A 43,015-nucleotide genomic window follows, 5' to 3' on the forward strand; every position below is an offset into this window, starting at 1 on the left:
CGGGCCGCCGTGTTCGGCGCGGGCGTGCTCGTCCGGGGCGGTGCCGCCGGCCGGTGCCTTCTCGCGGGCGGTGTCCGGCGGCAGCGTGCCCCGCGTCCCCACACTCCGCCCCGACGCTCGGGGCTGGTTGATAGCCAGCTTTCCCTCTTTGACTACGCGCTGGCAAGGCAACCTTGAACACCCGTGAGCCGGGGCCCCGCCGTCTGGCTCCGTGGGGCGGGCAACAAGCGTGGTCGGCGGCGTAAGGCTGCTCGGGCCGAGCCGTTCTTGATCCGTCTGCGGTTCCTGGAACGCGGGTGAGCCGAGTGCCCGCACGGGAGGTGTGGACCGTGGCATGCTGCTCGTCACCGGGCACGGCAGACGTCAACTTCCGTGCATCTACCGGTTTTTGCGGCCAGTAGCACATCACCGTGCGGGCTGCCGGCGTCTCCGTGGCCGGTGGCTCGCCCGTATGCCAGGGAGGTACTTCGTCATGTCCAGCATCCGTGAGGGCGCGCTGGCGCCCGTTCCCGACCGCGTCCGGCTCGGCCGGGCGCCGGTCAGTGCCGCGCAGGCTTTCGGCATCAGCGTCTTCCCGCTGCTCGGCGCGGGGCTTGCCCTCGCCGGTATTCCGGTGCGCGAGGTGCTCGTACTCCTCTCCGGGTGCGGGGCGATCGGTGCCGCCGTGTACGCGGTCGGCGGGAGCAGCCGGCGGCTGATGGAGGCCTTCGCGGCCGCCGTGACCGCCGCCGCCCGCAAGTGAGCGGGGGCTGGTGAGATGCGTCCGGTGAAGACCGCCCCCGCTGGCCCGCACCACGCCGCGCTGGCGCACCGTCTCCAGGAGCTTCGGCAGTTGGCCGGCCTCACCTTCGCCGAGCTCGCCGAGCGCACCGCGGCGCTCGGCGACCCGGCCTTGGCCGTCTCGGCCGCGACGCTCAAGCGTGCGGCCGGCTGCCGCACCCTGCCCAAGCAGGCCACCGTCGTGGCCTACGCGCGCGGCTGCGGCGCCACGGCCAAGCAGGAGGAGGAGATGCTGCGTCTGTGGGCCCGGGTCCGTGCCAGGGACCGCGGGATCCTGCGCCAGCTCCACGCGCCCGCGGTGCACAACATCCGCACCCGCCGGGAGTTCACCGCCGCGCTTGCGGCCGTCTACGAGAGGGCCGGGGCCCCGCCGCTTCGCACCGTCCAGCAGCGCGCCGGAACGGTGCCGCAGCCCGCGGGGGCTCCCTGTGAGAGTGAGGTGTTCCTGCTTCCCCTCGGGACCCTGTGGCGCATCGCCAACCGGCAGATCAAATGGCCCGCCTGGAAGCACGTCGAAGCGTTTCTGCGAGGCTGTGGAATCACTGGCGAGCGCACCCTTGAGTACTGGAAGCAGGCGTGGAAGCACGCCCTCGCGAAACCGGCCACGGCTGCCGTGGAGGGCCTGCAGCTGCGGGACCCGGGACGGCGGGCGCGCGCTGCCCGCCAGGACACGATGAAGTACAGCGAAGTCATCCATGCCATGAAGGGGGCTTCCGCAGCTCCCGGTCCCGGCAGCCTTGACATGGTGCCCAGCTGGAGGGTCAGGCCTCTCGATCCTGTCTTCCGGCGAGACGACGTCCTCGCCGACTTGCACAAGGACCTGTTCGGCTCCGCTCGGCGCAACGGTCTCGCGCCCGACACCGGGATCGACGCCATCCTTGTGTCTGCAGATGGCTCCGTACTGCTCGTGGAGATGAAGCAGCACTCCGCGAGGCCGTCCCGGCGCTCCAGCGCCCGCGGACCCCGGCGTACCAAGCAACGCGGGCGCGGCTGAACACCCTAGTCGTCGCGAGGTCGATGGGGAACCGGCTGCGGAGACAGGAGAGGTGCCGGACGCGGACGCTGCCCAGGCCCGGAGCCGCGGCACGAGCACGGGATGCAGTCGGCGCGGCTCCGGCCGACGACGGGACGGAGGTAGGCGGCGAGGGTGTGCCGACCAGGAGGTGGTTGTGGGCGAGGGCGTCGGGGAGTTCCGGTGGTACCTCGCCTCGATGTGGTGCAGACCTCCTGCGGCAGGGGGCTCCCGTCCCGGCTCGGGGGGTTACACGGAACGGGAGCCCTACATCCATCTTCCTCGCGGTTCGGGCCGGACACACGGCCAGCACGGGTGGCGCGAGCCCGACCAGTCACTGCCGAGGGTGCAGGCATGGTGCGGCCGGCTGTCGTGCATGCTTCCCGGTGCCCGGGCCTCAAGCGCGCATCTCGCGTACCGACGCCGAACGGATGGCATCCCCGGCCCGGCTCCCGCCCCTCCGTTGTCCGCTGGTGGTCTCAGCTCTCCGGTTGCCTCGGCACGAGACGGGAGAAGAATTCCTTCGCAGCCTGGGCGTCGAGCTCCCCTTCCGTGATCGCGGACCGCCGCTCCCCTTCCGTGATCGCGGACCGCCGCAGCGCTTCGCCCGACACCTGAGCGGGGATGCCGAGCTGCCGGTCCGCCTCGCTCATGATCTCGCCGAGGTACCACTGGGCCGAGGTCGGAAAGTGCTGGAAGAACCAGCTGACCATCTTCGCCAGAGGCAGCGACAGGATGAGGTCGAAGCCCGTGAGCTCACCGCCCCGGCGTTTAGCGGCGCGCAGCGAGGGGCGATCCGGACCTCGGCAAGGGAAGGCAACACAATGCCCAGGCTCTTCAGGCCGCGAGGGGAGATCTCGGGGAAGGACCTGGCCATGGTCAAGGCGATCCAGTCCCTTCGGATCTCGGCGGCCAGGTCGCGCACGCCGAGCCCGTCACGGACCCGGGAGGCGAGGGCGACGGCCTCCTTGGCCTCGACGGTGACCGTCAGGCCCGATGCCGTCAGGTAGGCCGCGGCGACGGCCGCGCCGAACAGCTCGTTACGGGCCTCCAGCGCCGGAACCCGCACCAGGAGGTGAAGGAGCGCGGCGGCCCGGTGGTGCGCCTCCGGGTACACGGGGGTTCCCATGCCCTCGTCGGCGTGCCGGGCAACGGCGGCCGCGAGGGCTCCCCAGTCGGTCACGTCCGGATCCGCCCGGAGGTACTGCTGCGCGGCGTCGAGAAGCCAGGCGCGGTCGACGTGCAGGATCACGCGGCGGCACCGCCGGCACCGGCCGTGCCGAACGCCTCGTCGAAGGCCGGCCCCCACGCGGTGACGAAGCGGCCCACGGCCGACACGAACCGGCGCCGGGCGACATCGTGCTCGAGGACCCGGCCGGCCAGTTCCGGCACCGTGACGCCGGTGCGCTCGGCCTCCTCAACGAGGGCGTCGTATGCCGCGTCGTCGACGTACCTGAATCTCTCTGGCCATATCGGCAGATTAGCAGCGGCCCAAGCCGGCCCGAGGGGGCTTCGAAAGACGCCCCCTCGGGGACGTACAGGCAGCCTTGGGCCGGACTGAGGGCTGCTGTCAGTGCCGCCAGCGATGATGTCGGTATGACGATCACGATGCGCAGTTACGGATTCACCTGGATTGACCCCGACGGCACCCCGCGCGTCTCCGCCGTCGCCTACGACGAGGTCTCCGCTGACCGGCGGCGCCAGGAACTGGAGCAGGCTGGGGCCACCGGCATAGAGAGAGTTACCGTGAAGCCCGGCGAGCTGCCGACCTTGCACCGCTGAACTTCCACCGCGGGTCACGGCCACGGCAAGGCCGAGGGGCACAGCGGTCGTAGGCGGTGAGCGTCAGCGCGGCAGCCGTGATCCGTTCGCGTTCGCCGTCCAGGCCCTCGTCGGTGGCTTCCAGTCAGCATGTTTCGTGGCACGCGCCCGCCCGTGCAGGGCAGTTACTCGCGCACGATGGGCAGGGGCCGGTCACCGCTCGGCCCTCATCCCCTGGACTCGCCGGGGACGCTACGACGGCCTGCTGCGGCGCTGCAGGCGGGCCTCGGCCGTGAGGGGGGCCGCAGGCGAAATGTGGGTCACTATCACCGCTCCCATGCCGGAGAATGCTCCGAAACACAGGGGAGGGACTTCGTTGACGTACGGCTTCGATGCACAGCTGGCCGAGGTGCTGAACGCGGCCACGGAGAACATCCGGCGGACGGTGGCCGCGAACCTGACACCGGCACCGAGGGTGGAGCTTCCGAAGCCGCGGCTGCTGGGGGGTCTGTCCCAGGCTGTCGCGCCTTTGCAGTCGGCGCTGGAACGCCTGGACGCGATGATGCCGGAGAACTGGCAGGGCCAGCGCCTGGCTTACAAGGACATGGTCCGGCTGATGCAGGAAGGCGTGCCCCTGGCGTGGGTGCCCCCGGCCGATGTGATCCGGCACCTGCTCGCCGCGCAGGACGTCGCCTGCCGCGTAGAGATCCTCGACGACCACCGGACGGAGATCCTCGCCTCGTGCAGCAAGGTCCTGGATGCAGTCACCGACGAGCGGTTCGCCGCGCAGCGGACCTTGCTCGAGGAATGCGTGCGGATGATCGAGGGCGGCATGTTCAGTGGTGCCCAGGCCCTCGCCGCGAACGTGTGGGACACCCTCGTGCGCGCTCTGGCCTTCGCCAACCCGGCGTGGCTCACCGACAAGGGCTGGTGGCCCGGCTACAGCAAGATCAGCCAGAGGGTCCCCAGCATCGGCATCGACGACGACGCCACGATCGGTCAGTTCCGCAAGGCGGCTGTCTTTCTGCCCTTCGCCACGGCACTGGAGGAGTTCCGGGGCCAGGACCCCGTCCCGGGCGGCTTCAACCGGCACGCCACCGCCCACGCTGCCGGCGTCGTCCAGTACACCGCTGCCAACGCCGTGATCGCCCTCATGCTCGCTGTCAGCGTCCTGCGCGAGATCGACGACCAGGGCTACCCCGTACAGCTGCGCGCCTGACAGGAGCCCGATGATGACCGAGCCCTTGGACGCCGTCCCCACCATCTACGCCGGCACCCGCTTCCGGTCCCGCCTCGAAGCAGACTGGGCCGTCACACTCAACGATCTCGGCATCTCGTGGAGTACGAGCCCGAGCTGATCACCCTTCCCTCAGGCACCCAGTACGTACCCGACTTCTGGCTTCCCGAGGTAGGGACATGGCTGGAGGTCAAGGGACCGAACACACCCCGGCGGGAGAAGGCGACAGAGCTCGGCAACGCCCGTGCCTGCCGTTGCACCGACGCCTGCAGTTGCCGGTGGCCCGGCGGCCAACTGGTCCTGCTGGGCTGGCCCTCCCACCGCAGCCCCAACCAGCCCGGCTATCGCGGCCGCTACGGTCACGCCTGGTGGGCCGCGGCGTACGGGCCGAGCGCCTACCTCACCGAATGCCCGTCGTGCGCCCGCGCCCAGTGGGTGACCCTGCGCCGGCCATGGCGGTGCCGCGGTTGCCGCGCCAGCCTCGGCGCCACCCCTCGCTTTTACAGCCCGGCGGAACAGCTGATCCGGTTCGGCGAAGGTGCCTCACTCACCTCGGCTCTCGTTGACGATGAGGCGGCCGGTCACTGCTGTCGTGAGCCGCCTGGTAGCTGCCAGCATGAAGGCTCTGTCGGCCTCACGGCCCAAGGCACCCGAACAGGATGCAGCTGTATCCGGTGTTCCCCGGGGCGCAGCGGGCCACGACCTGGCAGCAGCCTGACAACGCAGCCCGGGCGCGCCGACCAGCTGCGCACCACCCTGACCGCGCACGAACCGGTTGGGCCTTCAAGTTGCGAACCCTCTGGGAGACAATGACAGCGCGCGTCTGCTGGGCAGGAACATGGCGACCTACCTGTTGTGAACCCTCATGAGCTGATGGCGACGTGGCGGCAGGGCGCTGACTGGATCGCCGGGCGCATGTTGCGAACCCTCCTGGGCTGATGACGACTCGGTGGGCGGGGTCGGTATGGCCATGTGGCTCGGGTTGCGAACGCTCCTGGGCTGATGACGACGCAAGATCCTGCTGTTTTGTCGCTCGAACGTCGGATTGCGGACCATGTGGGCTGATGACGACCGCGGGCTGGGTGATGGCCGCCGGCGCCGCCTACGCGTTGCGAGCCCCCTTAGGGTGATGGCGACGACGCTCGACAACATCGAGGGCACCTACCCACCCGAGTTGCGAACCCTCCTGGGCTGATGACGACCGGTATCCCGCTCGAAGAGCTGGCCCCGAAGATGTTGTTGCGAACCCTCCTGGGCTAATGGCGCCTAGAGACGGGCCGGCAGCCGGAACTACGGCACCTACCCGTTGCGAGCCCTTCCGGGCTGATGACGACGTCGACGACGACTGGCACTACACCGGTACCGTCGCGTTGCGAACCCTCCTGGCTAAAGACGACGAAGTGTTGCACCGGCTTCGCGCTCGAACTGTGAGCGTTTCGAGGCCCCTGGGCTGATGACGACCCGGCTCCTGGCGATGAAGGACACGCCCAAGCTCGTGTTGTTGCGAACCCTCCTTGGCTGATCAGGGACTGGCTGCCCAGTGCTGCGTGCCGTGCCCACCTTCCCGTTACGAACCCTTCTGGGCTGATGATGACGCAGCCCGCGGCGGGCGCACGTCGAGGCGTACCTGTCGTGAACCCTCCTGGGCTGCTGACAACCATCTACCACGACTTTGGGCCGATCTTCGTTCACCCGTCTCGAACCCTCCTGGGCTGATGGCGACGCTGCGCTGCGGCGCCTACGCGGCCCAGCACCTTACGTTGCGAACCCTCCTGGCTGATGACGGCTCCGCTCACGTGGTTCTTCTTGCCCCACGCCTTCATGTTGCGAACCCTCTTGGGCTGATGACGACTACCCGGGCGCCGTCACCTACACCGAGCAGATCCTGTTGGGAACCCTCCTGAGCTGATGACGACTTCATCGGTGGCGAAGGCCTGCTCTACCAGGAACCGTTGCGAACCCTCCCGGGCTGATGACGATGCCCCCGGCAAGTACAGCCTCTACGACGACACGAAGACGTTGCGAGCCCTCCTGGGATGGTGACGACACCACCCACGCCACGGCTGGTCCGTCCCTAACCTGTTGCCAGGCTTCCTGGCTGATTAAGCCGCGGCCCTACCAAGGCCATCGCCCACATCACATGGTTGCGAACCCTCCTGGGCTGATGACCACAGCGGCTGACTACGCGCGAAGAAGCACCATCGGCCTCACACCCGGCATCTGGTGACAATACCTGACCCGTTGCCCGCAATGGTGGTATCTCCCAGCTCAGCGGACGTTGTCAGTGCCTCTGTGTACGTTGCTCCTTGGGACGCCAACTCCTCGTGGAGGAGGTTAATTTGGCGTGCCTTGACGCGGACTCATTCACCCCGGATGGGGAGAGAGGGGGGATCGTGCGGTTGCGTTTGGAGATTAGTACACGGGCTCGGGAGATCCCATGGGAGAACGTCCTCGCTCCCGGGCGAGGCATCGTGTACGACGCGCTTCGTCGGACTGCGCCCGATCTCGCGGAGAAGATCCATGAGAACGGATGGGGGCCGTACGGAATGGCCCCGTTCGGGTACAGCGCGCCGATGTTTCCGAGCGCGCGGCGGGTTCGCGGGAAGTATGCGGCGGGCGGGAGCGGTTATCTGGAGTTCGGCAGTCCGCTGCCGGAGCTCGTGCAAGCTCTGGCCCTGGCCTTCATGGACCCGGTCCGCTCGCTGCTGGACTGGGGCGGGGTCGCCTTGCAGGTCAGCAGTGTCACCGTCCAGCAGCCGCCCAGTTTTACTGCCGGCCGGGCCCGGCTGCGCACGGCCAGCCCTGTGCATCTGTCCGAGTACCGGCAGCCTGAGGCCGGCTCCCAGCACACCGCTGTGCGGGCGTTGCTACCGGAGGATTCTGCGTATCCGGTGGCGTTGGAGCGCAATCTCAACCGTCGGGCCGAGACATTCGGCCACGCCCCGGACCTCTCTGTCGATGCGATCACCTGGGTGGGCGTGCGCCGCGCCTTCCGGGTGTGCGGCCAGGGCCGTTCCGGTCATCGGACGGGGGCGCCGGTGGAGGTCGAGGTTCGCGGAGGCGCCGGAGCACTGTCTGCTCTGTGGTCTGCGGGGATTGGCCAGCAGACCGGGGCCGGGTTCGGGTGGGTGACCGCATGACCGAGATCACGACCGAGCAGATTTCGCTGCGGCTGACGCCTCATCCTCTGCAGCGGGTCGGGGCGTTCGCCCTGGCGGCGTTCGCCGGCGCCCGTCATCCGGACCTGGTGGTGGGCCCGCTGTTCGAGGCGGCCACCGAGAAGGTCACCGCGGCTGCTGTGCGGACCGCGCTCGTGAGGGATACCAAGGCAGAGGCGGGGTTTCTCCTGAAGTGTTCGTACAGCCTGTGGCCGAACAGCAAGATGAACCACCCGCGGAACAAGAAGCTCTCCGATACGGAGGTCACCGAGGCAGTTCGGGCCTGGCGCACCATCCCCGCACCGCAGACCTGGCCGCCGACGGGATGCGTGCTCTGCGGGGCAGCGGCGGTCGGGTTCTACGGCAAGAGCGACGTCGTGCTGGCCGAGTCGGTCGCCTATCGCAACAGCACACCGCGCGGGCACGCGGGTCTCGCGCTGTGCTGGCCGTGCGTGTGTTCCTTCCACGCGGTGCCCTTCGGCAGCCAGCTCTCGGGTGGCCCGAGCACGGTCGTGCACACCTGGGACGAGCGTTTCGCGGCGCACACCGTCGGCCGACAGGTCCAACGCAACGGACTGCTGATCACGCTCGGTGCGAAGCCGGCCAGTCCACCGGCCGACGTTGCCGTGCTGGCGGCGCTGCGTGGCTACGAGCACCGCGTCACAGCAGGCGTGGAGCTGCTGGTGTTCACCAACAACAACCAGGACCAGGTCCTCACCTCGCATGCCGTTGACCAGCCGCTCGCCGAGTGGCTGCGCACCACGACGCGGCTGCCCGATCGGCGGACCGGGTTCGCGTGCCTGCTGCGCTCCTTGCGCACCGACAAGAACAGCGGTGCGCAGAACCTGGCCTGGCGAGTGTTCCACCGCCCCGAGAGCATCCCCGGCGTACTCGCCTCCTACCTGACCGCCCGGACCGAGGCCTGTGGCCGGCCTGCGCCCGAGTCGCCGGCCGTTGCCGAACTGGCCGGCTCCTACCTGCACGAGGTGATGCACATGGAAGAGAAGGATCTCGCTGAGATCCGTGCGACCGCACAGCGCGTCGCCGCCCTGTTCAAGCCCGATGACACCGGGGGCAAGCTCACCGGCTTTCACGCCCTGTTCCGCACCGGCCGCGGCGCGGACCTGCGCAGCTGGCTGCAGCGCCACAGCGTCGAATGGGTCCTGACCCGCCCGGAGGACGGCGCTCCGCTGATCACCGAGCGCGGGTTCGAGCTGCTGTTCTCCCCCAGCCAGGACGGCAACGCCTGGTTCTTCCGGCAGTACCTGCTCACATCCGTTCTGGCGGAACTGCACCGCCGCGGCTGGCAGCCCAAAGACGCCAAGACGATCGTCGAGGACTTCGACCCCGACGCCATCGACCCCGCCGACACCGAAGCCCTTGAGGAAGGAATCGCCCCGTGACGCACCTTGCAGGAAAGCTCGCGCTCGACATCCAGGCCGGCGCCCCCAACAACGGCCGCGGCCAGGACAACGTCGGCGTCGTCAAGAAGATGCAGGTCGGCCGGGACACCTACCCCTACATCTCACCCCAGGCCGTGCGCCGCTGGCTGCGCGATAGCTTCCCCGCCAACGAGCCGGTCTCCCCCGTCCTGCGCGAGGGCAAAGGCAAGAAGCAGCAGGCCTACACCAAGGGCCGCCCCGACCTGTACGCGGACGACGACCTGTTCGGCTACATGGTCGCTGTCAAGGGATCGGACAGCTCCTGCCAGCGCGACACCGTCCTTGCGACCGGCACGTTCGTCAGCGTCACCCCCCAACGGCCCACCTCCGATTTCGGCACCATGACCCGCGGGTTCGCCACCGACGACAGTCCCCTCATCCACGAACACGAGTTCTACACCGCCGTCTGCGCCGGCGACCTCAACCTCGACCTCCCCCGCATCGGCACCTTCGAGACCGACGGACAGGGCATCCGCATCGCCCTGCACCCCCAGGCCGCCGAGGAAGCCACCGCAAAGGGCGCCACCGCAGCCACCTTCCGCGGAGTTGCGGCCCTGGTCCTGGACATCACCGAGCGACGCCGCCGCGCCGCCCTGGTACTGCGCGCACTCGCCGTTCTGCGGGGCGGCGCCAAGCCCGCCTCCCACTACGGAGACCGCACCCCGGCCTTCATCCTCCTCGCCCCCCTCAAGGGCGGCGTCAACCCCTTCACCCGCGTTCTGACCAGCAAGGACGGCAAGCCCGCCTTCGCCGCCGACACCCTGGCCGAAGAGATCACCGCCTGGCGCGACGAACTCGACGGAGCGGTACAGATCGGGTGGGCGCCCGGCTTCCTCGGTGACCAGCGCGACCGCGCCCGCCACGACCTCGCCGAGCTGATCACCGCCGGCACCGTGGTGATCGACCATCCGCGCACCATCCTCAACGGCCTGGCCCAGGAGATCGAAGACGGTTCCCACGACGACTGGTTCGAGGACGCCAAGGCATGACCGCCGCAACAACCGTCACCGCGCTCGAGGCCACCTTCACGGCCCCGGTCGCCAGCTTCCGCAATCCCCTGTACTCCGGCGTGCAGGTGCAGCTATCCTGCCCGCCGCCGTCCACGGTCGGCGGGATGCTCGCCGCCGCGGCCGGCGGCTGGCAGCACATCCCCGAAACCTTCCGGTTCGCGATGGCCTTCCACGCCCAGGGCCGTGGCGTCGACCTGGAGACCTACCACCCCCTCGACGCCAAAGGCCGGCCCACCACACCGGTACCGAAAGAGCGGGAATTTCTGGCCTTCATCACCCTCACGGTCTGGATCACCGACCGGCCCGACCGGTGGCGCACCATCCTGCGCCGGCCCGCCTGGCCGCTCCGTCTCGGCCGCAGTCAGGACCTCGTCGGCCTGTGTCTGGGCACCACCGAGCTGAGCCCCGCGCCGGGTGAGCAGCGCGGTGCCGTGGTCGAGGATGCACCCGGCCTGGCCGGAACCGCGCTGCGTCTGCCCACCGCGATCCGCCTGGACCGGACCCGCACCGTGTGGGGCACCTACCGCCACGACCCCGCCGGCACCACGGCGAACGCGGTTGCAGGCAGCTACCACACGCCCACGGGGCAGGCGGTCAGCCTGCTCCCGCCCACGCATCCCGCCACCGCGGAGGCCTAGCACCACATGGCGCCACCAACACCACCGCCGTCGGCAAAGCCGGCGCCTCCGGACAGCACGCGGGTGCTGCACACGGTCCTGGCCAAGAGCGCCCAGCAGAAACGGCCACCCGAGCGGCTGACCGACCACCTGCGGGCGGCCCTGGACGCGGCCCACCTGGTGGCCCGGCGCACCGGACGGATCGCCACCGCCGCCGGCATCCTTCCCGGGTTCTGGGAGGCGGTACGCCTGGCCGATCTGCTGCACGACGCGGGCAAAATCCCACCCGGCTTCCAGCAGATGCTCACCGGCGGCCCGGCCTGGGGAGAACGGCACGAGGTGCTCTCCCTGGCCTTCACCTCCCTGATAGCGGATGCGGAATTACGTGCCTGGGTGGCGGCCGGAATCGCCACCCATCACCGGCCGCTGACGAACTCCCCCCGCTCACTTGCCGCCCTGTATGGCACAGCGCCGCTCGCCGAGTGGAGGGCACGGTTCGGGCCGCTCGACCAGGCCACCGCCGACGAGCTCGCCGCATGGCTGTACCAGACCGCCGATGGGGCCGGGCTGCCCGTCAAGTCGCTGCCGATCGGCAGCGACTGGATCGCCCAGGCACACACGGAGCTCGGCGCGCTGCTGGACCGCTTCGAATACGGGACCGACAAGGATGAGGGACTCGTGGCGGTCCTGCTGCAGGGCGCCGTCACGATGGCGGATCATCTGTCCTCCGCCCATGCCCGGCCCCATCTCGTGCAGCCCATGGGCCCAGCCTTCGCCGCCCGGCTAGAAAACACGATCAAGACCAAGGGCTACACGCTGCGCCCGCACCAGCAGCGCGCTGCCGCGATCGACGGCCACCTGCTGCTGCGTTCACGCACCGGCAGCGGCAAGACCGAGGCCTCCTGGCTGTGGGCATGCCGGCAGACCGCCACCATGCAGACGGCCGGGCAGGGCGTGCCGCGCGTCTTCTACACCCTGCCCTACCTGGCGTCGATCAACGCCAACGCCGACCGCACCGCCCGGGAACTCGGAGCACCGGAACTGGTCGGCGTGGCGCACGGCCGCGCGGCCGCCTACCACCTGGCAAACGCCGCCTGTCCCGAGGACGGCGACGAGAAGCGGGTGAGCGCCGCACGCAAAGCCGTCGCCCGCCAGGCCGCCACCCGCCTGTTCACCGAAACCGTCAGGATCACCACCCCCTACCAGCTGCTGCGCGCCGCCCTCGTCGGCCCCGCCCACGCCTCACTGCTGGTGGATGCGGCGAACTCGGTGTTCATCATGGACGAGCTGCACGCCTACGACACCAAACGGCTCGGCTACATCCTGGCCATGATGGGCCTGCTCGAACGCCTCGGCGGCCGCTTCGCCATCCTCTCCGCGACCCTGCCCGACGCCCTCGCCGACCTGATCACCGACACCCTCACCCAGGCCGTCACCCGCACCGACGACGCCGACAGCCACCCACCGGCAAGACACCGCATCCGCACCCGCCCCCACCACCTCACCGACCCCGCCGCCGTCACCGAAATCACCGAACGTCTGCACCGAGGCGAGTCCGTCCTGGTCATCGCCAACAACATCCGCCAGGCCCAGCAGCTCTACGACCAGCTCGCCCCCACAGCACGCGCCCTGCACGGGCCAGAGGCGGCAACCATGCTGCACTCCCGCTACAAACGCCGCGACCGCGCCCGCCTCGAACAGCACATCACCGCCCGATACAGCACCGCCCGCACCCGCGCAGGCCGGCGGCTGCCCGGCCTGGTCGTCTCCACCCAGGTCCTCGAAGTTTCCATGGACGTCGACTTCGACGTGCTGTTCACCGCCGCCGCCGACCTCGAAGCCCTCGCCCAACGCTTCGGCCGGGCCAACCGCATCGCCGACAGGCCACCTGCCGACGTGATCGTGCATGCAGCCCGCTACAGCCCACGCAACAACACCCCCGGCCAGTGGTTCGCCGACGGCATCTACCCCCAAGCCCCCACCCAGGCCGCCTGGCGCATCCTCACCGCCCACGACGGACAACCCGTCGACGAAAACGAGATCACCAGCTGGCTCAACACCATCTACGCCACCCCCTGGGGCACCACCTGGCGGGAGGAAGTCCTGCACCACCGCGACCAGTTCGCAGCCACGTTCCTCGACTTCACCTACCCCTACGACGACCGCACCGACCTCACCCAACGATTCGACGAACTCTTCGACGGAACCGAAGCCATCCTCATCGACGACCGAGCCGCTTACGCCGCCGCACTCGACCAAGCCGACGGCCGCCCCGGCCGGCTCCTCGCCGACGACTACCTCATCCCCCTCCCCGCCAGTACCGCCCCACGAGCCCACTACGATAAGGACCTGAAGGTGTACATCATCGACGGCCAGTACACCAGCGAACACGGCCTCACCAACGTGACAAACTCCAGTACCTCACCCCAGCCAGAATCAACCTGACAGCCCACGCCAATCCCCTCATCAGCCTTCGAAGGATCGCAACGCGGTGGGCGGGCAGATGCCGTCGGGGAAGTGGGGGTCGTCATCGGCCCCGACGGGTTCGCAACATCGCCTTTGTGTCGCCCAGCATGCGTACAAGCGCCGTCGTCATCAGCCCAGAAGGGCTCGGAACATGGTGGTCTGTGGCTGCTACTTGCCGGTGGCGAGTGTCATCCATCAGCCCAGGAGGGATCGCAACGCCACCTGCTGGATGATCGGCTTGCGGAACCCCTTGATCTTCATTAGCCCGGGAAGGTTCGTAACGTGTTGAGCATGCGGCGCCCGATGATCCGGCGCCGGGTCGTCATCAGCTCAAGAGGGTTCGCAACGGCAGGGTGTTTACCAGGAACTGCTCCTCGTCCCCGTCATCATGAGCCCACGAGGGCTCAGAACGTATCCAGCTCATAGGTAGGCAGCCGCTGCGTAATACGCGTCATCACCCCAATCGGGATCACGACACGAACGCGCCCCGCCTCGTCAGCAGCATCTACGTCGATCATCATCAGCCCAGGAAGGTTCACAACGGGTAGAGGTCGTCGATGACGATCAGGCCGTTCGTGGATCATCATCACCCTTAGAGGAATCACAACTACTCAGCCAGCAGCGTCTTCGCAAGCGCCCGACGGTCGTCATCAACCCGAAAGGGATTGCAACATGAACCGCCCCTTTGTGTCCCGCGGGTGCAGTGCGATCGCCGTCAGCCAAGAGGGATTGCAACACGTGGCGGATAGTATGCTCGAATAGCGAGGCCAACCCGTGTCGTCATCACCCCAACAGGGTTCAAAATTCCCACACGTCATACTCGACCGGAGTCCCCGGCGTGACCATTATTAGCCCAAAAGGGATTGCAACCACATGATGTCCCGCGCGCCGACCTGGCCCATGACGGCAGATCGTCATCAGCCCAGAAGGGTTCGCAACGATGGATCCGGCGACTCGTACTCGGCTCTGAGCAGAGCCGGTCATCAGCTCAGAAGGGTTCACAACATGACGTCGATGCCGAGGGCCCGCTCAATCCCGGGGTCATCATCGACCCAGAAGTGTTCGCAACCGCTTGGTCCAGGCACGGCGCACGACGCCGACCCTGTCCTCATCAGCCCAAAAGGACTGGCAACTAGGCAGCCTGCTGCTTGATCTGCAGCTTGATGCGCGACGTCATCAGCCCAGGAGGGCAGGGCTTCGGCGTAGTCGGTGGGCGTCCGTTTCGTGCTCACTTGAGAGGGAGAGCGGGCGGTTCCTGTTCACGTCCGTTGCGCCCCGGAGCCCTTGCGTCTCCCTCGCACCATCGGGTGCAGCGAGCCGTCTGCGCTAGGAGATGATCCCGTGCGTGGATGAAGAGGCAGATACAGATGCGGACGAGGCTTGCGCATGGGCTGAGCGACTGGGTTGGGCGTTCGGACTTATAGCGGAGGATCCGGCTGCGAGAGGTGCAGCGCTCGTCCATCTGGCGGAGGCCCAGAGGAAGGTCACGGACGCGCTCGCCCGGTCCAACGAGATGTGGCTGCTGACGCGGCACCTCGGAGCGGACGAGCAGTACCGGGAGTCGGCCTTTCTGCAGGCGCGCCGGACTCATCAGCAAGCTCAGAGGCGTTCGCTGCCTGATGGGGTGTGGGGTGGTCCTGTGGACGGGGATCTGGCGGCGTGGCCGGGGCTGCCCTATGTGTTGCTCTTCCTGGAGTGGGAGGCGAGGTACCCGCTGAGTGGACGCAGCATGCGAAGGCGTGGGGTACGAAGCAGAGCCTGATCCGGAAGGTGGCCGGTGCTCGCCAGGACGAGGCGATCAAAGCGAAGCTCACTGACCTGGTCGAGATCGTCGTCCACCGGGCGTATCGCTGCAAGGATCGCGAATACGTGCGGGTTGCCCGGGCTGTCCTTAGCGCTGACCTACGGGACAGGCTCGATCGGGCAGCCGATTCCGACAGTCCGTGGGCCCGGTGCCACGCCGGGTATGTGCTCTGGCTCCTTGACCGCCCTGACCTGCCGAACACCCGTCGTGTCTGGCAGACCTGGGTGGCAGGCGAGGCTGCGACGTTGCTGTGACCGGGGGACGATGCAGGGAAGGTTCCCGTGATCACGGAGTGCTCTACGCCCCGTGACCTGCCTGGAAGACCGTGCCTGCCGACGCATCACCCCTGATTCAGCCTGCCCTTGACCGGCTTCGTGAGCAGTCCGAGGCCGGGCCCGGGGAGGTGCCCGGCCTGCTGGAATGGCTGGCCCAGGTGCCGGATCCGCGCGATTCGCGCGGCGTGCGCCATGCCCTGGCCGTCGTACTCACGCTGACCGCGTGCGCGGTGCTGACCGGCGCGACCTCGCTGCTGGCGGTCGGCGAGTGGATCGCGGACGCGCCGCCGCACGTGCTGAAGCGACTCGGCCTGCGCCCCGATCCAGTACTGCCCCGGAGGCTGGTGCCCTCGGAGGCGACGGTCCGTCGGCTGCTCGCCCGCATCGACGGTGATGCCCTGGACCGGGCGGTGGGCGGATGGCTTGCCGACCGCCGACCCGAGAGCACCGGGCTGCGCGGACTGTCCGTGGACGGTAAGTCCCTGCGCGGTGCAGCGAAGGGCCAGGGGCGGAGGATCCATCTGCTCGCCGCGGTGGAGCACACCACCGGGCTGGTCCTGGCCCAGCTCGACGTCGGCGAGAAGAACGGTGAGATCACCCGCTTCCAGCCGCTCCTCAACACCGTCGCCGACCTGGCCGCAACCGTGGTCACCAGCGACGCGCTCCATACGCAACGCGAGCACGCCACCTACCTCCTGGGCCGCGGGGCCCATTACATCGCGATCGTCAAGGGCAACCAAAAGAAGCTGTGCAAGCAGCTGAAGTCCCTTCCCTGGAAGGACATCCCGTTCCAGGGTCGCACCCGGGGTACCGGCCACGGCCGCGCGGAGATCCGCCGGATCAAGGTAGCCACCGTGAACAACTTGCTCTTCCCCGGCGCCCGCCAGGCCGTCCAGATCAAGCGCCGCCGCACCGACCGCAAGACCGGCAAGACCACCATCACGACCGTCTACGCAGTCACCAGCCTGACCGCCGAGCAGGCCACCCCCGTCCAACTCGCGAGACTGATCCGCGACCACTGGAAGATCGAGGCCCTGCACCACATCCGCGACACCACCTTCGCCGAGGACGCCTCCCAGCTGCGGACCGGCAACGCACCCCGTGCGATGGCGACATGGCGCAACCTCGCCGTCGGCGCCCTCCGACTGAGCGGCGTCAAGAACATCGCCGCCGGCCTCCGTCGCAACGCACGCGACACCCGCCGCCCCCTCGCACTCCTCGGCCTCGCATGATTACAAAACGGGCGCCCGCCGACTACGCCGAAGCCCTGGATCGGTATGGTCGCCGGGGAAATGAGGCCGGACCTCGGCCAGCCACCAGCGCAGCAGCACGTCCACCCCGTCGATCCCCGGCACCAACCGGGCCCTCGGTCCGCGGCCCTGGCTCCCCTTGCCGTAGCGGACATGCAGCTTGCCGAACGCACCCAGGTCTTCGCGCCAGTCACCGACATCGAGCATCACCGACTCGTTCAGCCGCAAGCCGACCCGCCGCCACAACGACGCCACCACATAGTTCCTCGCCGCCGGCAGATACTTCCGCGCGCCCGGCAACGCCTGCCGCCAGCCCTCGAACAAGGCCGTCACCTCCCCGGCAGCCGGCGGAACACGGACCACGCCGTAACCAGCGTGCTTGGGCCGGTTGAACTCATCGACCGGCTGCACCACCACACACCCGGTCCGTGTATGAATCTCGCTCTGATACCGGGCGGTCAGGAAGTCGTAGAACCGGGCGACCGTGTTCGCCCGGTCATACACCGTCGACCGCGCCAGATGCCGCTTGCCGCGCAGCGACGCCAGCCACCCGTCCACGTCCTGCGCCCGCGCCTCCCACACCCGCCGGCCCGTCGACCACAGCACGTCACACAGCACCGACCGGTCCTCCGCCAACGACCGGTCCGAAACCCCCGCGCGCAACCCCGCCAACAGGAACCGGTCCACCAACTCCTGCTCAAAACCAGCCGCTTCCTCACCCGCACCCTCGGCGCCACCAGCCGAGCGCACCAACGTCAGCACCACCACCGACCACCCCCGCTACAGACCCGCCGCACACCCCCTCCTGGATACAGCCAGCACCCTCAGCAATCCCGAACAACCCCCGTCAAACCCACCAACCGAGCGAACCCCGAACACACCAGCTCACCACACCGTCCCACCCCTCCACCCACCCCACGAACCCAATGCCTTTCGCACAGGCGAAACTTCGGGAGGCGTGCCGCTGAACGTCAGCGTGACGGTCACGCTGGCCCCTACGATGTTGCTCCGCTTGTCCTTCCTCTGGAGCACCATGCGCCTCGAACACATAAAGATCGACAACTTCCGCGGCCTCAGCCAGGTCAACATGCCGTTCTCCCGGTTCGGTTGCTTGATCGGCGAAAACAATGCAGGCAAGTCGTCGGTGTTCCAGGCCCTCAACATGTTCCTGCGATCGGGTACGGCCGCGGAGACCGACTTCCTGGCCTCCGCGCGGCCGGTGCGTATCCAGCTCACCTTCGCCGGCATCAGCGATGCTGACCTACTTCGCCTTGAGGAAGGACACCGGGCGCGTATAGAACCCGAGATCCATGACGGGCGAATCTCCCTGGCCCGCATCTACACAGGCCCCGGCAAGGGCGTGATGCGGTTGGTCAAGAAGGTACCCAAGGATCTTCGTTACCAGCGGTCGGCGCTCGACGACATCCTCAAGATCAAGAACGAGGAGGAGCTCAGGGAAGGCCTCAAGCTCACCTACCCGGACATTCATTCGTCCCTGCCACCCGGGAAGATCAACCGTACGGCCGTAAGACGCGCGTGGGCCAAGCTCGTCGCAGATCTCACTGACGAGGACATGACCATTGGTGACGAGCCGCTGCCGACGGGATTGGACAAGTCGGTAGCGGCACTCTTGCCTGAGCCGATCTACATCCCGGCTGTCAAGGAACTCAACGAAGAGGTCAAGACCACCTCGACAGCGACGTTCGGGCGGTTGCTGTCCATCCTGTTCGAGGACATCGAGCATCAGCTTCCTGCGCTGGAGTCCTCCTTCGAGCAACTGCGCACCCAGCTCAACGTGGTGACGAAGGAGGACGGCAAGGAGTCGGATGAGCGCCTGCCGGAGGTACGTCAGATCGAGTCGTTGATCCAACGGAATCTGCAGGAATCCTTTCCCCGCGCACACGTGCGTCTGGAGATTCCTCCGCCTCGTCTGCGCAGCCTGCTGGAAGAGGCACAGATCGCTGTCAATGATGGCATCAGCGGCCCGTTCAAGACCAAGGGTGACGGCCTGCGCAGGTCAGTGGCGTTCGCCATCCTGCGGGCTTACGTAGACCTGAAGGTCGCAAGGCCGGCCCGGGCGGACAGCGCACAGCAGCCCTGCCTGCTCCTGTTCGAAGAGCCTGAGGTGTTCCTGCACCCGCGCGCGCAGCGCAAGCTCTTCGAGGCGCTCACTGTCTTCTCGGAGTACAACGACGTGCTGGTCAGCACACACTCCTCCGCGTTCTACGCCCCGGGGGCGACAGGGACCTTCGTCAAGGTACTCAAGGACCATGCACTGAACCCGCCGGCCAGCCGAACCTGTGTCGTCGACCTGTCTGACCTGGACGCCCGCGACCAGTTCGAGATCATCACGCACGAGAACAACGAAGCGGCGTTCTTCGCCAATTCCGTGCTCCTCGTCGAGGGCCCCAGCGACCACTTCCTCATCCCCCATCTCGCGCGCACCCTCAACGCTGAGTGGGACTTCGACAAGCATGGGGCGGCCATCGCCAAAGTCGAAGGCAAGGGCAGCATCGCCCGGTACCGCAACTTCTTCCGTCGCTTCGAGGTGAGAGTCGCGGTCCTCGCAGACTTGGACGCAGTGCTCGACGGATTCGACAAGCTGGGCGCTAGCCGCGAGTGTCATGAGCTGCGCGACCGGATCGTCGCCAGAGTCAACCTGCTGGCGGAAGACGAAGATACCGAGGTCTCGAGCAAGACTCTCAAGGGTCTGCGCACCAGCGGGTCCGCTCGCGAGCTGTGGCGGCAGGCTCAGCGCAAGCGTGAGGAGCACGCCCAGGGCCTGTGCGAGTGGGAGGAGCTCGATGCTGCGGTTGCGGCCTTCTTCGCCCGTTCCGCTTCCGGCACCGCACGCAGAGTCCTCGAGGAGGCCCAGGATGCGGAGCTGAAAAAGATGAAGATGGAGCTCCTAATGATGCTCCGTAAGGAGGACATCTACGTGTGGGAGCTAGGGGCGATCGAGGCTTACTATCCGCCCCTGGATGCGAACGAGTCGAACAACAAGAACGACCGGGCCCGTAGATTCTGCGAGCGCTATCTCACTGCGGACGACATCCGCGGCTTGCCCGCCTTCAAAGACACGACCGCTTGTGAGTTCGACCTCATCTTCGAAGCCTTCTTCAGGTCGTCCCCCTTGCCGACCCAGAAAGTCGCGCTTCCCCTGCAAGTGACAGCGAGCGCGCTGGAGGGGGCATCCGGATGACCACCATTCCATGCGTCATGAGATCGGCTTGCTGTTTACGACGCTCCGTTCTGTAAGAAGACTGGCGCCCGTCACGGCGTTCGTGGTGCGGCGGTGCGTCGACCGCAGACTGCTGGTCGCTCTGAGCGCGACCCTGAGAGGACGCTGCATTACTCCGCCAGCCCGGGCAGGTGGACCAGATCTGCCAGCGGGCCCATCCCGCCGTTCACCTTCTACAGGTGCGGCTCTCGGCTCTCGTGTGACGCCGCCCCTTGAAGAACCTCTCCGCCGTGACCGCATCGTGATCAATCTGAAGGGGGGAGCTAGCTCTCCCGCGTCGGCGCCAGACTCTGTCCACAGGGCAGCACGCCCAGCATCAGGTTCGAGGCCGCCCGCGATCAGCGGGGCGGCCCGCACGTTGAGGAGCTGCCATGCCCGATACCACGCCACTCGCCCCGATGACCCCGCACGAGGCCGTCAGCGCCTTCAGCTACCTCCGGGCCGTCTAGGCCGACGGCGTCGAATTCCCAGGACTCCAGTACGGGTTGGGGCCGCCGACGGTCGCCGAGCCGGATGCCCTACAGGGGGCGACGGCGTTCACCCGAGAGCCTGCGTCCAGAGGACCGGGCCCGTCGGCAAATGCGGGAAGCAGTCGATCTGGCCGTCACGATCCGCGCGGTCGGCGTGCCGTGTTCGGGGGCAGGGTGCGGCTGCCTGTGAGCAGCGCCCTGAGGTAGGCGGTGTGCGCGGTGAGCAGGGCAATGGCGCGGTCGGTTCCGCCCGGCAGGAACGGCAGCACGATCAGCGCCGGGACCGCAGCGGCCAGGGCGAGCAAGACGGCCGGGGTGAGGAGGGTGACCAGCAGGACGCGCTGGATCGCGCCGAGTGCGGAGGGCGGGGGCAGGAGCGGGATCATCATGGCCCCCATCAAAAGCGGTGCTCTCTCGCTCTTAGTAATGGTCGGTGTCACATGTCAGTCCAGAAGCTCCGTGGGTGGTGGTCGAAGGCCGCGTTCCATGCTTCGCCCATCGAGTGCTGGAGCAGCGTGGCCGTCGTCCGGTGGGCGTGGGTGGCCAGCCAGTGAACGATCTCCGGCCGGGTGCCTGCGACGACATCGTGGGCGACCGGGCCGCCCGGCCACGGCCATGTCGCGGGGCTTGGGCTGAAGTGCACGCGGGCCCAGCGGGCGAGCCGGCGGAAGTCCGTGACGCTTCCGCTGTCCCTGGCCGCCTCGAGGCGGGCGCGGTAGAAGTCGTCGTGCAGGTGGTTCAGGACGTCGTTCATCGATTCCAGGGTCGCTGCGCGGGCCTCTGCCATGAGGCTGCTGCGCTGTGCGGCGTCGATGTAGCCGAAGTCGTAGGCCTGCGAGGCGGGCAGCCGCAGGACGGCTGGGACCGGCATGAGATCGGCTTCTCCGTCGTCGCTCCAGTCGAGGAGCATCGCCTCGATGAAGGTGCTGGCCTGGTCGGGGGCGAGTCCTGCGGCGGCCGCGACAACCGGCTCGATACCCTCCACCGGCCGCATCCGCCCGCCGTTTCCACGGGTTAGTGGCCACACCGCCAGGGTCCCGCCTGAGGTGAAGACCAGCAGCCGGCCTGCCGCCGCCCACCCGGCGTACGGCTCCCGCAGTGCGGCGCCGTGCCCGCTGGCCGCGCGGGCGCGCCAAGTCCGCAGGGTGCGTACCAGCCACCCCGGCGGGAGGTTCATGCGCTCGGCCGTACGGCCGCGGGCCACCAGCCAGGCCTCGAAGTCCTCGACCTCGACCGCGCGCTCGGCACGCCACACCGCGCCGCCGCCGCGGCCGGAGTCGTCCCAGTCCCCGATCCCCCGGCGCAGTTCCTCGCGGGTGGCGGCGTTCGCGTACCGGTAGTCCAGACGCAACTCCCGCCACTGTTCCCCCTGCTCGAATAGCATCCGCTCCGCGGCGTCCGTCCCGGGGCCGGTCAGCAGCAGGCGTGCGATGTTGGCCGCCACCCAGAAGCGGACCGCGGAATGCCAGCCCGTCTCCCCCTCCAGCGCCGCGGCCACCCGCAGCAGACGGGAACTGGCTCCCGGCCCACCGGCAGATGCGCCGGATGCACTTGCGTTCTCCTCGGGGAACTCCGCCCGCGACACCGCCTCGTGCACCGCGAGTTCGGGTGCGGTGCTCGTCGCCGCCACCGCCAGACCCCACAGGCCCCGGGCCGCCCGGTGCCGCAGGACAGGCCTCAGACCGTCGAGGTATGTGTCGGTGAACGGCTCCTGGACGGCGATGGCGGTCATCACCGCGTCGGTCAGCTGACGGCTCTGGTAGTCGCGGTGCGCCCGCTGGAACTGGCCAGGCAGCCGCAATGACACCGCCCGTGCCCGGTCGGCCACCCCCGGACGCAGGCGCAGCCGCAACGGCCCTACGAACTCCGGGGACCCACCGATGCTTCCGCCTGCCAAGCGCCGGCGGGTAGCGCAGCACCGTGGAGATGTGCGTGAGGCGCACGTCCGGTCCGCGGTGCTCCTGCGCCTCCAGGTGTTCGTCGAGCAGTTGACGAACCGTCTCGTCCCTCGACAGGCCCCGGCGAGCGGCAACGGCCTTCACTGCGGCAAGCGCACAGGCCGGAAGCCAGACATTCGTCTCCACATGAGTCGCCACGCAGCAAGTATTCCGACACCCATCGCCCGTGCCCACCGCCCTCGCTCGGCGGCTGGGGAATGCCATTCGGACCCCGGCCCACACCGGGGCTGAATGAGCGGCCGGCCATGGCTGCGCCGCGCCCGCATCGACTGCTGGTGACGTCGGTCGCGTTCGAGGGTGTGCGGCCGTCTACGGACTCCCCGGCCGGAACCGAGGACGGTGAGCCGTTCGCGTTCTCCTGGAATCCGGGTCCGGGGCTGTGGTGCCTGGCGTCGTCGGGCAGGAACGAGGCGGGCAAGTTCAGCGTCCTGGTGATCATCTTGTGTGCCTGCGGGGCCGCAACAATCTGCAGCGCGACGTGCGCCACTGGCTGCGCGACGTGCGGGTGGGCTTCGAGCTAGACGGCGAACCGCTGTGGGTGGAGATGGCTGTGCGGGCCGGCTCGCCGCACGGCCACGTGGTGTCCGCTCGGCCCGGCCCCGTGCTGGTCGCGTTCGAGGGACTGGGCGACTTCGAGGAAGGCATGGACGCCTTCATGATGGAGCGTCTGGGTCTGGAACCGCTGCGCACCGCGCAGGCCTCTCCGGGCGGGCCGGACGAGCCTCCCATCACCGGCGAGCTGTCGTGGCCGTCGTATGCCAGTGCCCTGCACATCAGCCGTTCCGGTCTGTGGGCACTGCTCGGCAGCGACACCCGGCACGGGCTGCCGATCCGGCTGCTCGAGCTGATTCTCAGTGCTCCTTAGGCGTCGACGAAGGTGGAGGCCGCCGTCGCGTCGAAGATCGACGCAATCATCCCCGACCACCCCGAAGTCGACTGGGAGCAGCTGCGCGCGGTGGAGAAAGGCCGGCGCTCACCGCTCGCCTCCCTGCGCCCGGCACCCGCGCCTGCCTGAGCTTGCGGGCACCCGTCCAGCGCTACGCCGGTGCTCCCCACCCGCCGCGTCCCAGCCGCCCAGGAAGGCGACCAGGGCGCGGCGCTGCTCTTCCTCCCGGGCGATCTGCCGGGTGGCATGAGGTCTTCGGTGCCCATTCCGCCCACCGGGCCGGACGTCAGGCAGCCCCCTTCGTGACGGGGACGTGCCCGACGTCGCGCGCGCCGTCAGCGGCCTACGGGTTCGGGGTAGCGTCGGCGGCGCCGGTCGGGGTCGTCGACGCCGATCTCGTACCAGGGCTCGCCGCGCTGGAGCCGGGGCAGGGTGTTCACCCACACCGCGATGGCGATGCCTTTCACGTCGTCGGCGAGCGCCTGGAGGCGGTTGTCGAGCAGGTGCTCCTCCTTGCCCGCCAGGACGACGTGCAGCCGCGGGAAGGTCTGGGAGCGGGCGTAGCGATGGCGCTGCCAGAACGGGAAGGTGCGGCCGTTGGTGCCGCGGGCTCCTTCCCAGACGCGGTGTCCGGCGTAGCGCTCGTAGTCCCAGACCTCCTTGGCGAGGCGGGCCTGGGACATGGTGCCGTTGTCGAGCTCGAAGAGGCGGACCTCGCTGGTCTTGGTCGGCAGTGCGAGGACTGCGTCGGTGTTGAAGCTCAGGCCGGTCTCCTTGATGGCGTGGTTGACCTCCACCTGCCAGTCGGTCAGGTGCTTGCGGCCGCCGTAGGCGAGGATCATGTCCGTCACCGCGACGCCGTGCGGACCGAAGCCGGCGCGAACGGCCTTCGCGCCGGTGCTGGCCTTCGGTCGGGGAGGCAGCTCGTTGCCGTCGGCCAGAGCCTTCTGCCCCGCCACGGTGAGGTTCCAGATCTGGTGCTTGCCGTCCTTGCCGTTCGTCTCCGCCAGCCCGAGCTCCGCCAGCTTGTTCATCGCCCTGCGCACGTACGACCGGCCGTCGGCGTCTTCCTTCGTGACTACCTCAGCCATCTGCTGCACCGTGGCTATCCGAACGCACCCCAGCATCCGCAGCGCATCGGCGCACACCTTCCTGGCCGGAGCGGACTTCTTCCCCTTCGCTGACGCCTCAGGGGACGGGAGAGAGGTGTCAGCGTGCCGGGAGGCCGCCTGGCGGGCGGTGTGAGCTGCGGTGATGGGCACGACGTTGGAATCGTTCGCGGCACCGTTCACGGCACTGGCTTCCGGGCCGCCCAAAGGCAGCCCGGCACCCCTCGACCAGGTCGGGCGCGGCTCCGGCTCGGGCTGCCGGGGGCTGCTGGTGTCCGTCATGGCGAGGCTCCTCACGCAGGTGGCGCAGGGGTCCGGATGGAATCCCCCTGTCACCTGGTAGAGGTGTGGCGAAAGTCGACGGTGTGACACTCCGCTGAGCGCCGTTACCGACCCGTGATCACCAGGCAGGCGCGGCTGTTGACCTGTTTCACCGGAGTTGGGCCGTGTCTCACTGAAGATGCACAGATGCTGGTCCGTCTCATCGAAGGTGGGCAGCAGGCGCACGACCAGCTCGAAAGTGGAAGGGCAAAGTGCCTTTGATCTGGGGAAAGCGCCGTCCGTACGGCACGCGTCGCGCTACTGTCCCCATCTTCAGGCACCGATATGTGGGAGATAACGATGGACCGGGCAGAGCTTCAGGCCAAGATCGACGAGCTGATGCGCCAGTACGACGACGAGGAGATTGACGGCGCAACCTACGCCCAGGCGATGATGGAGTTGACCGCCTCCGCGCAGGAGTGATGCCCTGGCCGGCGAGCTGGTCCGCGAGCTGCTCCACCCAGTCCACACCGTGTCGGCGACGTCCTCGTGGTCCTCGGTGAGGAACTGCTGCGCGAAGTCGGGACGGTGTACACCCGGTGCGCCTCACTGCCGTGTAGGGCGCACCGAGTCGTGCGGCGGTGTCGGGCCTCCGGCCCGCCACCGCCTGAAGGGCAACATCACGTGATCAACAACGGCACCGTTCCCTCAGCTCGTTGTCAGGGCAGCGGTGCCGTTGTCTGTAGACAGGCGCGGCCCAAAATTCATCTGTTCACCGTTGTACCGGCTCCTGAATCTGCTGAGGTACGGCAGACCTGGCTGGGGCGTTCTGGTCGGGGTCGGGAGGAAGGTCTTGGTCTGCGGAGCGTGCGGGGAGGGTGTCGGAGACGTCCGGCTTGTTCGCGGCTGCTTCGATCAGCTCGGTGATCCGGTCGGCGAAGTCCGCCCCGGGCAGGGGGATGTCGGAGTCGGGTTCGCGCAGCCATCCCGCGGTGACGGCTGTGGAGACGTAGTCCATGAGTTCGGTGATCGCAGCGCTGCGGGGACGGACGGTGTGTTTGGCGAGGTGGCGCAGGACGCGAAGAAGGGTGGTGGTGGAGGTGCTGGTGACGGGGTGCGTGGCAGGGTGCCACCTGGTTGTCGGGCGGCGCTCATGATGCCCGCTGCGGGCGTTGGGCTCGGGCGGGGGCTTGAGGTCGTCGGTCTGTTCGTGCCACCACTGGGCGGTGCCCTGCTCCCCCTGAGCGAGGTGGTGCAGGTAGAGGCAGTAGGCCGCGGCGGGCTGGCCCGCGCCGGCGGCGAACTGCCACCACATGCGTGCACCGTCGTCTGTGTCGGTGAGCTGCAGGATGCACGCCAGCGCCAGGGCGCCGCGGGGCTGGGGTACTTGCTCGGTCAGGAAGTCGGCGAGCGTGGTGGGCGGGGTGTGGGTGAGTACCGTCTCGCACAGGGCCTTGAGGTCCTCGGCGGCCTCATCGGAGTCGGCGTCCGTCGCGTACGCGTAGGGGCGGGCCGGGCTGGAGGCCGTCGGAGCGTAGGAGGGAACGACATCGCGGGGCACGGTGCGTTCCTTGACGAGGCAGGCCCTGGAAAGCAGGTCGTCGAAGCGTGTCATGGAGTTGCCCCTTCGTCGGTCTCTGGCGGGTAGAGGATGCTTCTCAGGAAGTGCTCGCCGTGACGCTGGCTGGAGCGGACCATGGCCGGCGACAGGCCCAGGAGCTCGGAGACGCGTTCGGTGGGCATGCGCCACAGGATGCGCAGCGCGATCACGTCGAGCTGGTTTGCGGGCAGCCGGCTCATCACCTGAAACAGCGCCATGGTCTCGGCAAGCTGTCGGGCACGTGCCTCGTCGTCGGTGAGGTAGGTGAGGGCGACGGTGTCGAAGGCGGTCTGGCTGAAGCAGGGGCGGCCGTCGATGTGAGGGGTGCGGGCCATGACGGTGTTGCGCAGGACCGTCCAGGCGAAGCGGCGCGTGTTGGGGCTGGCCAGGGCATCGTTCCAGGACAGCCAGAGGATGTCGAAGGTGTCGGAGACGGCGGCTTCGCACTGCAGGTCGTCGGGGAGGAAGGCCTGCGCATACAGGAGGTAGTCCTGCTCGACGTGTTCGCACAGCGCGCGGTGATCGATCGGGGGCGCGGCAGCGTGCGTGGTCGTCAGGGCGGCGCTGTCAGTGCAGCGATCCACCCAGTCGCGGCTCTTGTGGGCCTCCAGAGCGGCCTGCTTCCACAGCCGTTCCAGCGGGACGTGGGGCAGGCCGAGGAGCGTGGCGAGGCGGGAGACGATCTCCCAGCGGGGGTAGAGCCCTGCTCCGCGCAAGAGCTCGGAGAGTTTCGACTTCGCCAGCGGCACCTCACCGCTGAGGTCGCCCAAGGTGCGGCCGCTGGAGAAGTACGCATCGCGCATCGGGTCAAGCCACGCGCGGTGGACGCTGCCCGCGGAAGGGACGATCGGGCCGAGTTTGCGGCCCGGCCGCCCGGGGGGCGGCTGGGAGGGATCGGGCGGCATCATCGGGCGGCGTCGTCCTCTTCGTCCAGGACGGCTGCCTCGCGGGGGCCTGCGGCCGGAGCGTGGGTGCGTACCGCGCGGACGATCTGCACGATGGTCAGCCCGAGCACCGGTGCCAGGCTCGCGACCGCGACCGCCTGGCCCAGCCAGGCCATGACCGCGCTCCACGCCAGGACGAGCCCGGTCACGGTCGCCGTGGTGATCAGTATCTGCTTAAGTCCCATAGGAATCCCTTGGTTGTCGGTCGGCCTGATGCGGCGAGGCCCCCATCCGGAAGGGACCTCAGAGGGCACCCCGGGAAGGGACGGCGGGTGCCGGCCGCCGTCCATCCGGGTTGCTGGCCAACCAGCATGTGAGGCAAGCGAGTTGCACACAACGTGATCAAGGAATCACGGAACAATGACAGTCACAGGGGCGCTACCCGGCCGGGGTCTTCGGGCAAAGGAACCGCACAAATACGGCGCGTCCGGGGGGAAGTTCCCGGTTTTCCTTGCATTCGAGCCGTGCAGCCGCGTCAATGGAAACAAGGCATCCACTGGGTGTCGGCCTTCCATCCGGAAGAGCCCGCCCCCGTGCCGAGATTTTCTGGGGGCGTGCTGACTGTTCTCGCCTGGCCGCAGGTAACGGCCAGGCGAGAGCGGAGCCGCCCGTGAGGGCTTTTCGACGGTAGCCCAGCCCACTGACAACGACCGCCCAGCGTGCCCCGGCCACAGCCGCACCACAGAGGCACCCAGGGGCGCACGGGCGTGAACACACACGGCAACTCCCTCAACCCCCGCACCGCCTGGCAGCCCTCGCCCACTCCGGGGGAGGGCTGCCGCCACCGCGGACGCTCGCCGCCGGCCCCCTTCCCGTCAGCGACCGGGCGACTGGGCCGGTTCGGGGATCATCGAGCCGGTGTGATGGTGACGGGCACATCCGGACACTGGTCGAGCACCTCGGCGATCGCGGCCTTCTCGTCGGCGTCGACGCTCAGGCGCCAGCGCATCTTGGTGGCCACCCAGTCGGTGAGGTACTGGCAGCGGTAGCCGACGGCCGGCGGCAGCCACGTGGACGGGTCCTGGTCGGCCTTGGACCGGTTCGACGCGGCCGACACCGCGATCAGGGAGCGGTCGTCGCCGAGGTCGTTGGCGTAGGCCTCACGTTCCTTGGCGCTCCAGTCGGAGGCGCCGGAGTCCCATGCCTCGGCGAGCGGGACCAGGTGGTCGATGTCCAGGCCGCTCGGTCCCTGGATGAAGCGGTCGTCGTACGGGGAGAACCACGCTCCCCCGCTCAGCCGGCAGCTCGCGCCCTGCTCCGGGGCGACGACGGCTTCGGCCTTGAGGACCTCGGCGCGGGTGTTGCAGCCGTCCTTGTCGGCGTCGACCCAGTGCTTGAACTTCGTGCGCTCGTACCCGGTGCGGTCCTCGCTGCGGACCGGGAACTGGGTGAGGGCGTCCTGGACGGGCAGGGTGACGGTATCCCGCGGTGCGGTGGCGGCCGGGGCGGTGTGCGCGGTTGTAAGGGTGAGGAGGGCGGCGAGTACGGCGGCCGCGGTGATGGTGGTGCGGGCGAGGCGCACGAGCGAGGTCCTCTCGAAAGATCACGGGCGGTTGGTGATCTTCGTAGCGGCTCCCGAAGGCGAACCGCCCGGCGACCGGCAGCGGCTCTACCCGATCTGGGGTTAAGTCCGATCGTCGGCGCGCGCAGCGGGCCGCTTAGGATCCGTGCCGTGGTCCAGGTCCCCGATGAGTTGATCAAGCTGGAGCGATTCGCTGAGGAAGAGCGCGCGAAGCTCGCCGGTCTGACCGGTGACGACTACGACGCCCAGTGGCGCCGCTGGCGCAAGGCGTCCGAGAAGGTGCAGGCCGCTGTCACCGCGCACGCCGAAGCCACCGAGAGCAACCGGTATGAGCTGGAGCAGGCCGTGAAGAAGGCCGTGCGGCACGCGCAAGATGACCCGCCGACCGAATAGCCACCGGTCGTCGCGCCAGGTGGCCAGCGCGCCGGCGGTCTCGTCGTCGGTGAGGGTGACGCGGGCGTCCGGCATGCTGCCGTACTCGCCGATCCAGCGGCGGAACTTGTCCCGCGCGACCTCCTCACGGTGCCACCAGCCGTGTTGCATCGGTCGGCCGCCGGATTCGAGCAGCGAGTGGTAGCGGCCGGCGCCGGTCATGCGAGGCGGATCCCTCGCGACCGCCCCGGCTCGCGGACGATCGCCCGTTTCGCCTCCAGCTCGCCCAACTGGTAGTGCACAGAGGCCCGGCTGCGCATGCCGACAGCCGCGCCGATCTGCTGCATCGTCGGCGCCTCGCCGTAGTCGGCGATGTGCTGGCGGATACAGCACAGGATGCGCTCCTGGGTCTCGGTGAGGTAGTCGACGCGATGCATACTTCAATTAGAGCGTTTGTTCGAATTCGAGAGCAAACGGCAGACACGGCAGCCAGGGAGCAGCAGGTGGGTGGTGAGCAGCCGCTCTCGCGTCTGGACGCGCTGCGTTTCGCCCGGCGCGTCGTCGAGCAGCAGGCCGTCCGGCAATTGGGGCTCATCGACCGCTGGATCGCCGAGGAGGAGCGGCGGGAGGCGGAGAGGCTTCAGGGTGAGCGGATGCGGCCGGCCCCTGCGAACTGGCTGATCCAGTACGGCCTGAACCGGGACAACGTCGACGCTGTCCACGTCGGCGGCTGCTGGGCCGCGAAGAAGAGCGGCCGCTGCCGGCCCGCCACGCGCGAGCAGGCCCTCGACGCTCTCCGGAACGGAGTGCCGCCGTGCGTGCACTGCCGACCCGACGCAGCCTGCGGCATCGACTGAAACGAGAACTCCCCGGCCAGCGTACTGACCGGGGCGACCCCGCAAAGGGGTGTGATCGTGAAGGGCTGTCGCCTACGCGGCGAAAGGCAATGCGAGGCTTCAGCCGAACGATCGTCCTCGCATGCAATAGATGAGGCCCGGGGACACTGTTCCCTTCACCATCACGCCCGCTTCAACCACACTCGCCCGGCGAACATTCCCGCGTTCGTGCTGCCCGTCCTGCCGTCCGCAGTCCAGCGTAAATGCCGTCTGCTCGGCCCCTGCCTGTACCGCCACGGTGATCACTCGCTCTCACTCGTGGGGCACCACGCGCCCGTATCGAGATCTTCTCGAAGCTCCCCGTTGCACAGCCGGCATCGCCGCCGTCGTCCATGAGCTGACCTACTCGGCCGGGTGAACACCGCCAGGAGAGGAGAACTACGGGCAGCTCCGGCGCGTCGTGCCGGGTATGAAGCCGATCAGTGAAGTGCATGTGGCGGAGCCGGGTCTGGCCGTCGTCGAGGTCGCGGCCTGTGACGACCAGACCGCCTTCGCCGTTCAGGATCTGCTCGCCGGGCGGTGGGCAGCCGCGATCGCGGATACCACGACCCGGGCGCCCGGCGAGCCCGGCGTCCGGCTGCGCCTCTACCTGGACGTGCGCCAAGAGCTCGGTTCGTAGCGTCGCAGACCTCTCAGTTCCGCAGATTCCTTCGCGGTCGGCGATGTCCTGCAGCGACAAATGGTCGTGTTCGTACCAGGTGCGCCATTGCTCGATGCGGGTGGCGATGTGCTGGGTGCGCCGGAACCGGAGCGGGCTCAGTCGAGTCTGGCCACCGTGCGCCTCGCCTTTCTAAAGAACAGCGTCCCGATCCGTCCATCTGGATCTTTCCGACGCCGACGATGAACAGGAAGTGGCTCACGCACCCCGCAGCGTGGGAGCCACCGGGGAGAGCACCGGTCTGACCTCTCGCACCTCGTGCCAGGGCTTACGCCCGATAGCACGGCCGACGATCTCTTCGGAGATGCCGGCCTGGTAAACGTTGGCGATGTCCCAGAAGGTGATCATGCTCGACGACCTGCAGAAAGTGCTGCGAGGTCTAGACCTCGGCCAGCGCCCTGTTCACGAGGCAGGAGAGATACGGACGGTCGCCGAGCGGGGGCCGCGTCCGAGCATCGGCTCCAGGTACGGGCTGGGGGCGTACTTGGTGCGGTATGCGTCGTCGACGGCGTCGAGGACGGAGCCGTCGGTGGGTTCGAAGTGCACCTCGTAGTCGGTGCTGGCGATGCGGATGCGTCCGCCCTGCTGCGTCATCGCGGCCTGGTACCAGCGGGAGTCGGGGCCGTTGTAGGGGCGGACGTAGAGGTCACCGCCCGCGACGACGGACCAGATCCAGGTGGGGGTGCCGTAGGTGACGCCGTCCTCGCGGAAAGGTGAGATGTGCAGGTCGTCGGCTGCTGTGAACGAGCGTAGCTGTGTCTGGTTCCAGGTGCTCATGGTGGTCTCCATGACGGGTCGGGGACGGCCGGCGCCGGGGCACGGTGGTGCGTGCCGTGCCCCGGCGCCGGGTGCCCCGGTTGGGGGCGGTCAGTGGGTGGTGTATCCGCCGTCGACGGGCAGGGCGACGCCGATCACGAAGCTGGCGCCGGGGCTGCACAGCCACAGGGCGGCCGCGGCGACTTCCTCGGCCTGGCCGAGGCGTCCGATGGGCTGTTCGCTCATGATCGCGGCCATGGCCTCGGCCTGTCCCTCGAGCATGTCGGCGACCATCGGGGTCTCGATCACGCCGGGGCAGACGGCGTTGATGCGGATGCCCTTCGGCGCGTATTCGACCGCTGCGCTCTTGGTCAGGCCGATCACGCCGTGCTTGGAGGCGTGGTAGGCGGCGCGCTCGGGCAGGCCGACCAGGCCGCCGAGGGATGAGCAGTTGACGATGGCGCCGGAGCCCTGGGCGCGCATCTGGCGCAGTTCGTGCTTCTGGGCGGCCCACACGCCGCGCAGGTTGACGGCGTTGACGCGATCGAAGTTCTCGGCCGTCTCGTCGGCGGCGTCCGACGGCGGGACCTGGATGCCGGCGTTGTTGAAGGCCATGTCCAGGCGGCCGTAGGTATCCACGGCGCTCTGGACCATGGCGGCGGCCTGGTCCTCGTCGGTGACGTCGCAGACCACGCCGATGGCCTGGTGCCCGGCGTCGGTGAGTTCCTGCGCCGCGTTCTCGACGGCGTCCTTGTTGAGGTCGGCCAGTACGACGGCCGCACCGGCCTGGGCGAAGGCGCGGGCGGCGGCCAGGCCCATGCCGGAGGCCGCGCCGGTGACCAGGGCGACCTGGCCTTCGAAGTTGTACTGCGGGTTCATGCTCAGGGATCCAATCTCTGGGGCAGGCGGGCCCAGGCGTTGGAGCACCCGCCTCGTGCAGGGGTTCGTGTCAGCCGCGTTCTCGGCTGCGACGGATGTGTCGATGGTTGTTTCAGGGGCGCAGGAGGGTCTTGATGGCGCGGCGCTCGTCCATGGCCCGATAGCCCTCGGCGGCCTTCTCCAGGGGAAGCTCGAGGTCGAAGACCTTGCCCGGGTTGATCCGGCTGTCAAGGACGCGCTCGATGAGGCCGGGCAGGAAGGCGCGGACCGGGGCGGGACCGCCGCGCAGGGCCGCGTGGGAGAAGAACAGTTCCTGTCCGTCGATCTGGACGCCGTGCGGGACGCCGACGAAGCCGACGTTGCCGCCGGGGCGGGTGGCGTGCAGGGCCTGCTGCATGGACTCGGGGCTGCCCACGCACTCCAGGACGGCGTCCGCCCCGATGCCTCCGGTCAGCTCCTTGACCCGGGCTACACCCTCGTCGCCGCGCTCGGCGATGACGTCGGTGGCGCCGAACTCTCGAGCCAGCTGCTGGCGGGACGTGTGCCGCGACATCGCGATGATGCGGGTCGCCCCGAGTTCCTTGGCGGCGATCACGGCGCACAGGCCGACCGCGCCGTCCCCGACCACCGCGACGGTGTCCCCGGGCTTGACCTGGGCGGCGACGGCCGCGTACCAGCCGGTGCCCATCACGTCGGAGCAGGCCAGCAGGCTCGGGATGTGCTCCTCGGACACCTCTCCGGGGACGTGGACGAGGGTGCCGTCGGCGAGCGGGACGCGGACGTACTCGGCTTGGCAGCCGCCGACGAACTCGCGGTGCAGGCAGTTGGTCTGGTAGCCGTTTGCGCAGTTGGGGCAGGTGTTGTCCGAGGCGAAGAACGAGCCGACCACGAGCTGGCCGGGCTTGATGCTCGTCACCTCGCTGCCGACCTCTTCGACGATGCCGACGTATTCGTGGCCGCCGGGCGTGGGCTCGGCGACCTCGTTGATGCCTCGGTAGTCCCACAGGTCCGAGCCGCACACACAGGTGGCGACGGTGCGGATCACCGCATCCGTGGGCTGCTGCAGGGAGGCCTTGGGCAGGTCTTCGACCCGCACGTCGCCAGGGGCGTGAAGCACAGTTGCGCGCATGAATCTTTCCGTGATCGAGGGGAGGAGTGCGGGGCGCTGGACGGCTCCAGGCACCCCGAAGGTCAGGAGCTGCGGGTGGGGCGACGGGGGCCTGCGTGCTGGTCGCCCGCGGGCTGCCCGTCTTCCGCCATCTCCGACTCCTTTCCGTGTCGCGGCCCAGCGCGTTCCCGCACTCGCGGGGAAGGGCATCGCCTTCTATTCCGCCCTCCCCGGACCGTGTGCGCCGCCAGGCGGAGGGGCGGCCGTCTGCTGGCCTGACATCGATGAAACGGCAGGTCACGCGCGTGCGGAAGGACCCGCTGTTACATGTACTGGCAGGGCACCCCTCACACACCGCGATCGTCGTAGCCTCGAAGACATGGACAACCGAAGCGAGGTCCGCGAGTTCCTCACCAGTCGCCGCGCCAAGATCACCCCGCAGCAGGCGGGCCTGCCCGCCGCAGGCCACCGCCGGGTCAAGGGGCTGCGCCGCGAAGAGGCCGCGACGCTCGCGGGGGTCAGCGCGGAGTACTACGCCCGCATGGAACGCGGCAACCTCTCCGGCACCTCCGAAGCTGTGTTGGACTCCCTGGCCCGAGCGCTGCAGCTCGACGAATCCGAGCGTGCCCACCTCATGGACCTGGCCCGGACCGCCAGGACCACCCGCCGGCCCGCCCGCCGCCGCGCGGCACAGCCCATCCGGCCCGCCCTGCAACAGCTCCTCGACGCGATGACCGACGCGCCCGCGTTCATCCGCAACGGCCGCCTCGACATCCTCGCGACCAACCGTCTCGGCAAAGCCCTGTACTGGCCGCTGTTCCAGGACCCCGCCCGACCGGTCAACATGGCCCGCTACCAGTTCCTGAACCCCGGCGCTGAGCAGTACATGACCGAACTGGACCACCAACGGGCCGCGGCCGCAGCCCTTCTACGCACCGAGGCCGGACAGGACCCGTACAACCGCGACCTCAGCGACCTGATCGGCGAACTCTCCACCCGCAGCGAGGACTTCCGTACGTTGTGGGCCGCACACAACGTGCGCCTGCACCACACCGGCCTCAAGCGCTTCCACCACCCCGCCGTCGGCAACCTCACCCTCGCCTTCGAGGCCTTTCCCGTACCGACCGATCCAGGGCTGACTCTCACCGCCATGAGCGCCGAACCCGGCACCCCATCGGCCGACGGCCTCAAACTGCTCGCCAGCTGGGCCGCCACACTCGATGAGAACCGCCCGACGGACAGCGAGTCCGCTGACAACGATCAAGGCGTCCCGCACCGGCCCTGAGCGTTCGGCGGCAGCACGCGAGGGTCTCCTGCCACTCACTCTGTGGCGCGAGTCCTCACGCTCCCAAGCCCGACACTGCGGACACAGAGGCCGACGCAGTCGGAGACTGCAAACTGCTCACGCACCTCTTGGGAAAATGCCACGCTCCTGAGACGACGCTGCCGCTCCACGACGTGAAGTGCCTGAAGACACCCTGGTCAGGAGCCTGACTCGGGCCACCAACCGTGAGATCCCACACCCAGCCTATGGACGTCACCTGCGGCCCGCACCGTGTCAGCACACCAGCGCCCCCGCCCATGCGGCGTACGCATACGACCCGCGATCAGGCCACCCGTTCAGCTGCGTGTACGTGCCCTGGCAACGGGCGCCCCGCTCCGCTGTATGCGTTGTAAGTGCCCTTTCAGGGTGAGGGTGTCGCGGCCAGCCCCCGAGTCCGGTCGCTACACGCTCACCGGACACCGGCCCGGAACGTCGGCGAGCATCCGAATGGGGTGGGACGGCTACCGCACCCGGCTGACCCCGCCGGGCACGTAGGGAAGGTGGGCCGCCCCCGCACGAGGCGACCCACCGTGGACACGTCCGGCTCATGGGCCGGCGTCATCTACCGCCGCACGAGTTCAGTCGCGGTGTCCGTCGCGGTGGCCGCCGCCGTGACGCCGGTCGTCACCACGGTGGTCACCGCCGCGGTGCCGGTCGTCGCCGCGGTGGTCTCGGTCGTAGCCCCAGGACACCTCGTCGACGAACCGGTCGCGGTCGTTGCGCAGGGTCGCGGTGTCGGAATAGTTGTCCCACACGTACGCCCGCCGGTCCTGGTACACGTCCGTCCGGTTGTCGCGGCCGATGCCGGTGTGGATGCGGACGGTGGCGCGGCCGTTCAGCCGGTAGTGGTCGAAGGTGTAGGTGTGGCCGTCCTCGTCGGAGACGGTCCAGCCGTCCAGGTTCACCGCCCGCCGCGAGTCGTTAGTCAGCTCCACCCACTCCGCGTTCAGCGAGCGGTTGGAACGGTCGTCGCGGCCCGGGGAGTCGTACTGCACGTCGCTGATGTACACCGCCGGGCGGTACTGGCGGCCGTGGTGGTCGGCGGCCGCCGCCGGCAGCGTCACCGCCCCCACCACCGCAGCGGCCACGCCGGCGGCGGCGGTCAGACGACGGACGGAAGAAGAAACGGACACGAAGGTCCCCCTTCAAGGTGCGCACACCCAGCCCCACCCGCGGCATCGAAGCCGCGGTTCAGCTAGGTGCGTTGTGCTGGTGCGCAGCCGGTCGGCCGCGCACCCACACCTTCCAGCCCGCACCTCGACCTTTGAGGGATTTGCGAAGCCTGTTACAGATTGAGCAGATTTCTGTGACGCTAACCTGTAATGACCATTTATCGGCTGAATCGGGCAGACCGGTGAGGCATCGGATGCCGGGCCCTTGGAACTACCGGCTTCTAGCGACGCATCGCCGGGCTGCGCCACCCCACCGTGACGAGCGCCCTCACCCGAAAGTGAGTAACAACCCGGCCCACCAATCCGGACGGGACGGACCCGCCGCGGGATGCGCCGGCGACTCGTCACAAGAGAAGAAGGGACTGGAACCGATGCTGGCCGCACCGCTCGCGCGCTCCACGCCGCGGCCTTCCCACCCGCACCCCGGCCTCTCCTCCGGCGGCATCGCTCCCTTCGGCAGGCATGGACGGGCTGTCCGCGGGCGCGGAGGTTGCGGTGCGTCGTCCGCAGCAGGTCGGGTGCATCGCATCGTCACCACAGCCACGCGGTGGAGTGCCGCACCCGGGACAGAGCACGCGCGTCGCGGCGCGCGGCCGCGTTGCCGATCCGGTTCTGCTGGGACCGGGGCCGGCGCGACTGCCCGGCGGCAAGGCGGCGACGTCCGGCGTCCTGGAGCCGCCGCCGCTGCTTGCGCAGCTCCGCCTTCTTCGCCGCCTTCGACTTCGGTTGCCGGGGCCGTTTCCAGATCGGCTGCCACCCCACGGGCTCGTCGACTTCGGGCTCCGGGTCCTCGTCGAGCGCGGCGGCCATCTGCTTGCGGGTGGCACGGGCGCGGGCGAGGGCTTCGTCGGGGTTGGGGCGTTCTTCCGGGGTGCTCACGTGACTCCTCCTATGGTTCGGCCCGGTGTGTGCTGGGCGCCGGGTTGCTGGGCGTGCGGCGGCGGGACCGCCGCCGGGGCAGGCTGCGGACGCAGGCTGTGGGCGGCTTCGCGTGCCCGGCGGCTGTCCTGGAGCGTGGCGGCCACCTGCGCGGCGGCGGCTTCGAGGGTTTGGCGGGTCTGCTCCACCGCGTCGATGTCGACTCCGGTCTCCGGCTCCAGGAGGCGGCCATCCTTCCGGCCGTCGCGGAGCGGCCGCGGGTGCGACGTCGAGGCGGCGGGCACCGCGACGGCGTACGGGCGGGGGCGGGAGCCCAGGCGCTCCGCTCGCCGCGCGGCGCGGACTCGGGCGGCCAGGGCGCCGGCGGCGATGCGGGCCCGCTCGTACGGGGGCGCCGTGCGGCTGCGGGTCAGTGGGCGCAGCACGGCCTGGTCCTCGGTGTCGCTCGGGTACAGGGCGTGCAGGTCGGCGGTCATCCTCCGGCCGCGCCCGACGGGGCGGGTGTAGTCGTCGATGACCGTCTGCACGATCCGTTCATCCAGACCGGGTTCGTGGGGGCGACCGCGCAGGACGTAGGCGAGGTGGCGTCGGGCTTCGGCAAGCAGGTGGTGGCGGGCGAACGCGCCGCGCATCACATACACCACGGCGACGACGTCGACGGCCGCCAGGGCGATGTCGACCACCGGCCGCACCCGCGCCCACACCACCGCGGCCGCCGCCCGCGCCCGCGCCGCCAACCGGTCGACGACCTCGGCGCCGTAGGCCCGGATCGCTGAGGTGCGCCATCGCTCGCGCAGCTCGGTCAGCGACCGCAGCTCCGTGCGCTTGGGCGGGCGCGTCTGGTCGGCGGCCTGGCATGCCAGCGCGTAGGCGGCCCGCTCCCCCGGCGCGTGCCCGTGCTTCTCCTCGTACTTGGCCGTCAGGACGGGCAGCGCGTCCTCGATCTGCTGACGCCGGGTCGACTGCCAGCCGATCAGCCGCTGGTCGATACCCGCGATCTCCATGACGGGCCGGCGGCCGGGCGTCACCTCGCGCGGCTCCCACGCCCACCCGAGCCGGGCGGACACCTCCTCCATGAAGTACAGGGTGTAGAGGGTGTCGGCCGCGACGATGTGGGTCATCAGCGAGTCCGCCGACAGGTTGCCCCACTTCCCGTCGTGCGGCCGCCGGGCGCGGATCGACACGACCGCGTGAGTGTGAAGCAGCGGCCTCGATTCCGTGGCTCTGGATTCGTAGTGCCTAAAGACCGCGACGACCAGCCCGTCCTTGACCCGGGCGCGCTTCTTGCCGCCGGCCTTCCAGCGGATCTCCGCGACCGACTCCTCCGTCCACGCCAGGGTCTTGTCGCGGGCGATGGCGTCGCACAGCTCCAGCACCCGGCGGTGCCGGTCGTCCATCAGGGCCCATGCGACGTGTGCCGTCGGCGGGGGCCGGAACGTCAGGTCGAAGGCCAGCCAGGGGGTGCGCTCCTTGGCCTTGTCGGTCTTCGGTGAGCGGTTGTGCTCGATGGGCCTGCCCAGCACGGTCGCCCGCCTCGCCTGCGCCGGGGTCTTGCCCTGCGCCAGGAGCTCGCGCTCGATCCGGTCGGCGTCCGGGTGCCGGCCCTCCCCCAGGAGCAGCTCGGCCTGCCGCTCGGTCACCACGTCCCCAGCCGCCAGGCCGAGCGCGGCCAGGCCCCGGCCCTTCCACACGCCGGGCGGGACACCGGCTTCGTCCTGGGCGGCGCGCAGCGGCGTGCCCGCCCGACGGTGGCCGTCGCCGACCATCACACCACGGAAGAGGTAGCGCCACCCGTTCCCCGGGCGGACTGGCGACATGCTGATCATCTGCCCATGGAACCCCGGCGCTGACCTGCGCAAAAGCGCGATCCGGGGTCCGTCCCGCCGGGCGGGAGGGGCATCGCCAGATCTTTACCGGGGCGCCCGCCAGGCGGACCGCCGGGTCAGGCCGAGACGGTAAGCCTCCGGTGTGTGCACTCTCCCGCGCATGGAAATCACCAGAGACGGAATCCCCTGCGCCCTCTGCCACACGGTCACCACGGAGTTGGTGTACCTGGTCCTCAGCGCCCAGTTCTCCTTCCCCCAGCGAGAGGTCATCAAGGACCGCTGGTGCTTCGTCGGCTGCCACCTGCTTCAGCCTGTCCGATGGAAGGAGGCGATGCCGCTACTGCCCGGGGACGACGCCTGACGACGCCGTGCGAATACTGCGCACCGCTTGACCCCTGCCGGTGAGCGGTGCGGTGCTGTCCGTTCTCGTGTGCATCGGACGCGCGCCTATGACGTGAACAGAGCCACGCAGCCTGAGGACCGCAGTCGCACCACCAGCCCGACGTGCCTCGGGCCGCGTAGCGCTGTGCCCTGTCGGGACGGGTCGGCATCAGAGCTGGTTCGACGAGGGCGGCGCTTCACGATGATCGTTTCTGCAAGCCCGGTGATCAGGGAGTGGCATGTCCCGGGTCGTGCTACGTCGGTTGATTGATCGCATCAGATCATATTCCGACCATTTCCCTGCGTCTGGCGTGCGAAGTGACATCCACTTCGACCACTTAGGGCGTGGCTGGTGACTGGAAAAGGAAGGAAACGTCCGAGAGTGAAAACAGGCCACGTCCGAAACGCGGAGCTACGGAATCCGGGGATGTTTCCCTGGACGTGGCAACGAAAATCCACCGTCCTGGGAAGATCGTCATTATGACCCAGAGTGGGGCATTTGGTTGATTAGCATATCGCACTGTGTATCGGTAGCTTCACCGTCAGGTTGCGTGCGGGACCTCGCACAACGTCTCCAAACCCTGTTCGAAGTCCCGCACGCTCATGGCAATCCGAGAGGAGCGCCCTATGGGGCGATCTACCCCCCGGCGTCGCCGGGTGAAACAACCGTCCGGCCGCTTCGCACGCAAGCGTAGTGGCCGTAACGAAAAGTTCCGTTACGTGAACCGGTCTGGCACGCATGCCGTTAGTGCGTTCATCGGGATCCTGTTCATCGGATACCTGCTCATTTTCCGCCCGCCAATCCATGTGACGGTCTCCCCCGAAGCCGCCACCGTCGTCGGCGGTGCGCTCTCCGGCGCCGCCCTCCGGCTTGTGTGGTTCCGCCGTTACCGCCGCTGAGAGGCCTTGATTCGGGGGGAGACCGGCAAGCCGGTCTCCCTCCGACCCACACCATGCGGCACAGGCCCCCAGTGCAGCCCCGGCCCGTGCCGCGTAGCCAGCGCGCGTGACGAAACCCGGGGAATCCCCGGTGCATCCGCCGCGGGCGACCCTTCATGAACCCTTTTCGTTACGGGACGGAAGCAACCGTGAGTGACAACTGTGAGTACTGCAGCTCCCCTCTCACCGGAGGCCCCGGCAAGGGCCGGCCCCGGAAGTACTGCACAGACGCCTGCCGTCAGGCCGCCCACCGGCGTCGCACCCATGCCGGACCCGGATCCGCAGCGCCGCCCGCGGCACACCCGGGACCCGCGGCCGAGCTGTCGCCGAGCCCCGCTCGGACCCCTCCGGCCACCCGGGCCGCCGGCCATGCCCCCTCGGCCGGGGACGAGCTCATCGCCGAGATCGCCAAAGACATCCAGGACGGTGCTCGCGACCTCGCGCGGCTCCTGCCCTCGCTCGACGGGGAGGAGCCCTTGCTGCGCATCACCCAACTGCAAGAGCAGCTCGACGGCCTGACCGCAGCAGCCGTCGGCCGGGCACGCTACCGGCGTGTCACCTGGGTCACCATCAGCTCGGCCCTGCGCATCAGCGAGGACACCGCCCGCCACCGCTACACCGACCGCTACCTCCTGCGCCGCCTCGCGCAGTTCAACCGGTCCGGGACGGTGCCTACCACCGTGGTCGGCCTCTTCACCACCCCCGGACACGGGACCGCCTCACCTCAGGACCCGCCCTCAGCCGGCGACACCGGCGGCGACGGCAGCGATTCGGGCAGCGACCGCAGCGACCGAGGGGACGGACCAGACCAGACCACACCCACCGAGCCGGCAGGCGCCGCCTACAACCGGCTCGCGCCCATCCTGTCCATGCTCATCCGCACCGCCCAGCTCACCAACAAAGAGGTCAGCGGCAGGATCGGATGCTCCCCCTCCTACCTGTCACGGATCCTGACCGGCGAACGCGTACCGACCTGGGACCTGACGCGCAAGTTCGCCCACACCTGCGGCGCCGACCCTGAAGTCCTGCGCACCGTGTGGGAGTCGGAGAAGCTCAGCCACAAGTGCCGCGAACCACTCCCGGAACCCGACACCCCACCCCTGCCGGCAGCAGAGCAACTACGCGCCGCAGTCCACACCCTGCACCTGCGCGCGGGACGCCCCGCCCCCAACGACATCGCCGTCGCCAGCCGCTGGGTGCTCACCGCCGGCACCGTGGCCTCCCTCCTCGAAGGCACCGTCCTGCCACCCCCCGACGTCCTGCAAAGCTTCGTCCGCCTCCTGGGCGGCAACGTCGACCACTTCGCCCGGCTCCTGGACGACGCCCACCACGAAGCCACCCACGGCACAGCCGTCCTGCCTGCCCCCAGCCAGCGAACACCCGACCTCGTAACCGCTACCGCACACTTAGAGATCGGCCTCGCCTCCCCACCCGCCTGCCCCGCCGGCCCCGCCACCGTCATGAAGACCTTCAGCACGGTCCTCACCGAAGACCGCACCATCGAAGACGGCCGCGCCCGCCTCCTGGACAAACTCGCCGAACAGAACCCGCAGACAGACCGCGAACGGTGGCGGCCGATGACCGCGATCACCGCCGCCCTGCGACAACGCAAACTCCCCCCCGCCACCGCCATCACCCCCCTCGGAGGAACGTGACCCGTGCGCCCTGCCACACCCCGGTGACCACCCCGACCAGACCAAGCCGGGGTGGAAGGGGGTCCCAGCGGCCGCTCGGTCAGGGGTCAGCCTGTGCAGCGCTCGCCTGCCAGCCGCGGAAGCGAGAGGGGCAGGTGCCAGCCCGTCTTCTGCACGGGCACGGTCTGGTCCTGCTCCTGGCAGCCGCGCTTGGCTCGGCCTTTGGGTGACCTGGCGCCGCCTCCGCGGCGGCCTCTTCGCGGCCAAGGCCGTCAGCGGGCCAGTGTCACAGTGACGGGCACGTCCGGACAGTTGCCGAGCACCTTGGTGAGCGCGGCCTGCTCGCCGGCGTCGATGCTCAGGCCCCAACGCATCTTGTCGGCCACCCAGTCGGTGACGTACTGACACCGGTAGCCGACGGCCGGCGGCAGCCACGTGGACGGGTCCTGGTCGGCCTTGGACCGGTTCGAGGCAGCCGACACCGCGATCAGCGCGCGGTCGTCTCCGAGGTCGTTGGCGTAGGCCTCACGTTCCTTCGCGCTCCAGTCGGAGGCCCCAGAGTCCCACGCCTCCGCGAGCGGCACCAGGTGGTCGATATCCAGACCCCTCGGTCCCTGGATGAAGCGATCGTCATACGGCGAGAACCAGGCTCCCCCGCTCAGCCCGCAGCTCGCCCCCTGCTCCGGGACGACCACCGCCTCGGCCTTCAACACCTCCGTGCGGGTGTCGCAGCCATCCTTGTCGGCATCGACCCAGTGCTTGAACTTCCTGCGCTCATACCCGGTGCGGTCCTCGCTGCGCACCGGCAGCTGGGCGAGGATGTCCTGGACGGGCAAGGTGACGGCATCCCGCGGCGCGGCGGCGGGGGCCGGGGCGGCGTGCGCGGTCGTGGGGGCAAGGAGGGCGGCGAGTACGGCGGCCGCGGCAGCGGTGGTACGGGCGAGGCGCACGAGCAGGGTTCCTCTCGAAGATCACGGACAGGTCGTGATCTTCGTAGTGGCTCCCGCAGGCGACCCGCCCGGCAACCGGCAGCGGCTCTACCCGATCGGGGGTTAAGTCCGATCGTCGACGCGCGCAGCGGGCCGCTTACGATCGGTGCCGTGGCAGAGGTCCCCGATGAGCTGATCAAGCTGGAACGATCCGCCGAGGAAGAACGCGCCAAGCTCGCCGGCCTGACCGGCAACGACTACGACGCCCAGTGGCGCCGCTGGCGCAAGGCGTCCGAGAAGGTACAGGCCGCCGTCACCGCGCACGCCGAAGCCACCGAGAGCAACCGGCATGAAGCGGAGCAGGCCGTGAAGAAGGCCGTCCGGCACGCTCGAGACGATCCGCAGGCCGAATAGCCGGCGCGGACGCCGCCCGGACGTCGGCGCCGTCGAGGGTGTGGA

Annotated in this window: 43 protein-coding genes; 22 read left to right on the forward strand and 21 right to left on the reverse strand. The window is 69.1% G+C overall.

Features of this window, described 5'->3' with window-relative positions:
• Window positions 1–472 precede the first annotated feature (472 nt).
• Both AB0947_RS39215 and AB0947_RS39220 read left to right on the forward strand, forming a co-directional pair.
• On the forward strand, window positions 473–742 hold the full coding sequence (locus AB0947_RS39215; RefSeq protein WP_366755167.1) for a hypothetical protein: 270 nt from the start codon (window positions 473–475) through the stop codon (window positions 740–742).
• Window positions 743–766: 24 nt separating this feature from the next.
• The gene (locus tag AB0947_RS39220; protein WP_366755168.1) at window positions 767–1,774 is read left to right on the forward strand and encodes a helix-turn-helix domain-containing protein; all 1,008 of its coding nucleotides are present in this window, start codon (window positions 767–769) and stop codon (window positions 1,772–1,774) included.
• A 497-nt stretch (window positions 1,775–2,271) separates the two neighbouring features.
• Here AB0947_RS39220 and AB0947_RS39225 read toward each other — a convergent pair whose 3' ends face one another.
• Genes AB0947_RS39225 through AB0947_RS39235 form a run of 3 tightly spaced genes read right to left on the reverse strand, consistent with a single transcriptional unit; the run spans window position 2,272 to window position 3,184 of the window.
• Window positions 2,272–2,445: a hypothetical protein gene (locus AB0947_RS39225; RefSeq protein WP_366755169.1), complete on the reverse strand. Its 174-nt coding sequence runs from the start codon at window positions 2,443–2,445 to the stop codon at window positions 2,272–2,274.
• Entirely contained in the window at window positions 2,442–3,044 is a 603-nt protein-coding gene (locus tag AB0947_RS39230; RefSeq protein ID WP_366755170.1) for a hypothetical protein, read from the reverse strand. Before AB0947_RS39230 ends, AB0947_RS39225 begins: the two co-directional genes overlap by 4 nt.
• Window positions 3,041–3,184 carry a hypothetical protein gene (locus AB0947_RS39235; protein ID WP_366755171.1) on the reverse strand — a complete coding sequence of 48 codons (144 nt, stop codon included), beginning with the start codon at window positions 3,182–3,184 and terminating at the stop codon, window positions 3,041–3,043. The genes AB0947_RS39230 and AB0947_RS39235 overlap by 4 nt, the downstream gene beginning before the upstream one ends.
• A 204-nt stretch (window positions 3,185–3,388) precedes the next feature.
• Here AB0947_RS39235 and AB0947_RS39240 point away from each other — a divergent pair, with 204 nt between their 5' ends.
• From AB0947_RS39240 to AB0947_RS39280, 9 genes are all read left to right on the forward strand, one after another.
• Window positions 3,389–3,574 (forward strand): hypothetical protein, encoded by a 186-nt coding sequence (locus AB0947_RS39240; RefSeq protein WP_366755172.1) that lies wholly within the window; start codon window positions 3,389–3,391, stop codon window positions 3,572–3,574.
• A 355-nt stretch (window positions 3,575–3,929) separates the two neighbouring features.
• Window positions 3,930–4,772: a hypothetical protein gene (locus AB0947_RS39245; RefSeq protein WP_366755173.1), complete on the forward strand. Its 843-nt coding sequence runs from the start codon at window positions 3,930–3,932 to the stop codon at window positions 4,770–4,772.
• 13 nt (window positions 4,773–4,785) lie between these two features.
• Window positions 4,786–4,911: a hypothetical protein gene (locus AB0947_RS39250; protein ID WP_366755174.1), complete on the forward strand. Its 126-nt coding sequence runs from the start codon at window positions 4,786–4,788 to the stop codon at window positions 4,909–4,911.
• A gap of 2,350 nt (window positions 4,912–7,261) precedes the next feature.
• Window positions 7,262–7,930, forward strand: a complete 669-nt coding sequence (locus AB0947_RS39255; protein ID WP_366755175.1) for a CRISPR-associated endoribonuclease Cas6 — start codon at window positions 7,262–7,264, stop codon at window positions 7,928–7,930.
• Window positions 7,927–9,351 (forward strand): hypothetical protein, encoded by a 1,425-nt coding sequence (locus AB0947_RS39260; protein WP_366755176.1) that lies wholly within the window; start codon window positions 7,927–7,929, stop codon window positions 9,349–9,351. Before AB0947_RS39255 ends, AB0947_RS39260 begins: the two co-directional genes overlap by 4 nt.
• The gene (gene cas7i, locus AB0947_RS39265; RefSeq protein ID WP_366755177.1) at window positions 9,348–10,379 is read left to right on the forward strand and encodes a type I-B CRISPR-associated protein Cas7/Cst2/DevR; all 1,032 of its coding nucleotides are present in this window, start codon (window positions 9,348–9,350) and stop codon (window positions 10,377–10,379) included. The genes AB0947_RS39260 and cas7i overlap by 4 nt, the downstream gene beginning before the upstream one ends.
• Window positions 10,376–11,038 carry a CRISPR-associated protein Cas5 gene (cas5, locus tag AB0947_RS39270; RefSeq protein WP_366755178.1) on the forward strand — a complete coding sequence of 221 codons (663 nt, stop codon included), beginning with the start codon at window positions 10,376–10,378 and terminating at the stop codon, window positions 11,036–11,038. Before cas7i ends, cas5 begins: the two co-directional genes overlap by 4 nt.
• A gap of 63 nt (window positions 11,039–11,101) precedes the next feature.
• Complete coding sequence (cas3, locus tag AB0947_RS39275; protein WP_366755179.1) at window positions 11,102–13,462, forward strand: CRISPR-associated helicase Cas3'; 2,361 nt, start codon at window positions 11,102–11,104, stop codon at window positions 13,460–13,462.
• A 2,150-nt stretch (window positions 13,463–15,612) separates the two neighbouring features.
• A complete protein-coding gene (locus AB0947_RS39280; RefSeq protein WP_366755180.1) occupies window positions 15,613–16,794 on the forward strand; it encodes an ISAs1 family transposase in 1,182 nt (393 codons plus the stop codon).
• Here the strand turns inward: AB0947_RS39280 and AB0947_RS39285 are convergent, their stop codons facing one another.
• Window positions 16,795–17,580, reverse strand: coding sequence for a hypothetical protein (locus tag AB0947_RS39285; RefSeq protein ID WP_366755181.1), 786 nt, complete (start codon window positions 17,578–17,580; stop codon window positions 16,795–16,797).
• A gap of 190 nt (window positions 17,581–17,770) precedes the next feature.
• Between AB0947_RS39285 and AB0947_RS39290 the strand changes: the two genes are divergently transcribed.
• On the forward strand, window positions 17,771–20,014 hold the full coding sequence (locus tag AB0947_RS39290) for an AAA family ATPase (RefSeq protein WP_366755182.1): 2,244 nt from the start codon (window positions 17,771–17,773) through the stop codon (window positions 20,012–20,014).
• 643 nt (window positions 20,015–20,657) lie between these two features.
• Here the strand turns inward: AB0947_RS39290 and AB0947_RS39295 are convergent.
• On the reverse strand, window positions 20,658–20,912 hold the full coding sequence (locus tag AB0947_RS39295; RefSeq protein ID WP_366755183.1) for a dTMP kinase: 255 nt from the start codon (window positions 20,910–20,912) through the stop codon (window positions 20,658–20,660).
• Between the two features lie 47 nt (window positions 20,913–20,959).
• Window positions 20,960–22,420, reverse strand: a complete 1,461-nt coding sequence (locus tag AB0947_RS39300) for a hypothetical protein (RefSeq protein ID WP_366755184.1) — start codon at window positions 22,418–22,420, stop codon at window positions 20,960–20,962.
• 503 nt (window positions 22,421–22,923) lie between these two features.
• On the opposite strand from AB0947_RS39300, the gene AB0947_RS39305 reads away from it, so the two are divergent.
• A complete protein-coding gene (locus AB0947_RS39305; protein WP_366755185.1) occupies window positions 22,924–23,346 on the forward strand; it encodes a hypothetical protein in 423 nt (140 codons plus the stop codon).
• Window positions 23,347–23,358: 12 nt separating this feature from the next.
• Window positions 23,359–23,496 carry a hypothetical protein gene (locus AB0947_RS39310; RefSeq protein ID WP_366755186.1) on the forward strand — a complete coding sequence of 46 codons (138 nt, stop codon included), beginning with the start codon at window positions 23,359–23,361 and terminating at the stop codon, window positions 23,494–23,496.
• Between the two features lie 206 nt (window positions 23,497–23,702).
• Here AB0947_RS39310 and AB0947_RS39315 read toward each other — a convergent pair whose 3' ends face one another.
• Complete coding sequence (locus AB0947_RS39315) at window positions 23,703–24,758, reverse strand: replication-relaxation family protein (RefSeq protein WP_366755187.1); 1,056 nt, start codon at window positions 24,756–24,758, stop codon at window positions 23,703–23,705.
• Window positions 24,759–25,097: 339 nt separating this feature from the next.
• Here AB0947_RS39315 and AB0947_RS39320 point away from each other — a divergent pair, with 339 nt between their 5' ends.
• Window positions 25,098–25,220 (forward strand): hypothetical protein, encoded by a 123-nt coding sequence (locus AB0947_RS39320; protein ID WP_366755188.1) that lies wholly within the window; start codon window positions 25,098–25,100, stop codon window positions 25,218–25,220.
• A gap of 289 nt (window positions 25,221–25,509) precedes the next feature.
• Here AB0947_RS39320 and AB0947_RS39325 read toward each other — a convergent pair whose 3' ends face one another.
• The 6 genes from AB0947_RS39325 to AB0947_RS39350 all read right to left on the reverse strand — a co-directional run bounded on the left by AB0947_RS39325 (window position 25,510) and on the right by AB0947_RS39350 (window position 29,612).
• Window positions 25,510–26,352 carry a hypothetical protein gene (locus AB0947_RS39325; RefSeq protein ID WP_366755189.1) on the reverse strand — a complete coding sequence of 281 codons (843 nt, stop codon included), beginning with the start codon at window positions 26,350–26,352 and terminating at the stop codon, window positions 25,510–25,512.
• On the reverse strand, window positions 26,349–27,245 hold the full coding sequence (locus AB0947_RS39330) for a sigma-70 family RNA polymerase sigma factor (protein ID WP_366755190.1): 897 nt from the start codon (window positions 27,243–27,245) through the stop codon (window positions 26,349–26,351). Before AB0947_RS39330 ends, AB0947_RS39325 begins: the two co-directional genes overlap by 4 nt.
• Window positions 27,242–27,466: a hypothetical protein gene (locus AB0947_RS39335; protein WP_366755191.1), complete on the reverse strand. Its 225-nt coding sequence runs from the start codon at window positions 27,464–27,466 to the stop codon at window positions 27,242–27,244. Before AB0947_RS39335 ends, AB0947_RS39330 begins: the two co-directional genes overlap by 4 nt.
• A gap of 662 nt (window positions 27,467–28,128) precedes the next feature.
• Window positions 28,129–28,803, reverse strand: coding sequence for an HNH endonuclease family protein (locus AB0947_RS39340; RefSeq protein ID WP_366755192.1), 675 nt, complete (start codon window positions 28,801–28,803; stop codon window positions 28,129–28,131).
• Between the two features lie 102 nt (window positions 28,804–28,905).
• Window positions 28,906–29,397: a hypothetical protein gene (locus AB0947_RS39345; RefSeq protein ID WP_366755193.1), complete on the reverse strand. Its 492-nt coding sequence runs from the start codon at window positions 29,395–29,397 to the stop codon at window positions 28,906–28,908.
• On the reverse strand, window positions 29,394–29,612 hold the full coding sequence (locus AB0947_RS39350) for a hypothetical protein (RefSeq protein WP_366755194.1): 219 nt from the start codon (window positions 29,610–29,612) through the stop codon (window positions 29,394–29,396). The genes AB0947_RS39345 and AB0947_RS39350 overlap by 4 nt, the downstream gene beginning before the upstream one ends.
• 66 nt (window positions 29,613–29,678) lie before the next feature.
• On the opposite strand from AB0947_RS39350, the gene AB0947_RS39355 reads away from it, so the two are divergent.
• Window positions 29,679–30,032 (forward strand): DUF6233 domain-containing protein, encoded by a 354-nt coding sequence (locus AB0947_RS39355; protein ID WP_366755195.1) that lies wholly within the window; start codon window positions 29,679–29,681, stop codon window positions 30,030–30,032.
• 448 nt (window positions 30,033–30,480) lie between these two features.
• A complete protein-coding gene (locus tag AB0947_RS39360) occupies window positions 30,481–30,690 on the forward strand; it encodes a DUF6207 family protein (RefSeq protein WP_366755196.1) in 210 nt (69 codons plus the stop codon).
• A 237-nt stretch (window positions 30,691–30,927) separates the two neighbouring features.
• Here the strand turns inward: AB0947_RS39360 and AB0947_RS39365 are convergent, their stop codons facing one another.
• From AB0947_RS39365 to AB0947_RS39380, 4 genes are all read right to left on the reverse strand, one after another.
• Window positions 30,928–31,077 (reverse strand): aldo/keto reductase, encoded by a 150-nt coding sequence (locus tag AB0947_RS39365; protein WP_366755197.1) that lies wholly within the window; start codon window positions 31,075–31,077, stop codon window positions 30,928–30,930.
• A 54-nt stretch (window positions 31,078–31,131) separates the two neighbouring features.
• Entirely contained in the window at window positions 31,132–31,506 is a 375-nt protein-coding gene (locus AB0947_RS39370) for a DUF2255 family protein (RefSeq protein ID WP_366755198.1), read from the reverse strand.
• Between the two features lie 90 nt (window positions 31,507–31,596).
• The gene (locus tag AB0947_RS39375; protein ID WP_366755199.1) at window positions 31,597–32,364 is read right to left on the reverse strand and encodes a glucose 1-dehydrogenase; all 768 of its coding nucleotides are present in this window, start codon (window positions 32,362–32,364) and stop codon (window positions 31,597–31,599) included.
• A 112-nt stretch (window positions 32,365–32,476) separates the two neighbouring features.
• Complete coding sequence (locus tag AB0947_RS39380; RefSeq protein ID WP_366755200.1) at window positions 32,477–33,493, reverse strand: zinc-dependent alcohol dehydrogenase family protein; 1,017 nt, start codon at window positions 33,491–33,493, stop codon at window positions 32,477–32,479.
• Between the two features lie 358 nt (window positions 33,494–33,851).
• Between AB0947_RS39380 and AB0947_RS39385 the strand changes: the two genes are divergently transcribed.
• Window positions 33,852–34,757, forward strand: a complete 906-nt coding sequence (locus AB0947_RS39385) for a helix-turn-helix transcriptional regulator (RefSeq protein WP_366755201.1) — start codon at window positions 33,852–33,854, stop codon at window positions 34,755–34,757.
• A 617-nt stretch (window positions 34,758–35,374) separates the two neighbouring features.
• On the opposite strand, the gene AB0947_RS39390 is transcribed toward AB0947_RS39385, so the two are convergent.
• The 3 genes from AB0947_RS39390 to mobF all read right to left on the reverse strand — a co-directional run bounded on the left by AB0947_RS39390 (window position 35,375) and on the right by mobF (window position 38,673).
• A complete protein-coding gene (locus tag AB0947_RS39390; RefSeq protein ID WP_366755202.1) occupies window positions 35,375–35,929 on the reverse strand; it encodes a lamin tail domain-containing protein in 555 nt (184 codons plus the stop codon).
• 570 nt (window positions 35,930–36,499) lie between these two features.
• On the reverse strand, window positions 36,500–36,847 hold the full coding sequence (locus AB0947_RS39395; RefSeq protein WP_366755203.1) for a hypothetical protein: 348 nt from the start codon (window positions 36,845–36,847) through the stop codon (window positions 36,500–36,502).
• Window positions 36,844–38,673 carry a MobF family relaxase gene (gene mobF, locus AB0947_RS39400; protein WP_366755204.1) on the reverse strand — a complete coding sequence of 610 codons (1,830 nt, stop codon included), beginning with the start codon at window positions 38,671–38,673 and terminating at the stop codon, window positions 36,844–36,846. Before mobF ends, AB0947_RS39395 begins: the two co-directional genes overlap by 4 nt.
• Before the next feature lie 160 nt (window positions 38,674–38,833).
• Here mobF and AB0947_RS39405 point away from each other — a divergent pair, with 160 nt between their 5' ends.
• The 3 genes from AB0947_RS39405 (at window position 38,834) to AB0947_RS39415 (ending at window position 41,648) form a co-directional block, all read left to right on the forward strand.
• Entirely contained in the window at window positions 38,834–39,034 is a 201-nt protein-coding gene (locus AB0947_RS39405) for a hypothetical protein (protein ID WP_366755205.1), read from the forward strand.
• A 677-nt stretch (window positions 39,035–39,711) separates the two neighbouring features.
• Window positions 39,712–39,954: a hypothetical protein gene (locus tag AB0947_RS39410; protein WP_366755206.1), complete on the forward strand. Its 243-nt coding sequence runs from the start codon at window positions 39,712–39,714 to the stop codon at window positions 39,952–39,954.
• 188 nt (window positions 39,955–40,142) lie between these two features.
• Entirely contained in the window at window positions 40,143–41,648 is a 1,506-nt protein-coding gene (locus AB0947_RS39415; RefSeq protein WP_366755207.1) for a helix-turn-helix transcriptional regulator, read from the forward strand.
• A 251-nt stretch (window positions 41,649–41,899) separates the two neighbouring features.
• Here AB0947_RS39415 and AB0947_RS39420 read toward each other — a convergent pair whose 3' ends face one another.
• Window positions 41,900–42,577, reverse strand: a complete 678-nt coding sequence (locus tag AB0947_RS39420) for an HNH endonuclease family protein (protein ID WP_366755208.1) — start codon at window positions 42,575–42,577, stop codon at window positions 41,900–41,902.
• Between the two features lie 150 nt (window positions 42,578–42,727).
• Here AB0947_RS39420 and AB0947_RS39425 point away from each other — a divergent pair, with 150 nt between their 5' ends.
• A complete protein-coding gene (locus AB0947_RS39425) occupies window positions 42,728–42,970 on the forward strand; it encodes a hypothetical protein (RefSeq protein ID WP_366755209.1) in 243 nt (80 codons plus the stop codon).
• Window positions 42,971–43,015: the final 45 nt, after the last annotated feature.

It is taken from the genome of Streptomyces sp. NPDC047841 (assembly GCF_040704085.1).
Classification (GTDB): Bacteria; Actinomycetota; Actinomycetes; order Streptomycetales; family Streptomycetaceae; genus Streptomyces; species Streptomyces argyrophylli.

Coding starts and splice junctions, on each gene's coding strand:
- AB0947_RS39215 (WP_366755167.1), top strand. CDS start 473: ATGTCCAGCATCCGTGAGGGCGCGCTGGCGCCCGTTCCCGACCGCGTC.
- AB0947_RS39225 (WP_366755169.1), bottom strand. CDS start 2,445: ATGAGCGAGGCGGACCGGCAGCTCGGCATCCCCGCTCAGGTGTCGGGC.
- AB0947_RS39240 (WP_366755172.1), top strand. CDS start 3,389: ATGACGATCACGATGCGCAGTTACGGATTCACCTGGATTGACCCCGAC.
- AB0947_RS39250 (WP_366755174.1), top strand. CDS start 4,786: ATGACCGAGCCCTTGGACGCCGTCCCCACCATCTACGCCGGCACCCGC.
- AB0947_RS39260 (WP_366755176.1), top strand. CDS start 7,927: ATGACCGAGATCACGACCGAGCAGATTTCGCTGCGGCTGACGCCTCAT.
- cas5 (WP_366755178.1), top strand. CDS start 10,376: ATGACCGCCGCAACAACCGTCACCGCGCTCGAGGCCACCTTCACGGCC.
- AB0947_RS39295 (WP_366755183.1), bottom strand. CDS start 20,912: ATGATGATCCCGCTCCTGCCCCCGCCCTCCGCACTCGGCGCGATCCAG.
- AB0947_RS39315 (WP_366755187.1), bottom strand. CDS start 24,758: ATGACGGACACCAGCAGCCCCCGGCAGCCCGAGCCGGAGCCGCGCCCG.
- AB0947_RS39320 (WP_366755188.1), top strand. CDS start 25,098: ATGGACCGGGCAGAGCTTCAGGCCAAGATCGACGAGCTGATGCGCCAG.
- AB0947_RS39325 (WP_366755189.1), bottom strand. CDS start 26,352: ATGACACGCTTCGACGACCTGCTTTCCAGGGCCTGCCTCGTCAAGGAA.
- AB0947_RS39330 (WP_366755190.1), bottom strand. CDS start 27,245: ATGATGCCGCCCGATCCCTCCCAGCCGCCCCCCGGGCGGCCGGGCCGC.
- AB0947_RS39335 (WP_366755191.1), bottom strand. CDS start 27,466: ATGGGACTTAAGCAGATACTGATCACCACGGCGACCGTGACCGGGCTC.
- AB0947_RS39345 (WP_366755193.1), bottom strand. CDS start 29,397: ATGACCGGCGCCGGCCGCTACCACTCGCTGCTCGAATCCGGCGGCCGA.
- AB0947_RS39350 (WP_366755194.1), bottom strand. CDS start 29,612: ATGCATCGCGTCGACTACCTCACCGAGACCCAGGAGCGCATCCTGTGC.
- AB0947_RS39360 (WP_366755196.1), top strand. CDS start 30,481: ATGAAGCCGATCAGTGAAGTGCATGTGGCGGAGCCGGGTCTGGCCGTC.
- AB0947_RS39365 (WP_366755197.1), bottom strand. CDS start 31,077: ATGATCACCTTCTGGGACATCGCCAACGTTTACCAGGCCGGCATCTCC.
- AB0947_RS39370 (WP_366755198.1), bottom strand. CDS start 31,506: ATGAGCACCTGGAACCAGACACAGCTACGCTCGTTCACAGCAGCCGAC.
- AB0947_RS39375 (WP_366755199.1), bottom strand. CDS start 32,364: ATGAACCCGCAGTACAACTTCGAAGGCCAGGTCGCCCTGGTCACCGGC.
- AB0947_RS39380 (WP_366755200.1), bottom strand. CDS start 33,493: ATGCGCGCAACTGTGCTTCACGCCCCTGGCGACGTGCGGGTCGAAGAC.
- AB0947_RS39385 (WP_366755201.1), top strand. CDS start 33,852: ATGGACAACCGAAGCGAGGTCCGCGAGTTCCTCACCAGTCGCCGCGCC.
- mobF (WP_366755204.1), bottom strand. CDS start 38,673: ATGATCAGCATGTCGCCAGTCCGCCCGGGGAACGGGTGGCGCTACCTC.
- AB0947_RS39405 (WP_366755205.1), top strand. CDS start 38,834: ATGGAAATCACCAGAGACGGAATCCCCTGCGCCCTCTGCCACACGGTC.